This window comes from Halomonas sp. TP35, assembly GCF_052375975.1.
Taxonomy (GTDB): domain Bacteria; phylum Pseudomonadota; class Gammaproteobacteria; order Pseudomonadales; family Halomonadaceae; genus Vreelandella; species Vreelandella citrativorans.
This window is the reverse complement of sequence record NZ_JBQSUZ010000010.1, coordinates 1-57399: the sequence shown is the minus strand read 5'-3', so window position 1 is coordinate 57399 and position 57399 is coordinate 1. Positions and strand designations below refer to the sequence as shown.

Annotated in this window: 49 protein-coding genes and 3 tRNA genes (1 of these 52 only partly in view); 39 read left to right on the top strand and 13 right to left on the bottom strand. The window is 56.1% G+C overall.

The window, feature by feature from the left end; translation table 11 throughout:
• Nucleotides 1-2241: the 5' portion of a DNA mismatch repair protein MutS gene (mutS, locus tag ACT3RU_RS12540; protein WP_483392706.1), read on the bottom strand. Its footprint begins 348 nt before the window's first position; the window shows 2241 of its 2589 coding nt (coding positions 1-2241); its start codon is at nucleotides 2239-2241; its stop codon lies off the left edge, out of view.
• A 148-nt stretch (nucleotides 2242-2389) separates the two neighbouring features.
• On the opposite strand from mutS, the gene ACT3RU_RS12535 reads away from it, so the two are divergent.
• From ACT3RU_RS12535 to ACT3RU_RS12495, 9 genes are all read left to right on the top strand, one after another.
• Nucleotides 2390-2923, top strand: a complete 534-nt coding sequence (locus tag ACT3RU_RS12535) for a CinA family protein (RefSeq protein ID WP_483392705.1) — start codon at nucleotides 2390-2392, stop codon at nucleotides 2921-2923.
• Between the two features lie 88 nt (nucleotides 2924-3011).
• The gene (gene recA, locus ACT3RU_RS12530; RefSeq protein ID WP_483392704.1) at nucleotides 3012-4073 is read left to right on the top strand and encodes a recombinase RecA; all 1062 of its coding nucleotides are present in this window, start codon (nucleotides 3012-3014) and stop codon (nucleotides 4071-4073) included.
• 5 nt (nucleotides 4074-4078) lie between these two features.
• Entirely contained in the window at nucleotides 4079-4540 is a 462-nt protein-coding gene (locus ACT3RU_RS12525; protein WP_193055336.1) for a regulatory protein RecX, read from the top strand.
• Nucleotides 4541-4710: 170 nt separating this feature from the next.
• Complete coding sequence (gene alaS / locus ACT3RU_RS12520; RefSeq protein WP_483392703.1) at nucleotides 4711-7320, top strand: alanine--tRNA ligase; 2610 nt, start codon at nucleotides 4711-4713, stop codon at nucleotides 7318-7320.
• Nucleotides 7321-7417: 97 nt separating this feature from the next.
• Nucleotides 7418-8668: an aspartate kinase gene (locus ACT3RU_RS12515; RefSeq protein WP_483392702.1), complete on the top strand. Its 1251-nt coding sequence runs from the start codon at nucleotides 7418-7420 to the stop codon at nucleotides 8666-8668.
• A gap of 191 nt (nucleotides 8669-8859) precedes the next feature.
• On the top strand, nucleotides 8860-9051 hold the full coding sequence (gene csrA / locus ACT3RU_RS12510) for a carbon storage regulator CsrA (RefSeq protein ID WP_444639962.1): 192 nt from the start codon (nucleotides 8860-8862) through the stop codon (nucleotides 9049-9051).
• Between the two features lie 125 nt (nucleotides 9052-9176).
• Nucleotides 9177-9269: transfer RNA gene (locus ACT3RU_RS12505), tRNA-Ser, on the top strand.
• A 17-nt stretch (nucleotides 9270-9286) separates the two neighbouring features.
• A tRNA-Arg gene (locus ACT3RU_RS12500) sits at nucleotides 9287-9363 on the top strand.
• A 102-nt stretch (nucleotides 9364-9465) separates the two neighbouring features.
• A tRNA-Arg gene (locus ACT3RU_RS12495) sits at nucleotides 9466-9542 on the top strand.
• 136 nt (nucleotides 9543-9678) lie between these two features.
• On the opposite strand, the gene ACT3RU_RS12490 is transcribed toward ACT3RU_RS12495, so the two are convergent.
• The gene (locus tag ACT3RU_RS12490) at nucleotides 9679-10686 is read right to left on the bottom strand and encodes a tRNA dihydrouridine synthase (RefSeq protein WP_483392701.1); all 1008 of its coding nucleotides are present in this window, start codon (nucleotides 10684-10686) and stop codon (nucleotides 9679-9681) included.
• Nucleotides 10687-10812: 126 nt separating this feature from the next.
• On the opposite strand from ACT3RU_RS12490, the gene ACT3RU_RS12485 reads away from it, so the two are divergent.
• From ACT3RU_RS12485 to ACT3RU_RS12475, 3 genes are all read left to right on the top strand, one after another.
• On the top strand, nucleotides 10813-11070 hold the full coding sequence (locus ACT3RU_RS12485; protein ID WP_483392700.1) for an OadG family protein: 258 nt from the start codon (nucleotides 10813-10815) through the stop codon (nucleotides 11068-11070).
• 91 nt (nucleotides 11071-11161) lie between these two features.
• Nucleotides 11162-12970 carry a sodium-extruding oxaloacetate decarboxylase subunit alpha gene (oadA, locus tag ACT3RU_RS12480; RefSeq protein WP_483392699.1) on the top strand — a complete coding sequence of 603 codons (1809 nt, stop codon included), beginning with the start codon at nucleotides 11162-11164 and terminating at the stop codon, nucleotides 12968-12970.
• 11 nt (nucleotides 12971-12981) lie between these two features.
• Nucleotides 12982-14304, top strand: a complete 1323-nt coding sequence (locus ACT3RU_RS12475; protein ID WP_483392698.1) for a sodium ion-translocating decarboxylase subunit beta — start codon at nucleotides 12982-12984, stop codon at nucleotides 14302-14304.
• 73 nt (nucleotides 14305-14377) lie between these two features.
• Here ACT3RU_RS12475 and ACT3RU_RS12470 read toward each other — a convergent pair whose 3' ends face one another.
• A complete protein-coding gene (locus ACT3RU_RS12470) occupies nucleotides 14378-15010 on the bottom strand; it encodes an IMPACT family protein (RefSeq protein ID WP_444628567.1) in 633 nt (210 codons plus the stop codon).
• Nucleotides 15011-15436 carry a LexA family protein gene (locus ACT3RU_RS12465; RefSeq protein ID WP_444665767.1) on the bottom strand — a complete coding sequence of 142 codons (426 nt, stop codon included), beginning with the start codon at nucleotides 15434-15436 and terminating at the stop codon, nucleotides 15011-15013.
• 280 nt (nucleotides 15437-15716) lie between these two features.
• Here ACT3RU_RS12465 and ccmA point away from each other — a divergent pair, with 280 nt between their 5' ends.
• From ccmA to smc, 10 genes are all read left to right on the top strand, one after another.
• A complete protein-coding gene (ccmA, locus tag ACT3RU_RS12460; protein ID WP_444622327.1) occupies nucleotides 15717-16337 on the top strand; it encodes a cytochrome c biogenesis heme-transporting ATPase CcmA in 621 nt (206 codons plus the stop codon).
• A 3-nt stretch (nucleotides 16338-16340) separates the two neighbouring features.
• The gene (gene ccmB, locus ACT3RU_RS12455) at nucleotides 16341-17069 is read left to right on the top strand and encodes a heme exporter protein CcmB (protein WP_087107970.1); all 729 of its coding nucleotides are present in this window, start codon (nucleotides 16341-16343) and stop codon (nucleotides 17067-17069) included.
• A 14-nt stretch (nucleotides 17070-17083) separates the two neighbouring features.
• Complete coding sequence (locus ACT3RU_RS12450; RefSeq protein WP_087107972.1) at nucleotides 17084-17830, top strand: heme ABC transporter permease; 747 nt, start codon at nucleotides 17084-17086, stop codon at nucleotides 17828-17830.
• Complete coding sequence (gene ccmD, locus ACT3RU_RS12445; RefSeq protein ID WP_087107974.1) at nucleotides 17830-18039, top strand: heme exporter protein CcmD; 210 nt, start codon at nucleotides 17830-17832, stop codon at nucleotides 18037-18039. Before ACT3RU_RS12450 ends, ccmD begins: the two co-directional genes overlap by 1 nt.
• Nucleotides 18029-18505 (top strand): cytochrome c maturation protein CcmE, encoded by a 477-nt coding sequence (gene ccmE, locus ACT3RU_RS12440; RefSeq protein WP_087107976.1) that lies wholly within the window; start codon nucleotides 18029-18031, stop codon nucleotides 18503-18505. The genes ccmD and ccmE overlap by 11 nt, the downstream gene beginning before the upstream one ends.
• Nucleotides 18506-18554: 49 nt before the next feature.
• Nucleotides 18555-20558, top strand: a complete 2004-nt coding sequence (locus ACT3RU_RS12435; protein ID WP_087107978.1) for a heme lyase CcmF/NrfE family subunit — start codon at nucleotides 18555-18557, stop codon at nucleotides 20556-20558.
• Nucleotides 20555-21082 carry a DsbE family thiol:disulfide interchange protein gene (locus ACT3RU_RS12430; RefSeq protein ID WP_087107980.1) on the top strand — a complete coding sequence of 176 codons (528 nt, stop codon included), beginning with the start codon at nucleotides 20555-20557 and terminating at the stop codon, nucleotides 21080-21082. The genes ACT3RU_RS12435 and ACT3RU_RS12430 overlap by 4 nt, the downstream gene beginning before the upstream one ends.
• The gene (locus ACT3RU_RS12425) at nucleotides 21073-21543 is read left to right on the top strand and encodes a cytochrome c-type biogenesis protein (protein WP_087107982.1); all 471 of its coding nucleotides are present in this window, start codon (nucleotides 21073-21075) and stop codon (nucleotides 21541-21543) included. The genes ACT3RU_RS12430 and ACT3RU_RS12425 overlap by 10 nt, the downstream gene beginning before the upstream one ends.
• Complete coding sequence (gene ccmI, locus ACT3RU_RS12420) at nucleotides 21540-22427, top strand: c-type cytochrome biogenesis protein CcmI (protein ID WP_087107984.1); 888 nt, start codon at nucleotides 21540-21542, stop codon at nucleotides 22425-22427. Before ACT3RU_RS12425 ends, ccmI begins: the two co-directional genes overlap by 4 nt.
• 97 nt (nucleotides 22428-22524) lie before the next feature.
• Nucleotides 22525-26019, top strand: coding sequence for a chromosome segregation protein SMC (gene smc / locus ACT3RU_RS12415; protein WP_087107986.1), 3495 nt, complete (start codon nucleotides 22525-22527; stop codon nucleotides 26017-26019).
• A gap of 8 nt (nucleotides 26020-26027) precedes the next feature.
• Here the strand turns inward: smc and ACT3RU_RS12410 are convergent, their stop codons facing one another.
• Nucleotides 26028-27197: a mandelate racemase/muconate lactonizing enzyme family protein gene (locus tag ACT3RU_RS12410; protein ID WP_087107988.1), complete on the bottom strand. Its 1170-nt coding sequence runs from the start codon at nucleotides 27195-27197 to the stop codon at nucleotides 26028-26030.
• A gap of 99 nt (nucleotides 27198-27296) precedes the next feature.
• Here ACT3RU_RS12410 and ACT3RU_RS12405 point away from each other — a divergent pair, with 99 nt between their 5' ends.
• The 4 genes from ACT3RU_RS12405 to ACT3RU_RS12390 all read left to right on the top strand — a co-directional run bounded on the left by ACT3RU_RS12405 (nucleotide 27297) and on the right by ACT3RU_RS12390 (nucleotide 32804).
• Nucleotides 27297-28175 (top strand): LysR family transcriptional regulator, encoded by an 879-nt coding sequence (locus ACT3RU_RS12405; RefSeq protein WP_087108393.1) that lies wholly within the window; start codon nucleotides 27297-27299, stop codon nucleotides 28173-28175.
• A 501-nt stretch (nucleotides 28176-28676) separates the two neighbouring features.
• Nucleotides 28677-30389, top strand: a complete 1713-nt coding sequence (gene zipA / locus ACT3RU_RS12400) for a cell division protein ZipA (RefSeq protein WP_087107990.1) — start codon at nucleotides 28677-28679, stop codon at nucleotides 30387-30389.
• 109 nt (nucleotides 30390-30498) lie between these two features.
• Nucleotides 30499-32535, top strand: coding sequence for an NAD-dependent DNA ligase LigA (ligA, locus tag ACT3RU_RS12395; RefSeq protein ID WP_087107992.1), 2037 nt, complete (start codon nucleotides 30499-30501; stop codon nucleotides 32533-32535).
• Nucleotides 32532-32804, top strand: coding sequence for a YheU family protein (locus ACT3RU_RS12390; RefSeq protein ID WP_087107994.1), 273 nt, complete (start codon nucleotides 32532-32534; stop codon nucleotides 32802-32804). Before ligA ends, ACT3RU_RS12390 begins: the two co-directional genes overlap by 4 nt.
• On the opposite strand, the gene mnmC is transcribed toward ACT3RU_RS12390, so the two are convergent.
• Both mnmC and ACT3RU_RS12380 read right to left on the bottom strand, forming a co-directional pair.
• Entirely contained in the window at nucleotides 32798-34795 is a 1998-nt protein-coding gene (mnmC, locus tag ACT3RU_RS12385; protein ID WP_087107996.1) for a bifunctional tRNA (5-methylaminomethyl-2-thiouridine)(34)-methyltransferase MnmC2/FAD-dependent 5-carboxymethylaminomethyl-2-thiouridine(34) oxidoreductase MnmC1, read from the bottom strand. The two genes, ACT3RU_RS12390 and mnmC, sit on opposite strands and share 7 nt — an antisense overlap.
• Nucleotides 34796-34951: 156 nt before the next feature.
• Nucleotides 34952-35251 carry a YciI family protein gene (locus ACT3RU_RS12380; RefSeq protein WP_087107998.1) on the bottom strand — a complete coding sequence of 100 codons (300 nt, stop codon included), beginning with the start codon at nucleotides 35249-35251 and terminating at the stop codon, nucleotides 34952-34954.
• A gap of 199 nt (nucleotides 35252-35450) precedes the next feature.
• Between ACT3RU_RS12380 and ACT3RU_RS12375 the strand changes: the two genes are divergently transcribed.
• The 3 genes from ACT3RU_RS12375 (at nucleotide 35451) to ACT3RU_RS12365 (ending at nucleotide 38087) form a co-directional block, all read left to right on the top strand.
• Nucleotides 35451-36392: a PHP domain-containing protein gene (locus ACT3RU_RS12375; protein WP_087108000.1), complete on the top strand. Its 942-nt coding sequence runs from the start codon at nucleotides 35451-35453 to the stop codon at nucleotides 36390-36392.
• A gap of 64 nt (nucleotides 36393-36456) precedes the next feature.
• The gene (locus ACT3RU_RS12370; RefSeq protein ID WP_087108002.1) at nucleotides 36457-37080 is read left to right on the top strand and encodes an L-threonylcarbamoyladenylate synthase; all 624 of its coding nucleotides are present in this window, start codon (nucleotides 36457-36459) and stop codon (nucleotides 37078-37080) included.
• A 230-nt stretch (nucleotides 37081-37310) separates the two neighbouring features.
• A complete protein-coding gene (locus ACT3RU_RS12365) occupies nucleotides 37311-38087 on the top strand; it encodes a 5'-nucleotidase, lipoprotein e(P4) family (protein ID WP_087108004.1) in 777 nt (258 codons plus the stop codon).
• Nucleotides 38088-38142: 55 nt separating this feature from the next.
• Here ACT3RU_RS12365 and ACT3RU_RS12360 read toward each other — a convergent pair whose 3' ends face one another.
• Together ACT3RU_RS12360 and ACT3RU_RS12355 are read right to left on the bottom strand one after the other, a co-directional pair.
• A complete protein-coding gene (locus tag ACT3RU_RS12360; protein ID WP_087108006.1) occupies nucleotides 38143-39018 on the bottom strand; it encodes an ion transporter in 876 nt (291 codons plus the stop codon).
• A gap of 88 nt (nucleotides 39019-39106) precedes the next feature.
• A complete protein-coding gene (locus tag ACT3RU_RS12355) occupies nucleotides 39107-39994 on the bottom strand; it encodes a CYTH domain-containing protein (RefSeq protein ID WP_087108008.1) in 888 nt (295 codons plus the stop codon).
• A 136-nt stretch (nucleotides 39995-40130) separates the two neighbouring features.
• Here ACT3RU_RS12355 and ACT3RU_RS12350 point away from each other — a divergent pair, with 136 nt between their 5' ends.
• The 3 genes from ACT3RU_RS12350 to argA all read left to right on the top strand — a co-directional run bounded on the left by ACT3RU_RS12350 (nucleotide 40131) and on the right by argA (nucleotide 43592).
• Nucleotides 40131-40811: a TIGR00153 family protein gene (locus ACT3RU_RS12350; RefSeq protein ID WP_087108010.1), complete on the top strand. Its 681-nt coding sequence runs from the start codon at nucleotides 40131-40133 to the stop codon at nucleotides 40809-40811.
• Between the two features lie 9 nt (nucleotides 40812-40820).
• Nucleotides 40821-42086: an inorganic phosphate transporter gene (locus tag ACT3RU_RS12345; RefSeq protein WP_087108012.1), complete on the top strand. Its 1266-nt coding sequence runs from the start codon at nucleotides 40821-40823 to the stop codon at nucleotides 42084-42086.
• Nucleotides 42087-42275: 189 nt separating this feature from the next.
• Nucleotides 42276-43592 (top strand): amino-acid N-acetyltransferase, encoded by a 1317-nt coding sequence (argA, locus tag ACT3RU_RS12340; RefSeq protein ID WP_087108014.1) that lies wholly within the window; start codon nucleotides 42276-42278, stop codon nucleotides 43590-43592.
• A 159-nt stretch (nucleotides 43593-43751) separates the two neighbouring features.
• On the opposite strand, the gene ACT3RU_RS12335 is transcribed toward argA, so the two are convergent.
• Complete coding sequence (locus ACT3RU_RS12335; protein ID WP_087108015.1) at nucleotides 43752-44606, bottom strand: SDR family oxidoreductase; 855 nt, start codon at nucleotides 44604-44606, stop codon at nucleotides 43752-43754.
• A gap of 703 nt (nucleotides 44607-45309) precedes the next feature.
• Between ACT3RU_RS12335 and ACT3RU_RS12330 the strand changes: the two genes are divergently transcribed.
• The 3 genes from ACT3RU_RS12330 to ACT3RU_RS12320 all read left to right on the top strand — a co-directional run bounded on the left by ACT3RU_RS12330 (nucleotide 45310) and on the right by ACT3RU_RS12320 (nucleotide 47675).
• Nucleotides 45310-45975, top strand: a complete 666-nt coding sequence (locus tag ACT3RU_RS12330) for a hypothetical protein (protein ID WP_176372194.1) — start codon at nucleotides 45310-45312, stop codon at nucleotides 45973-45975.
• Nucleotides 45976-46068: 93 nt separating this feature from the next.
• On the top strand, nucleotides 46069-46506 hold the full coding sequence (locus ACT3RU_RS12325; protein ID WP_087108016.1) for a phage holin family protein: 438 nt from the start codon (nucleotides 46069-46071) through the stop codon (nucleotides 46504-46506).
• Nucleotides 46503-47675, top strand: a complete 1173-nt coding sequence (locus ACT3RU_RS12320; protein WP_087108017.1) for a DUF3618 domain-containing protein — start codon at nucleotides 46503-46505, stop codon at nucleotides 47673-47675. Before ACT3RU_RS12325 ends, ACT3RU_RS12320 begins: the two co-directional genes overlap by 4 nt.
• A 112-nt stretch (nucleotides 47676-47787) precedes the next feature.
• Here ACT3RU_RS12320 and ACT3RU_RS12315 read toward each other — a convergent pair whose 3' ends face one another.
• Nucleotides 47788-48720, bottom strand: a complete 933-nt coding sequence (locus tag ACT3RU_RS12315; protein WP_087108395.1) for a MurR/RpiR family transcriptional regulator — start codon at nucleotides 48718-48720, stop codon at nucleotides 47788-47790.
• A 226-nt stretch (nucleotides 48721-48946) separates the two neighbouring features.
• Between ACT3RU_RS12315 and ACT3RU_RS12310 the strand changes: the two genes are divergently transcribed.
• Nucleotides 48947-50272 carry an aspartate aminotransferase family protein gene (locus ACT3RU_RS12310; RefSeq protein WP_192526571.1) on the top strand — a complete coding sequence of 442 codons (1326 nt, stop codon included), beginning with the start codon at nucleotides 48947-48949 and terminating at the stop codon, nucleotides 50270-50272.
• 39 nt (nucleotides 50273-50311) lie between these two features.
• Nucleotides 50312-50884, top strand: coding sequence for a carboxymuconolactone decarboxylase family protein (locus ACT3RU_RS12305; protein WP_192526572.1), 573 nt, complete (start codon nucleotides 50312-50314; stop codon nucleotides 50882-50884).
• A 21-nt stretch (nucleotides 50885-50905) separates the two neighbouring features.
• On the opposite strand, the gene xseA is transcribed toward ACT3RU_RS12305, so the two are convergent.
• The gene (xseA, locus tag ACT3RU_RS12300; protein WP_192526573.1) at nucleotides 50906-52246 is read right to left on the bottom strand and encodes an exodeoxyribonuclease VII large subunit; all 1341 of its coding nucleotides are present in this window, start codon (nucleotides 52244-52246) and stop codon (nucleotides 50906-50908) included.
• Between the two features lie 15 nt (nucleotides 52247-52261).
• Complete coding sequence (locus ACT3RU_RS12295) at nucleotides 52262-53989, bottom strand: SWIM zinc finger family protein (protein ID WP_192526574.1); 1728 nt, start codon at nucleotides 53987-53989, stop codon at nucleotides 52262-52264.
• A gap of 195 nt (nucleotides 53990-54184) precedes the next feature.
• Here ACT3RU_RS12295 and guaB point away from each other — a divergent pair, with 195 nt between their 5' ends.
• Both guaB and guaA read left to right on the top strand, forming a co-directional pair.
• A complete protein-coding gene (gene guaB, locus ACT3RU_RS12290) occupies nucleotides 54185-55654 on the top strand; it encodes an IMP dehydrogenase (RefSeq protein WP_087108029.1) in 1470 nt (489 codons plus the stop codon).
• A gap of 94 nt (nucleotides 55655-55748) precedes the next feature.
• Nucleotides 55749-57326 (top strand): glutamine-hydrolyzing GMP synthase, encoded by a 1578-nt coding sequence (gene guaA, locus ACT3RU_RS12285; RefSeq protein ID WP_192526575.1) that lies wholly within the window; start codon nucleotides 55749-55751, stop codon nucleotides 57324-57326.
• Nucleotides 57327-57399 lie beyond the last annotated feature (73 nt).

The window sequence follows — 57399 nt, the reverse complement described above, 5'->3', positions numbered from 1 at the left end:
TAAATGAATATTTTCCACGCCTTCGGCCTGCTCGGGAAGGGCGGTCATTTCAAAGTAGTGCGTAGCAAAGAGCGTCAGTGCCTGCGCCTGCGCCAGGTGCTCGGCGCTTGCCCAAGCCAAGGAAAGCCCGTCGAAAGTGCTGGTGCCCCGGCCAATTTCATCCATCAGTACCAGGCTGTGCTCTGTGGCATTGTGCAGGATATTGGCCGTTTCGGTCATCTCGACCATAAAGGTCGAGCGTCCACCGGCAAGGTCATCCGAGGAGCCAATGCGGGTGAATATCCGGTCGACAGGACCAATCTCAGCGGCATCGGCAGGCACAAAACTACCGCTATGGGCTAGCAGCGCGATCAAGGCTGTCTGGCGCATATAGGTCGATTTACCGCCCATATTGGGACCGGTAATAATCAGCATGTGACGATCAGGCGACAGCACAACGTCATTGGGCACAAACGGCTTGTCGCTTACTTGCTCTACCACCGGGTGGCGGCCCGCGGTAATGTGAATGCCGGTCGCGTCACTCAGGGTCGGGCGCACCCAGTTAAGCGCATCGGCGCGTTCAGCAAATGCACACAGCACATCAAGTTCGGCAAGCGCTCGGGAAGTGCTTTGGAGCGCCATAAGATGTTCGTTGAGTTCACTTAGCAGGCGCTCATACAGCCACTTTTCACGGGTCAATGCGCGTGACTTAGCGGAAAGCGCCTTGTCCTCAAACTCCTTGAGTTCGGGGATAATAAACCGCTCGGCGTTTTTCAGCGTTTGACGGCGGATGTAATCAGCCGGTGCCTGCTGGGCCTGGGAGCGGGGTAGCTCTATAAAGTAGCCGTGTACCCGGTTGTAGCCCACCTTGAGGTTGGCAAGGCCAGTACGCTCACGCTCACGTAGCTCCAGTTGAACCAGGTAGCTGCCAGCGTTTTCGGCCATGCCGCGGTGTTCGTCAAGCTCGGCATCATAGCCATCGGCGATCACACCGCCATCGCGGATAACCACCGGCGGGTTCTCGATCAGCGCCCGGCTCAGCCTGTCGGCGATATCCGGATACGGGCGAATATGCGGACGCAAATTATCCAACGTGCTGCCGCTTTCTACGCCACCTAACTGCTGCTCAAGCATTGGCAACGTATTAAGGGCATCCCTTAAACGGGCCAGGTCGCGTGGGCGGGCGCTATAGAGCGCGACGCGGGCCAAAATACGCTCTACATCACCCACATCATTGAGTGTGTCGCGTAGCGTCATGTACGCAGCGTCCAGGCTTAAAAGCGCCACCCCTGCCTGACGACCCTGCACGGTTTCACGCTGGCGTAGGGGGCGATTCAGCCAGCGCTTTAAAAGCCGCGACCCCATGGCAGTGGTGCAGGTGTCCAGTACGCTGGCAAGCGTGTTGTCCGCGCTACCGCCAAGGTTGATATCGATCTCTAAATTACGCCGACTGGCAGCATCAATGACCACTGCATCATCACGGTTTTCAACGCTTAATGCCGTTACGTGGGGCAAGCGCGAGCGCTGGGTATCACGGGCATAATCAATCAGTACCCCGGCGGCCACCAAGGCGGTGGTAAGGTGGGCGCAGCCAAACCCTCGCAGGTCCTGAACTTCAAACTGATCGCACAGGCTTCGATTAGCGCTTTCCAAATCAAACAGCCACTCGCCCTGGCGACGTAAGCTGCGCTTCTGTGACCACACGTCGGGCAGTGTTAGGCTCTCAGGAACCAGTAGTTCGGCAGGAGAAAGGCGGGTCAGCTCGGCAAGCATTTCGGCTTCGCTCTCGACTTCCAGCACGCTAAAACGCCCGCTGGATAGCTCAAGCCACGCAAGCCCCCAGCGGTCATTGCCGGGTGCCAACGCGACCAGCACGTTGTCGCGCCGGGCATCCAGGAGCGCCTCATCATGCAGTGTGCCGGGTGTTACGATGCGCACGACTTGCCGCTCAACCGGCCCCTTGCTGGTTGCCGGGTCACCAATTTGCTCGCAAATGGCCACGGATTCACCGGTAGCCACCAAGCGGGCCAGGTAGCCTTCGGCGCTATGGTAAGGAACGCCCGCCATCGGGATGGGTTTGCCTCCCGATTGGCCACGCTGGGTAAGAGTGATATCCAGCAGCGCAGCCGCGCGCTTGGCATCATCAAAAAACAGCTCGTAGAAGTCCCCCATCCGGTAGAACAGAAGGACGTCAGGGTGTTCGCGTTTGATCTTCAAATACTGCGTGATCATGGGCGTATTGGGGGGGATGGCCTGTGACATGGGCGTCCTGATTGAGCGTGGCGTAAGCGCATTTCGCTTACGGCATGTTCATTAAATAAAAGCGTTAAATGCGTTCTTTGAGCGATTTCGTTGAGAAAGCTAAACGCAGTATTCTACGCTGACTGATATCTTACATGAAGGAGCGACCATGACGCCCAGCATAACGAACCTAAAAAACCTGGATTTGTCCTTGTTGGCGCAGCGGCTTGGAAAGCTTTGCCAGCAGCTAAATATAGAAGTGACCACGGCAGAGTCGTGTACCGGTGGCGGCATTGCCAGTGCGATCACCTCGTCTGCAGGTAGCTCGGCCTACTTCACAACGGGTTACGTGACGTATGCTAATGCAGCTAAAACGCGGCTGATAGGCGTCTCAGACGTTACACTACACACCCATGGCGCTGTCAGTGAAGCGGTGGTGAATGCCATGGTAGCCGGTGCCTGCCGTGATAGCGGCGCGCAGTTGGGCGTAGCGGTCAGTGGTGTGGCAGGCCCCGGGGGCGGCAGCGATGAAAAGCCGGTGGGTACGGTGTGGTTGGCCTGGGGTGATGTTAATCACCAGGACGCCGAATGTTTTCATTTTCCCGGTGACCGCCAAGCGGTACGCGAGCAGGCCGTTCGCGAGGCGTTGGCAGGGTTGGTGGCGCGCCTGGATACGCTGGCTGAGAGTCAGGAAGAGAAATAATCGTTAAAAACCACGTTGAGGATTTGTTTAGCGACGAATTTTTGGCATAATACTGGTTAATTATACAGTCTGTGATGAGGGTGTTTGCATGGCTCAGGATGACAACCGTACGAAAGCGCTAAACGCCGCACTTAGCCAAATTGATCGTCAGTTCGGAAAAGGCACGGTAATGCGCTTGGGTGACGCGCCTCGCGTTGTGATGCCGTCAGTCTCCACCGGCTCGCTGGGGCTGGATATTGCCCTTGGCATTGGAGGATTGCCCTTTGGCCGAGTAGTCGAAATCTTTGGCCCTGAATCCTCCGGTAAAACCACCCTGACGCTTTCCGTGATTGCTCAAGCACAGAAGCAGGGCAAGGTGTGTGCGTTTGTCGATGCCGAGCATGCGCTTGATCCAAGCTATGCGGAAAAACTGGGCGTTAACCTGGACGATCTGCTGGTTTCCCAGCCAGACACGGGTGAACAGGCGCTTGAAATCACCGATATGCTGGTGCGCTCAGGCGGCGTTGACGTGATTATTATCGACTCCGTGGCCGCGCTCACTCCGCGTGCGGAAATCGAAGGGGAAATGGGGGATACCCACGTAGGCCTGCAGGCACGTTTGATGTCCCAGGCGCTGCGTAAAATCACCGGTAATATTAAAAACGCCAACTGTTTAGTGGTCTTTATCAACCAGATCCGCATGAAAATCGGCGTTATGTTTGGTAGCCCGGAAACCACCACCGGCGGTAACGCACTAAAATTCTACGCCAGTGTTCGGCTGGATATTCGCCGCACCGGTTCGGTGAAATCGGGTGATGAAGTCACCGGTAACGAAACGCGCGTTAAAGTGGTTAAAAACAAGGTAGCACCGCCGTTCCGTCAGGCCGAGTTCCAGATACTCTACGGCAAGGGTATCTACCATGCCGGTGAGGTGGTCGACCTGGGCGTGCAGTGCAACCTGGTTGACAAGGCGGGTGCCTGGTACAGCTATAAAGGCAGCAAAATCGGTCAGGGCAAGGCAAACGCGGCTCAGTACCTTGAAGAGCATCCGGCCATTATGGAAGAGATCGAAAGCCAGATCCGCGAACAGTTGCTTGCCAAGCCTGACCCCAAGAAAGAAGAGGCGCCGGCTGCTGATGTTGCCGCCGATGCTGACGACGACCTGCTGTAACGCTTATGTTTGCTTCGTCACGTGATGCCACCCCACGCGACATCGCTTTACAGCTGCTATCTCGGCGCGAGTACTCTCGCGCCGAGATAGCGCAAAAGCTAAAACAAAAAGCCGTTGCTACTGCTGACATTGAGGCGTGCCTGGACACCCTTGAAGAGCAGGGGCTTCAGTCAGACGTTCGCTTTGCTGAAAGCTTTATCCGTTCACGCATTATGCGCGGTCAGGGCGTGATACGGATTAAAGGCGAGCTGCGTCAACGCGGCATCAGTCAGGAAATATTGACGGAAACTCTCGCCGCCGTAGAAGAGAATGAAGGTGTCGATTGGTTTGAACTGGCCCGTGATACCCTTTCGCGGCGCTTTTCCTCCCCCGGTGAATCCCCCAAAGAGCGCGCTAAACGTGAGCGCTTTCTAGCGTCACGAGGCTTCGATTTTGAACAAATTCGTTACGCGCTCTCTTGCCTGTAAAGCCTTCTTTCATCACTATTGTGGGTTATCGTTTTCTGACGTCTTTAGCTCTTAGCCATTAACTGCCGCTTTAGTCGTTAGACAACTGCGCTATAATGGCGCTTTTGCGACCCCAGCGGGTAGCGGCGACAGCGCCCTGGGGCATCATGCTTTATTGTTACGGATACCCTATGAGAAGCGCAGAGATTAGACAGGCCTTTTTATCCTTTTTCGAAGAGCAAGGGCATACCATTGTGCCCACAAGCTCTCTGGTGCCAGGTAACGACCCGACATTGCTGTTTACCAACGCGGGCATGGTGCCGTTCAAAGATGTGTTTCTTGGCCGTGACCCACGCCCTTATGTGCGTGCCACCTCATCTCAGCGCTGCGTGCGTGCCGGTGGTAAGCATAACGACCTGGATAACGTTGGCTATACCGCCCGCCACCATACGTTTTTTGAGATGCTGGGTAACTTCAGCTTTGGTGATTACTTCAAGCGGGACGCTATCCGCTTTGCGTGGACGTTTTTAACCGAAACGCTGGGTCTGCCTAAAGAGAAGCTGTGGGTCACCGTGCATATTAGCGATGACGAGGCCGAGCGCATCTGGAAAGATGAAATCGGCATCGACCCGGAACGCTTCTCCAGGCTGGATGAAGATAACTTCTGGCAAATGGGCGATACCGGCCCCTGCGGCCCCAGCTCAGAAGTCTTCTTTGATCACGGTCCTGACGTATGGGGTGGTCCTCCCGGCAGTGCCGATGAAGATGGTGACCGCTACATTGAGATCTGGAATCTGGTCTTTATGCAGTTCGATCGCGACGCTCAGGGCACGTTGAACCCGCTGCCCAAGCCCTCTATTGATACCGGTATGGGACTTGAGCGGGTAGCGGCCGTTATGCAGGGCGTGCACTCCAATTACGAAATCGATCTGTTCCAGAATTTGCTCCAGGCGGCCGCCAAGGCGACCGGGCACGCTGATATTGCGACGCCTTCGCTACGCGTTATTGCGGACCATATTCGTTCGTGTGCGTTTTTAATCGCCGATGGCGTGCTGCCTTCGAATGAAGGCCGTGGCTATGTGCTGCGGCGCATTATCCGCCGAGCGGTTCGCCATGGCCACAAGCTGGGTGCCACCAAGCCGTTCTTCTATACGCTGGTGGATGCACTGGATGCCGAGATGGGCGATGCCTATCCCGAACTGCGTGAGGCCCGCGACCAGATTGCTCGTATCCTGTTGAAAGAAGAGGAGCAGTTCGCACGCACGCTGGACCACGGCATGGGCTTATTGAACGCTGCTCTTGAGGAGCTTGACGGCAATGTGTTGTCGGGTGAAACCGTATTCAAGCTGTATGACACGTACGGTTTCCCGTTTGACCTTACTGCGGATGTTTGCCGTGAGCGCGGTGTGACGTTGGATGAAGCTGGTTTCCAGCGTGAGCTTGACGCTCAGCGCGAGCGTGCCCGTGCGGCCAGCCAGTTTGGCGCCGACTACAGCGCTTCTATTGAGCTGGATGGCGAAACCCGGTTTACAGGGTATGACCAGTTGGAAGATCAGTCCACGGTAACTGCTATTGTGGATAGCGAAGGCAACGCCCTTGTCGCGCTGGAAGCAGGCCAGAAAGGCACTGTCGTATTAGACCGTACCGCGTTTTATGGTGAATCGGGCGGCCAAGTGGGTGATACCGGCTACTTATACGTAGAGGGCGGCCGCTTCGAAGTTACTGATACGCAAAAGCAGAGCGGCCATCATCTACACCAGGGCGTGATGATAGAAGGCACGTTGAACGTGGGTGCCAGCGTTCGTGGCGAGGTTGATGCCAGCTTGCGCTCAGCGACCATTCGCAACCACTCGGCCACCCACCTGCTGCACAAAGCATTGCGCATGGTATTGGGCGATCACGTGCAGCAGAAAGGTTCACTGGTCAATGCTGAACGTCTGCGCTTCGATTTCAGCCACTTCGAGCCCATGAGTGTTGATCAGTTGGCAGAAGTTGAGCGTCTGGTTAACGAGCAGATCCTTGCTAATGCGCCGACGCACGTTGAGCAGATGAGCCTGGAGCAAGCTAAGGCCAAAGGGGCCGCGGCGCTGTTTGAAGCCAAGTATGCGGAAAATGTTCGCGTATTGACGATCGGTGCTGACGGCTTTTCGATTGAACTGTGTGGCGGTACTCACGTTGCACGAAGTGGTGATATCGGCTGCTGTCATATCGTCAGTGAAGTAGGTATTGCCTCTGGCGTGCGGCGCATCGAAGCCATTACCGGCGAGAATGCGCTGGCGTATTTCCGCGAGCAGGAAGCGCGCGTTCAGCGTTTGGGTGATCGCCTAAAAACCAAGCCCGAGCAGGTGGAAGCCCGTGTCGAGTCATTGGTCGAGCGTAATCGCAGCCTGGAAAAAGAGCTTGAGCAGTTGAAGGCCAAGCTGGCAAGTGCTGCGGGTAGCGACATGATGAGCCAGGCGCAGGAAATCGGCGGCGTTAAGTTGCTGGCGACCCAGTTGGAAGGAGTATCCGGTAAGGATCTACGTGGCGTGCTCGACCAGCTTAAAAACAAGATTGGCTCTGGCGTTATTATTCTGGGCGTTGCCGATGAGGCGGCGGGCAAGGTCAGCCTGATTGCAGGCGTGACCCAAGACCTGACCGAGCGCGTTAAAGCTGGTGAGCTGGTTAACCATGTCGCCTCGCAAGTTGGCGGTAAAGGCGGTGGCCGTGCTGACATGGCGCAGGCGGGTGGCAGTCAGCCCGAAGCGCTGGCTGGCGCGTTAAGTAGCGTCCCCGCATGGCTGGAAAATATACTTAGCTAACTAAAAAGGCCGGTGGCATTATCTGCAACCGGCCTTTTGCTAACTTAATATAATTACTTTCATCCTCCATTCCCGAACGAATAGGAAAAAACGGCATATGGCACTATACGTACAGAAGTTCGGTGGCACCTCGGTAGGTTCTGTTGACCGTATCAAAGCCGTGGCGGAAAAGGTCAAGGGCTTTCGTGACCAGGGCCATCAGGTCGTGGTCGTGGTCTCCGCCATGAGCGGAGAGACCAACCGGTTGACCGATATGGCCAATGCGCTTAATGATGACCCCGCCCCGCGTGAAATGGATATGCTGCTCTCGACCGGTGAGCAGGTAACTATTTCATTGCTCGCCATGGCGCTCCAGCAGATTGGCGTTGCGGCCACTTCGCACACCGGTGCCCAGGTAGGTATTCATACTGACAGCGCTTACACCAAAGCGCGTATTCAGCGCATTGAAACCGAAGACCTTAAGGCTGACCTGGACGCAGGCAAGGTCGTGGTTGTGGCTGGTTTTCAGGGCGTTGATGAAGACGGCAATATCACTACGCTAGGACGTGGTGGCTCGGACACTACCGGGGTGGCGCTTGCTGCGGCACTCGGCGCCGATGAGTGCCAGATCTATACCGACGTTGATGGGGTTTACACCACTGACCCCCGCGTATGCACCAAGGCACAGCGCCTGGAGTGCATTACGGTGGAAGAAATGCTGGAGCTTGCAAGCTTGGGCTCCAAAGTGCTGCAAATTCGTGCGGTAGAGTTTGCGGGCAAGTACAACGTTCCCCTGCGGGTACTGTCGAGCTTTGAAGATGGCCCCGGTACCCTAATTGTTGCAGATGCTGACCAAGACGAGGACTCCATGGAAGAACCGCTGATCTCCGGTATCGCGTTTACCAAAAATGAAGCCAAGCTGACACTGCTGCATACGCCTGATGTGCCAGGCGTTGCGTCGCGCATTCTTGGCCCTATCGCTGATGCCAATATTGAAGTCGACATGATTGTGCAGAATGTAGCACCGGCGGGTGACTACACCGACTTTACCTTCACAGTGGCGAAGGGCGACTACAAGGCCACCAAGAAGCTAATCGAAGAAACGGTCATTCCTGACTTGGGCGGCGGTGAGCTGCGTGGCGATGACAATATCGCCAAGGTATCCCTGGTGGGTGTTGGCATGCGCTCACACGCTGGTGTTGCCTCGAAGATGTTCCGCGTTTTGGCTGATGAAAACGTCAATATTCGTATGGTTTCCACCTCTGAAATTAAAATCTCAGTGGTGATTGACGAAAAGCATATGGAACTTGCCGTTAACGCGTTACACAAGGCGTTTGGCCTGGATAAGTCGAATATAGAATCTGAATAACATTTCTGCCTTAAACCTTCTACGCTGAAAAGGCACTCGCTACTGCCGGTGGTGAGCTTTCTTTCAACGGGAGGTTGAGGTGTCATGGAATCAGAGGCATTGGTTAGCGCGTCGCTATGCCGCATAATGGTTTAGTGGCGCCTCTGGTGGACACAACCCGTTGTATAAAACGTCTGAGAAGGAGATCAGCCATGCTCATCCTAACCCGCCGAGTTGGTGAAACACTGATGATAGGTGATGAAATCACCGTCACAGTGTTAGGTGTGAAAGGTAATCAAGTGCGTATCGGCGTCAATGCGCCGAAAGACGTTGCTGTACACCGTGAAGAGATCTATCAGCGCATTCAGCGCGAACGTAGCAGTGAAGAAAGCGAAACAGAATAAATGGTCGCTTTTATCGCGCCCAACACAGGGCGTCTAAACGGTAAGATGAAGCTGGCGCGAAAAAAAATCGGCATAGGGCTAGACAGTAGTCGCTGAAATCGGTAACATTCGCGCCGTGCTGTTGAGGAGAGGTGGCCGAGTGGCTGAAGGCGCTCCCCTGCTAAGGGAGTATAGGGTTTATAGCCCTATCGAGGGTTCGAATCCCTCCTTCTCCGCCAGCTGCATATTAGAAGATGCGCCCGTAGCTCAGCTGGATAGAGTACCTGACTACGAATCAGGGGGTCGGAGGTTCGAATCCTCCCGGGCGCGCCATCTTCTAACCTGATGTGAGGCGAAAGCCTATAAGTATTTCATTACAAGTACTTAAGCATAAGCACTTCATCATGTTTTGTAATGAGTATTTACATCACTAAAGCGCCCGTAGCTCAGCTGGATAGAGTACCTGACTACGAATCAGGGGGTCGGAGGTTCGAATCCTCCCGGGCGCGCCAGATTCTAAACCCGTTCTCTTTTATGAGAGCGGGTTTTCTGCTTTCTAGCCTGACCAGAGCGGCTCGCGCTTTGGTCTTGGATCGTTTTAAGCGCCCCGCATTGCGAGGGCGCTTTTTTTTTGGTCAATGTTCTTACTTAGTGGCAGCTGACAGCCACCTCAGGGGGCGCTGTGTCGATGACCAGGCTTTTAAGCAGGGTCTCAAGGTCCGTTAGGCGTTTAACGCGCTGAAAGTGCTGGTTGGCTTCTTCGTTGCCCTGACGCATCTGTGCTAGCCACTGCTTTACCAGCGAGACCACAACCCGGTCGGGTAGATGCTGCCGCTGAAGGTGCGCGTACTCCTTGATCACACTGGCACGCATCGGCCATGTGGTTTCAGGCAGTCGTTCACCGGTTAGCTGCCAGTGCCGGATGCGTGGCGCAAGCCAGGGGTCTGCTAGCGCGCTACGGCCTAACATCACATCTCTGCAGCCTGACAGGGTACGCGCTTTCCAGTACGCCTCCAGCGTCCATATATCGCCATTGGCAACCACGGGTATCGATACCTGCTGGCGCACTCGACCGATCCACTCCCAGTGAGCCGGAGGGCGATAGCCTTCATCACGTGTGCGGCCGTGAACAACCAGACGAGCGGCGCCGCCTGCCTGGGTCGCCTGGGCGCAGGCGACGGCTAAGCGTCGGTCTGAAAAGCCCAGGCGGATTTTAGCGGTGACAGGAATTTGACCCTCAAGTGCTTCGGAGACGGCCTTCACTGCCTGGTAGACGCGTTCAGGCCGGCGTAGTAACGAGGCGCCTCCATCATGCCGATTAACCAGCTTGGCCGGGCAGCCGAAATTCAAGTCCACGCTGACTGCACCCAGCGCTAACGCCTGGCGAGCATTTTCAGCCAGCGCCATGGGGTCAGAGCCAAGCAGTTGCAAATGCACGGGAATGCCGCTGGCGGTCGCAACAGGGCGGTTGGTAAGCTCAGGGCAGTGCTTGTAAAACACCCGGGGCGGGAGGCGCGTGTCGACCACGCGGACAAATTCGGTAACGGTCCAATCAAAGCCAGCCTCACGCGTTAATAAATCGCGAGTGAGGGCGTCGATAACGCCCTCCATCGGGGCGAGGCCAATTTTTCCATTTTGTAGTAAATTAACAACCATGACTTCCACTATGGCGCGATTGCGTTTTATGCTGGGTGTGGCAGGTTAGTGTATTACTTTGACGGCGCCAAGGGGCTTTTAGAACCCTTTAAGCGTTAATTTATGCTCTACAACAAGAGAGACATTATGCAGAATGCAGAACTACTCCAGGAGGGGCTCGCAATTATGGGGCTTGGGATGGGCTTTGTTTTTGTTTTTCTTACTATTTTAGTCATTAGCGTTACGTTGATGTCAAAACTGTTAGGTCGTTTTCAGCCGACGCCTGTGCCGACGTCAGCAGGTGCAAAACCTTCATCTTCTCCCGCGTTGAGTGGCGAGGACGAGGAAGTGACTGCGGTTATCAGTGCTGCAGTGCATCGTTACCGCTCATTAAGGCGTCACTAATCGGTAATTTTTTAGTCAGCCTATCCCCTTGTTTGCCTTTATTTTGTTAGTTTTACTACATATCAATAATTTTAACGTGTGAGCTACTGCCATGAATGAGACAAAACGCCCGCTGGGAATTACCGATGTGGTACTGCGTGATGCCCATCAATCACTGTTTGCGACCCGCATGCGCCTGGACGATATGCTGCCCATCGCTGAAAAGCTGGATCGTGTTGGCTACTGGTCGCTAGAGACCTGGGGTGGCGCCACCTTTGATGCATGCATTCGTTATTTAGGCGAAGACCCATGGGAGCGTATTCGGGCATTAAAAGAGGCGATGCCCAATACGCCTCAAGCCATGCTACTGCGTGGTCAAAACCTGTTGGGCTATCGCCACTATGCGGATGACGTAGTCGATAAGTTTGTCGAACGGGCCAAAACCAACGGCGTTGATGTGTTTCGTGTGTTTGACGCCATGAATGACCCGCGCAACCTGGAGCGCGCGATTAAAGCGGTTCGTCAGGTGGGTGGGCATGCGCAGGGCACTATTTCCTACACGGTAAGCCCGGTACATACCCTGGATAGCTGGGTCGATCTAGCGACCAATATTGCCGAAATGGGCGCTGACTCGCTGGCTATCAAGGATATGGCGGGGCTGTTAACGCCTTATACCGCATTTGAGCTGGTAACGCGGCTGAAGAAAAATCTGTCTATTCCTGTTCACCTGCACTGCCATGCCACGACAGGACTTTCCACTTCCACCATTCTTAAGGCAGTAGAGGCCGGTATCGATAACGTCGATACCGCGATTTCGTCCATGTCGATGACGTATGGACATAGCCCCACAGAGTCCGTTGTTGCGATGCTCAAGGACACCGACCGTGATACCGGGCTGGACCTTGAGCTATTGGAAGACATCGCGGGCTATTTCCGTGAAGTACGTAAAAAGTACGCTGCTTTTGAAGGTTCGTTACGCGGCATTGATTCGCGCATTCTGGTGGCCCAGGTGCCAGGCGGTATGCTGACCAATATGGAAAGTCAGCTGAAAGAGCAGGGCGCGGGCGACAAACTGGACGATGTACTTGGCGAAATTCCTCGCGTGCGTGAAGACCTGGGATTTATTCCGCTGGTGACGCCCACGTCGCAAATCGTCGGTACTCAAGCGGTAATGAACGTGATGATGGGCGAGCGTTACAAGTCCATTTCCAAAGAGGTGCAGGCGCTGCTGAAAGGCGAATACGGCGCGGCACCCGCACCCTTTAACACCGAGCTTCAGGCCCGCGTGCTGGAAGGTGGTCAGCCGATTACCTGCCGCCCGGCGGATAACCTTGCACCTGAGATGCAAAAGCTGGCAGCAGAGCTTAAAGAAAAAGCCGGAGCCGAGCAGGTACGCCTGGCAGAAGGCGGGCGTGAAATAGATGATGTCCTCACCTACGCCTTGTTCCCACAAATCGGTCTGAAGTTCCTTAAAAACCGAGATAATGCTGACGCCTTTGAACCTGCGCCCCAAGCCACTAGTAGCGCGCCCGCCAAGCCCCCGTTGGCTACTCAAAACAGCGCGCCAGAGACGGCACGTGGCCCTGAAACCTATACCGTAAAGCTCAATGGCAAAGCGTTTGTAGTGGAGGTTTCTGAAGGCGGGGATATTGGCCAGGTGCAAGAGCAGTCGGCTGCGCCAGCGGCGAGCCCCGCCGTGGCGGCCAGCCGTGGTGAAACCATAGAGGCACCGCTTGCTGGCAATATCTTCAAGGTGAATGTGCGCCCTGGCGACCAGGTAGCGGATGGGGACGTGGTCATCATTCTTGAAGCAATGAAAATGGAAACCGAAATTCGCGCCAGCAGTGCCGGCACGGTATCGAAAGTCAATGTTAGTGAAGGCGACAGCGTAGCTGTTGGCGACGCACTGATTGAGCTTTAAGGGCATCGGGAATGGATAAGCTAGTCACGTTATGGGAGGGCTCGGGGCTTTATAACCTTGGGCTTGGCCAGGTGGTCATGATCGGGGTCGGGCTGCTGCTGCTCTATTTGGCGATCCATAAGAAATTTGAGCCGTTGCTGTTGGTGCCGATTGGTTTTGGGGGGATTCTTGCCAATATTCCCGAAGCTGGCCTTGCGATTTCAGCGCTGGATCAGGCTATTGAGGTTGGCAAGCCTGCCGTGCTTCAGCAGGTTGGTGCCGCGCTGGGCGTAATGCTGGATCCTTTGGCAGGCATTGATGCGTGGCGTGAAACGCTCAAAGTAGTTGCCCATGGTGAGGTAGCGCCAGAGCAGCTGCGTGCCGCTAAGGATATTGCGACAAGCGTCGGTTACAGCAATGGCATGCTGTATAACTTCTATTCAGTGGCCATTGCATCGGGTATCGCGCCGCTGTTGATCTTTATGGGCGTGGGGGCTATGACTGACTTTGGCCCGCTGCTTGCCAACCCTCGTACGCTGTTTCTAGGTGCTGCGGCCCAGTTTGGTATTTTCGCCACGCTGTTTGGTGCTGTTGTGCTGACCTCCATGGGCATCATGGACTTCTCGCTAAACCAGGCTGCAGCGATCGGGATTATCGGCGGCGCCGATGGGCCAACGTCTATCTATGTGTCCAGCGTGCTTGCCCCAGAGCTATTGGGTGCTATCGCGGTGGCGGCCTACGCGTACATGGCGCTGGTGCCGTTAATCCAGCCACCTATTATGCGGCTGTTAACCACTGAAAAAGAGCGTCAGATAAAAATGACGCAGCTGCGCCCCGTCTCCAGGCTGGAAAAAGTGATTTTTCCACTCATGCTGTTGATCCTGGTCGCGCTGTTTCTACCCGACGCAGCACCGCTTCTGGGGATGTTCTGCTTTGGTAATTTGATGCGCGAATGCGGCGTGGTAGAGCGGCTTTCGGATACCGCCCAGAACGCGCTGATCAACATCGTGACAATCGTTCTAGGGCTTTCTGTTGGCTCAAAGCTGATGGCGGAAAGCTTCTTGACGGTGGAAACCCTCGGGATTCTGGGGCTGGGTATCGTGGCCTTCGGAATTGGTACCGCCGCCGGCGTGTTAATGGCCAAGCTGATGAACCTAATGAGCCGTATGCCGATTAATCCGCTGATAGGTGCTGCCGGGGTATCTGCTGTGCCTATGGCGGCGCGCGTGGCTAATAAGGTCGGTCTGGAATCCAATCCGCATAACTTCTTGTTGATGCATGCGATGGGGCCAAACGTGGCAGGGGTAATTGGTTCTGCCGTGGCTGCCGGGGTAATGATTAAATATTTGGGATAAATAGACAGGATTGACGGGGAAGCAGAAGTGCCCCATGCACGGCTTACGGTTTACACCGTAAGCCGTTTTTGGTTTAGGGGGCGGGTGCGTTTACCGGGGTAACGTCCAGCGTGCACTTTAGGCGATTTTCCAAGGGGGAAAGGTCGAACGTATGGTCGCGGGGCCAGCCAATGGTGAGCTGAACACCTTCGCCATCGTAGTTGACGTGTTCAATGGGGATGGCCTTTTCGTCGCACCAGGCGCGGGCGATAGCCTCGCTGGCAAAGGTAAGGCGTAGCGTGTAGGCGTCTCGCTCAATCACTTCACGCGTCGGTAAGGTTTCCAACGCATGGCTGATGGCTTGAGCGTAAGCCCGTGCCAGCCCGCCGGTGCCTAGCTTGGTGCCGCCGAAGTAGCGCGTCACGACACCGCCGATTTCACCCATTTGGCGGCCTTGAAGTACCTGATACATTGGCCGGCCAGCCGTGCCGCCAGGCTCGCCATCATCGGAAAAACCAATCAGCGTTTGCTCCCCGGGCGGCCCAGCAATATAAGCCGTACAGTGATGGCTGGCATTGGGGTGAGCAGCTCTTGCCGCTTCAAGAAGTGCACTAAAAGCGGCCACATCTGGCGCATGGCATAGCCACGCCAGAAACTGGCTTTTTTCGACCTCTATCTCGGCGGTATGCCACTGCGAGGCAGCTAAATCAGGAACTTGATAACGCAATCAGTGCTCCATAAGGCCATAAGAATTGGCAGCAAGGTCGTTGGCACTATCCTGCGCCACACCCATTACCATTCCTAACACTTGAATATCGCGATTGTGCAAAAAGAGATCCGGCGCTTGGGTATCGGCAGGCCATAAATGTACGCCAAAGCGACTGATCGAGAGCTGCTTCAACGCAACAGGTTGCTGATTGATGTGAGCGACGGCGGTTTCTTCGTGGGTATCGCATTGAAAACGCCGAATAATAATGACATCTCCATCAAACAAGTTGCAATCACGCATTCGGTTGCCGCGTATTTTGAGGGCGTAGGTATTGTGCCGCGTTCTGCGTGGTGCTGTTTTAAAGGCGCGTGCCGATTGAATGCCTTTAGGTGCGCAGGACGCGCTGCTCAATACGGTAGAACCGGCGTGAGTTGGTGCTGACATCGATATATTCATAGGAAATTCTCCAATGCAGCGCCCTTTCCCTAGGCGTTTAGTAGTGGCAAGCCAGCAGGTTGTTGGCATGTCTTTTCATACAGTGTTTTAGTATACAGCTGTTTTTGCATACAGTGGTAGTGCTGTTTTTATCCAGTGCCTTTGGCTATTCAAAATGCTGGTCCCGTCGGCACGCTTGGTGCATTCTCACGGCCGCTGCGATTGGCTGGAGATAACGCGGCTTTCCGTGTAGAGTTTTGGCTAACTATCAACCTGTTGGGAGACACCTTTGAGCCTGTGCCTGCAAGCACGACAACTAGCCTGCGAGCGTGATGGGCGCTGGCTATTTGAAGGGCTCGATCTCACGATTCGCAGCGGTGACATCGTTCGAATTGAAGGCCCCAATGGCAGCGGCAAGACCACACTGTTAAAGCTGCTGGCAGGTCAACTGAGTGATTACCAAGGCGAGCTTTTCTGGAACGGCGCGCCACTTCGCAAGGTGCGTGAACATTATCTGGCCAACCTGCTGTATCTGGGGCATTCGCCAGGCATCAAGGCTGGGCTTTCACCGCTTGAAAACCTGGCCTGGTACCAGGCGCTAAGCGGCGAGCCGGGTAATACATCGCAGCGCCTGAACGCTTTGGAGAAGGTGGGGCTTGGCGGTTTTGAGGACATACTGGCCGGCCAGCTTTCGGCGGGTCAGCAGCGCCGCGTGGCGCTGGCCCGGTTAACGCTGACGCGCCGTCCGCTCTGGGTGCTTGACGAGCCGTTTACTGCTATTGACCGCCAAGGCGTAGCCGCGCTTGAAGCGCAGCTTGCAGCTCATGCTCAATCCGGGGGGAGCGTTCTGGTAACCACTCACCACGCGCTGGATGTTTCGCCCGCCGCTCGCTGTATTCAACTGGGGTAGACGATGACGCAGGGGCAGAAGGCTACCTCCACAATACTTGAAACGCCGGTGCCGGGCGGGCTGTGGGTGGCCTTTACCGCTACCCTGAAGCGTGATGTAACACTGATGTTCAGACGCCGCGGCGAGCTGCTCAATCCGCTGGTCTTCTTCGCGCTGGTGATAACGCTGTTCCCAATCGGTATTTCACCCGACCGCGCCGTGCTTGCGCTGATCGCGCCAGGCCTTTTATGGGTAGCGGCGCTTCTGGCGGCGCTTTTATCACTGGATAGTCTGTTTCGCACCGATTATGACGACGGCAGTCTTGAGCAGATGCTGCTCGCGCCTCAGCCGCTAGCAGCGCTTAGTCTGGCCAAGGTACTTGCCCACTGGTTGTTGACCGGGCTGCCGTTGGCACTGGTAGCACCGCTTCTGGGCGTGACGCTGGCCCTGCCCCTAGGCAGCTACGCGGTGCTTGCGCTTTCGCTTTTGTTGGGCAGCGCCAGTTTGAGCCTGATTGGCGCGATTGGTGCGGCGCTGACAGTCGGTATCGCGCGGGGAGGTGTACTGTTGTCGCTGATCATACTGCCGCTGTATATACCGGTGCTTATTTTTGGGGTCGGGGCGGTGCAGGCCGCCGTCATTGGTGAAGGTGTCGCGGCGCACTTGGCCATGCTCGGAGCCCTGCTGGCCGCGTCGCTACTGTTGGCTCCCTGGGCGATTGCCGCCTCGCTACGCATCAGCATCAACGGTTGAGGACAGAACACGCCATGTGGACCTTTATTCATAAATGGGGCTCGCCCAAATGGTTTTATGCAATAAGCGCAAAGGTGCAGCCCTGGTGCTGGGCAGTCTCCCTGATACTCATTGCGACCGGTACGGTATGGGGATTAGCCTTTACACCCACCGAGGTGAACCAGGGGCAGGGCGATAGCTTCAGGATCATTTATGTCCACGTGCCTGCCGCCTTTCTTGCCCAGTCGGTGTTTGTTTCGATGGCGGCGGCGAGCTTGGTTTTCATGGTATGGAAGGTCAAGGTGGCGGATATGGCTGCGACAGTCATGGCGCCGTTTGGGGCGGTGATGACGTTCGTGGCGCTTTTTTCCGGGGCGGTGTGGGGTGTACCTACCTGGGGCACCTGGTGGATGTGGGACGCCCGACTGACCTCCATGCTGATTCTGTTGTTTCTGTTTCTGGGTGTGATCGCCCTGCGCAGCGCTTTTACCCGTCGTGAGGGTGGATCAAAAGCGGCTTCGGTACTGGCCATGGTTGGGGTCATCAATATTCCGATTATCAAGTACTCGGTAGACTGGTGGTTTACGCTCCACCAGTCGGCGACCTTTACGTTGACGTCGCGGCCCCTCATGCCCATGGAAATGTGGCTGCCGTTGCTGATCATGGTGCTGGGTTTCTACTGTTTTTTTATCGCTCTTACACTGATGCGTACGCGTAGTGAAATCCTGCGTCGGGAAATTGATAAGCGCTGGGTCAGGGATTTGATCAAGGAGGCGCAGTAATGGCATTTACATCGTTTGGGGCGTTCTTGGCCATGGGCGGACACGGCCCCTACGTGTGGGCGGCCTGGGGCGTCACGGCACTTTTGATGGTTGCCTGCATCGTTCATGCTCGTTTTGAGCGCCGCCAATTGGCCAGTGCTGTAAAACGCCGTGCCCGGCGTGGTGACCGTCATCCACCCCATCAAGCGAGACATGCCGATGACACCTAAACGTCGCCAGAAGCTAGCGGTCATTCTCGGCGCGCTGGCGCTAGCCGCCGTGGCGGTAGGCCTCACGCTCTACGCCCTGCGCGCTAATATCAACCTGTTCTACAGTCCGGTGCAGATTGCCCTGGGGGACGCGCCCATCGAGCGGGCAATCCGTGCAGGTGGCATGGTAAAGGAGGGTTCGGTTGTCCGTGACCCGCAAAGCCTGGACGTCGAGTTCCTGGTAACCGACTACGTGGACGAGCTTGCGGTGGCCTATAACGGCATCCTGCCGGATCTGTTTCGCGAAGGGCAGGGTGTGGTAGTGGTAGGCAAACTTTCTACAGACGGGCGGTTTATAGCTGACAAGGTGCTGGCTCGCCACGATGAAAACTACATGCCGCCCGAAGTGTCGCAAGCGTTAGAGGATGCCGGTTACTCACCTGCTGATTATCAGGACCAACCGGTTGAAGCAGCCAAGCGTGAATAGGTTGAGCCAATGTCCTATACCCTAGAGTCCGTGTCATGCTGGAGCGCCGATGTTGGTAAAATTGATCCCTGAGCTTGGGCATTTCGCGTTAATTATTGCCCTGTTAATGGCGGTATTGCAGGGCGTAATGCCGTTAGCCGGGGCGGCCACGCGAAGGCCGCTATGGATGGCATATGGTCATCCCATGGCCACGGGGCAGTTTCTGTTTATCGCGGTGGCTTATGTGTGTCTAACCGCCAGCTACGCGCTGGATGACTTCAGCGTGGCGAACGTCGCCAACAATTCCAACTCGCTGTTGCCCTGGTACTACAAGCTCAGTGCGGTGTGGGGCAACCACGAAGGGTCGGTGCTGTTGTGGAGCCTGATGCTGGCGGGCTGGGGGTATGCCGCTTCGCGCTTCTCAGGCGGCCTGCCTCGCGACATGGTAGCGCGGGTACAGGGTGTGATGGGCTTGATTAGCGTGGGATTTTTACTGTTTATCCTGCTGACGTCCAATCCCTTCGAGCGGCTTTTGCCCAACGTACCTCACGATGGTGCGGACCTTAATCCGCTGCTTCAGGATATTGGCTTGATTGTTCACCCGCCGATGCTCTATATGGGCTATGTCGGGTTTTCCGTGGTGTTTGCCTTCGCCATTGCCGCGCTGCTGGGCGGGCGGTTGGATGCGGCCTGGACGCGCTGGGCGCGCCCCTGGACCAATAGTGCCTGGGCCTTTTTAACCGTGGGGATCGCGCTGGGCAGCTGGTGGGCTTACTACGAGCTTGGCTGGGGCGGCTGGTGGTTTTGGGACCCGGTAGAGAACGCCTCGTTGCTGCCCTGGCTGACCGGCACGGCACTGATTCACTCGCTGGCCGTCACCGAAAAGCGCGGCTCGTTTAAAAGCTGGACCGTACTGCTGGCCATTTTTACCTTTTCGCTATCGCTGCTGGGTACCTTTCTGGTGCGTTCTGGTGTGCTTACCTCGGTGCACGCGTTTGCCAATGACCCCTCACGCGGCTTGTTTATTCTGGTGCTGCTGACGATCACTGTGACGCTTTCTCTACTGATATTTGCGCTGCGTGCGCCTCGAGTGAGTCATCACGTGAGCTTCAGCTGGCTATCACGAGATTCGCTGCTGCTTATCAACAATATTCTATTGGTCATCATGACCGTGACGATTTTGCTGGGCACGCTCTACCCGCTGATTTTAGACTCGCTCAACCTGGGTAAAATCAGCGTGGGTCCGCCGTACTTTAATGCGCTTTTTGTACCGCTGACGGTTGTGATGTGTCTCTTTATGGGGCTTGGTCCGGTCGCTCGCTGGAAGAGCATGCCGGCCAGTGAACTGCGCCGTAAGCTGTGGCTTGCTGGCGTCGCTGCGCTGGTGCTGGGTATGGTGTTGCCGCTGATATACACCGGTGAATGGAACCTGTGGGCCTCATTGGGTATTGTGGCTGCGCTGTGGATAGTGCTGCCTATTGGGAAGGACATGTGGGACAAAACCCGCCACGGCTCCAGCCGCTTGGCGGGTTTGCGCAAGCTTTCACTGGCGTATTGGGGCATGGTGCTCGGGCATGTGGGAATTGCAGTGACGATTATTGGTGTGGCCGTGGTGTCCAACTATGCCACTGAGCGCACGGTGCGTATGGCGCCGGGTACCGAGCTTGACGTCGCGGGCTATCAGTTCACGTTGAGGGAGCTTAAAAGCCGCCGAGGCGCCAACTTTATGGCCGATACGGCCGTCATTCAGGTGCGCAATATCGAATCAGGGCGTGGTTTTATTATGCGCCCTGAGAAGCGCTTTTATCTGGCAACGGGTATGCCCATGACCCAAGTCGCGCTACGCCCCGGCCTGTTTCGGGATATTTACGTTGCCATGGGTGAAGATTTGGAGGATGGCAGCTGGGCCATGCGCATTCAATATAAGCCTTTTGTACGCTGGCTTTGGTTGGGCGGTTTGTTGATGGCGTTAGGCGGCATACTGGCGATAGTGGATAAGCGCTATCGCCGAACCAGAACGGCCGACCGTGCCGACGTGGCCCGCTCGCCCAAAACGCAGGAAGCCGTGCTATGAGCCGTCGACTATGGCTGTTACTGCTACCGCTGGGTTTTCTTCTGGTGGCGCTGTTTTTATATCAGCGTTTGCAGCATGATCCGTCAGCCCGGGACTCTGCGCTGATGGCACGTGAGTTCCCGACATTTGAGGCCACCACGCTGCATGATGAAGGCAGCCTGGTCGATCAAACGCTGCTCCATGGGGAGGTCTCGCTGGTTAACGTGTGGGGCGAATGGTGCCCGGCCTGCAAGCAGGAAATGCCCCAGCTTTTGGCATTGGCCGACCAGGGTATTCGTATGGTCGGGGTGAACTATCGCGATACCCGCGAGAAGGGAGTGCACTTTTTAAACGAGTTTGGCGACCCGTTTGAAGTGAATATCTTTGATCCTGACGGCCGTTTGGGCTTTGACCTTGGCGTTTATGGCGCGCCTGAAACGTTTCTGGTCGATGCCGACGGGATTATTCGCTATCACCATAAAGGCGATATCTCTCCTCAGGATGTGGCCGAGCGTATTTTGCCGGAGGTAGCCAAATGGCGTTAATACGTACCCTGGCCGTGCTCTTCCTGCTGCTGTTATCGGCAAGTGTTGTGGCGGAGGGAATCGAGCTGCGTGAGTTTGACGACCCGGTGCTGGCACAGCGTTATCACGCATTAACCGCTTCCATGCGCTGCCCGCTGTGTGAAAACCAGGCCATCAACGATTCGAACTCACCTATCTCCGCCGATATGCGGGAACGCGTGTATCAAATGCTGCACGATGGGCGCTCCGATAGCGAAGTGATCAACCACATGGTTGAGCGCTTTGGCGACTATATTCTCTATAATCCGCGCCTGGAGAGCCGCACCTATCTCCTGTGGGGGCTGCCTATCGGGTTAGGCGTCGTGGGTGTTTTGATCGTGTTGCTCATAGTACGTGCACGGCGCCATGCGTCTGCCAAGGCGCTAAGTGTTGAAGAGCGCGCTCGGCTGGATGCGCTGATTCAGCGCAGGAGATCATCATGACGCTTTTATGGGTCGCCATGGCGATTGTCATGTTGCCAGCGATTGTCTTGCTACTTTCCCCGCTGCGTAAGGCGCATGCGCTTTATGACCAGCAACGTGCATATGAAGCCAACGACACTTCTGCCGAGCAGAACGTGGCCATTTTTCAGCGTCGGCTTGCCTCGTTACAGGCAGCTCATGCGCGTGGCGATGCTAGTACCGCGCAGTTTGAAGAAGGAACGCTGGAACTTGAACGTAGCCTTCTGGAAGATACCGCCACGCTGGCCATACGACCGCTAAAACCGGCCCTTGCCGGGCGTTTAGCTGTGCCGTTGATTGCCTTGAGTGTGGTGGCCATTAGCCTTTTTTGGTACCTGGAAGAGGGCGCCGAGGGCGACCTTGCCCTGTATGGCGTTCAGCAGGAATTACTCAACGACCCCGGCGCTACTCCAGACACGTATATTCGTCGTATGGAAGAGCAGGCAACGCTTCAGCCCGGCAATGCCAACGTATGGGCCTCGCTGTTTCCGTTGTATCGCGATACCGGCCAGGAAGATAAAGCCATTGATGCGCTGGAACGACTCATCGCGCTGGAAGGCCGTCTCCCTGCACTGCTCGCCCAGCTTGCGCAAATTCGCTTCTTTATGGCAGGGCGCGAGATGACCCCGGCTGTGCAGCGCTTGGTGGATGAAACGCTGGCTCAGGACCCACGGCAGCCAACGGTGTTAGGCTTATTGGGTATTCACGCGTACGATAACGGCGACTTTAACCGCGCCATAGGTTGCTGGCGCCGGGCGCTGGCAACGGTGGAAGACCCCAACACGGCTGCGTCGCTACGTGAAGGTGTTCGCGTGGCCCAGGAACGCTTGGCCGATGAGTCCACAATGGCCGCCGCTGATGAGTAGTGAAGCCCTGAGTCAACACACCGCTGCCGAGGTCGTTATTAATCGTGTATTTTGAATACCCCCTCATGTTTATAAATAAATTCTTTGTAGGATTGGCATGCGCTTAACCTCTATTCGTCTTGTTGGGTTCAAGTCGTTTGTCGATCCGGTCACGGTGCCCTTCGACGGTAATATGACCGCGATTGTCGGCCCCAATGGCTGTGGCAAGTCCAATATTATCGATGCCGTGCGCTGGGTGATGGGCGAGTCCTCGGCCAAAACCCTGCGCGGCGAGTCCATGGCCGACGTTATCTTTAATGGCTCGACTGGGCGCAAACCAGTGGGTCAAGCATCTATTGAACTCAAGTTCGACAATCGCGACGGCACCATGGGTGGCGTGTATGCCCAGTACGCGGAAATCGTGGTCAAACGGTTAGTGACCCGCGACGGCCAGTCCAGCTACTTCTTTAATGGCCAAAAGTGCCGCCGACGGGATATCGCCGACCTGTTTATGGGCACCGGTCTTGGCCCACGCTCCTACGCAATTATCGGCCAGGGCATGATCTCGCGATTGATTGAAGCTCGCCCCGATGACCTGCGCTCAACACTTGAAGAAGCCGCGGGCATCTCCAAATACAAGGAGCGCCGCCGTGAAACCGAAAACCGTATGCGGCGCACCCAGGAAAACCTCGAACGTTTGGACGATATTCGTGAGGAGCTGGATAAACAGCTTGAGCGCTTAAAGCGCCAGGCGGAGGCGGCCAAACGCTACCAGGAGTTAAAACAGCAGGAGTACCGGCTTAAAGGCGAGCTGGCACTGCTACGCGGGCGCACCCTGCGGGCAGAGCAGTCGCAGCAGGAGAGCCGGGTTCGCGAGCTGGAAATCTCAGTTGAAAAAGATGTGTTTGGCGTACGTCAGTGCGAAACCCGTCTGGAGCAAGCTCGTGAGCAGCACGATGAGCTTGCCGAGGTACTGGAGCGCCACCAGCAGCAGTTTTTTGAAACCACCACGCGCATTGCACGGCTGGAGCAGGACCAGGCTCACCGGCGTAGCCGTGAGTCCCAACTGGCCAACGATATTGCTACTGCACGGCGCGAGCTGGATGAGCAGCGCCTGGTGAGCGAAGGCGACCGGGAGCGTCTTGCCGCCATCGACGAGCGCTTTGAGGACCTGGCGCCCGAACACGAAGCGCTGGAAGAACAGCTGGACGCCCTGGAACAGGCTCTGGCCGATGCTACCCCCGCCATGGAAGCTGCCGAGCAGCAGTGGTCGGACGCCGAAAATCGTTGGCGCGATGCCAGTCGCGAAGCCGACCGCAGCCAGGACCAGCTACGCGATTTAGAGCAGCGTATTCAACGCCTACAGGCAGAAAGCCAGCGGCGGCGTCAGCAGCGCGGCGATTTGGCGGATTTGAGCGCGCTACGCGAAGAGCACGCTCAGTTTCAGGCGCAGTTGGAAGAAGCCGAAGAGCGTTCCGAGGCCTTCACCCAAACGCGTGAACAGTGGCAGCAGCAGTACAGCGATGCTAAACAGCGTTATCAACAGGCAACGCGCACCCGTGATGATAAGCGCGCTGAATTGAGCCAGCGCCAGGGTGAACTGGCCTCGCTGCAGGCCCTGATGGATGCCGCGCTAGCCGACCACGACCCGGATATAGAAGCAACCCTGGCGACCCACGGGCTAAGTAATGCCCTCCGCCTGGGTGAAACCCTCAGCGTGACACCCGGTTGGGAGACGGTCATTTCCTGGCTGCTGGCGCCCTGGTTGAATGCTCGCCTGGTCGCAAGCCACCAGCTTGCCGCACTGCCGCAGGCGCTGGCTACCGACTGGTGTCTGATTGATGAGCAAGCGCCCGCCGCTTCAACCCAGGGCCAGCGGCTGGATTCACTGGTAAGCGGCGCTGGTGCGATAGGTGAATGGTTGGCCAGTATTCACTACGTTGAGTCCGGCGCCGAGGCTGAGCAGCTTGCGCCCGGCCTTGCAGCGGGAGACAGCGTTGTTAGCCGTGATGGCGTTTGGCGGGGGCGCGGCTGGCTGCATCAGCAGGCCAATGGCGAAGGCGTTGATGCCTTACTGGTAACGCGGCGCCGTTTCAAGGAGCTGGACGCCCTGCGCGAGCAGGATGAAGACGCGCTGGCGCTGGCTGAAGAGCAGTGCGAAACGACCAGTGAGACCATTGAAGCCCTGGAGCTTTCCCGTGAACAGCAGGCTGAGCAGGAGCGTGGCCATGCTACAAGCGTTCAGCAGTTGGCTATTAAAGAGCGTAGCGCTGCCCAAAAGCTGGAGCATTTGGAGAGCCGGGCCACTGAGCTTGATGCTGAGCTTGGGCAACTGCAAGAGGATGAAGCGGCGTTAACGCTTACCCTGGAGGAGCAGCGTGCCCGCTGGAATGTGGCGATGGAAACGCTGGAAACCACTGCACAGGCACGCGAAGTGGCCAGCGAGCAGCGTGGCCGCCAGCGCGAACAGCGCGACCAACTGACTCAACAGCATGGCCCGTTAAAAGCACAGCAGCAGACGTTGGCATTAGAGCGTGAACGGTTAACCGCTGAACGGAGTAGTTTGCGCGCCCAGCAGGCACGTTCAAGCGATAGCGAAGAGCGCTTGACGCTACGCATAGCAGAGCTAGAAGCGTCGCGGGAAACGCTACTTGAGCCGGACGAGTTGGCTGGTGAAGAGCTTGAAGAGCTACTACATCAGCGTGAGCAGCAGGAGCGCCGCCTTACCGAAACGCGCCAGCAGGCCCAGTCGCTGGCAGAACAGCTGCGCAATGATGAGCTGGCCCGCCAGCAGCACGAACGCAATCTTGAGCAGAGCCGCGAGCAGCTTCAGCAGCGGCGTATGGATGTTCAGGCGCTGGCGCTAAAAGCGGCCACGCAAGATGAGCAGTTGGCCGAACTAGGGCATGACGCCGATGCCCTGGCCGAGAACCTGCCAAGCGATGCCAGTGAACAGGTTTGGCAGGAGCGTTTGGAAAGCACCGGCGAGAAGATACGCCGCTTGGGTGCCATTAACCTGGCAGCGATTGAGGAGTACGACCAGCAGGCCGAGCGACGCAACTATTTGGAAGCCCAGCACGCCGAACTGACCGAAGCGCTGGAAACCCTGGAGCGAGCGATCAAGCGTATCGACCAGGAAACGCGGGTACGTTTCAGAGAAACGTTTGATCAGGTGAATAGCGGTTTGCAGGAACTCTTTCCCCGCGTGTTTGGTGGTGGGGCGGCCTGGCTAACGCTCACCGGCGATGATCTGCTGGAAACCGGGGTGGCGATCATGGCGCGTCCGCCGGGTAAGAAGAACAGCACGATTCATCTGCTCTCCGGTGGGGAAAAAGCACTTACCGCGCTTTCGTTGGTGTTCTCGATCTTCCAGCTCAACCCTGCGCCGTTCTGTATGCTCGATGAAGTTGACGCGCCGCTGGATGATGCCAACGTGGGTCGATACGCCAAGCTGGTGAAAGAGATGTCGGAAAACGTTCAGTTCATCTATATCACCCACAACAAGATTGCCATGGAAGCCGCCGAGCGCCTGATGGGAGTGACCATGCAGGAACCCGGCGTGTCGCGCCTGGTATCGGTGGGGATTGATGAAGCTGCGGCGCTGGTGGATTAAGCCTCAGCTTAGCCTTCGCCCAGTTCTCGCATCACTGCATACAGCCTGGATTTGGCTTCAAAGCCTACGCCCGGAATATCGGGCAGGCCGACGTAGCCATTTTCAACCTGAATGCCGTCAGCGAAGCCACCAAACGGCTGGAAGACATCCGGATAGGATTCGTTGCCGCCCAGGTGCAAGCCTGCGGCGATATTCAGTGACATTTGGTGGCCGCCGTGGGGTACTACGCGGCGTGATGACCAGCCAAGCTCATCCATCACGTTCAGCGTGCGCATGTACTCCACCAGCCCGTAAGAGAGGGCGCAGTCGAACTGCACGAAATCGCGGTCGGCACGCATGCCGCCATGGCGTAGCAGGTTGCGGGCGTCCTGGTGCGAGAACAGGTTTTCGCCAGTCGCCATGGGCAATTCATAGTGGTTGGCAAGCTCCGCCTGAAGCGCGTAATCCAGCGGGTCACCGGCTTCTTCGTACCAGAAGAGGTTATAAGGCTTTAGCGCTTTGGCGTAAGCAATTGCCGTTTTCAGGTCAAAGCGCCCGTTAGCATCTACTGCCAGGCGACTGCCATCGCCAACGACTTCAAGCACGGCTTCGATACGCTGAATATCTTCCTCAAGCGGTGCGCCGCCAATCTTCATTTTTACCACGTTGTAGCCACGCGCCAGGTAGCTGCGCATTTCGTCCTGCAGCCTGGTGTGGTCTTTACCAGGGTAGTAGTAGCCACCAGCCGCATACACCCAGACCTTATCGTCGGCTTGGCCGTTTCGATAACGCTCGGCAAGCAGCTGGTAGAGCGGTTTTCCTTCAATTTTGGCGACTGCATCCCAAATTGCCATGTCGATCGTGCCTACCGCGACCGAGCGCTCGCCATGCCCGCCGGGCTTTTCGTTTTTCATCAGGGTGTCCCAGATAGCAAACGGGTCCAGGTTGTCGCGGGCGTGGTCAATTAGCGTGTCGGGGTTGGCCTCGATGATTCTATCCAGAAAGCGGTCACGCATGAGCGCTCCCTGGCCATAGCGCCCGTTGGAGTTAAAACCGTAGCCAATCACGGGTTTACCGTCGCGTATCACATCAGTGATGACGGCCACGACCGAACAGGTCATTTTGGAAAAATCGATATAAGCGTTGGCAATCGGGGAGGCAATCGAAACGGTTTTCTCGCGAATATCCACAATACGCATGGCAAGCTCCTTGGTGGTTAAGTGCTTAACCCTATGCGTGACAAGGGGGGCTGCCCAATGCTATTACTAAGTGCTCCCATGCTGAAACGGCATTGCCCCATGGAACTCGTCTGGTTAGAAGACTTTACCGCCCTTGCCGAGCACGGCAGTTTTGTACGCGCTGCACATGCCCGACATATTACCCAGCCCGCGTTCAGCCGACGGATCCGCGCGTTTGAACAGTGGATGGGCGTTAGCCTGTTTATTCGCACCCCACAGGGCACCACGCTCACCGACGCCGGTAAACACATACAGGCCAGTGCGTTTGACGCGATTGGCCGGCTGTACCGCTTGCGTGCTGAAGCACAGCAAATTGCCGGAGAGGCGACTCGAACATTGCAGTTTGCAGCGACGCACTCGCTGTCATTTACGTTCTTCCCCCGTTGGATAAGAGCCCTGGAGCAGGGAGCGCCCATGGAGGCCGTGCGTCTTCACTCGGATACAATGTCCACGTGTGAGCAGTTGTTGTTACAAGGTGATTGTCAGTTCTTGTTAAGCCATCGGCATTGCGCTGTTCCCTCACGGTTATCGCCTGACCAGTTTGAGAGTATAAAGGTGGGCGAGGATTCGCTGATTCCACTGGTGGGAAAAGAGTTAAGCGATTCTCAGTGCCTGGAAGTGTTGCCTTACCTGGGATATACCGATGCTTCGGGATTAGGCCGTGTTGTTAGCCACTGGCTTAATGAAAATGCCACTTCTTTTATAAGTGCACCTCGCTTTACCAGCCACTTGGCTGCGGTGTTGATGTCCATGGTATTGGAAAATAAAGGCCTGGCATGGATACCTAAAAGCCTTTCAGAACAAGAGATTAGCGATGGAAGGTTGGTGCGTGCATTGAATGATTCGTGGGATATACCGTTAGAAATACATCTGACCCGACCACGAGTATTAGCCAGTCACTTTGCGAACGCATTCTGGCAAAAGCTGTCCAACCGTTAAGCAAATAACTGCTACAACTGTTAACAAATTGAGTAGAAATAATAAAAAAATGTGTAAAAACGCTCAACTTATCTATATTGATCATTATAAACTTGTGGTTAATGCTATGGTAGATTTACCTTGAACTAGTGTGGCTGAGCTGGATTAAAGACTGATGCTGTTTTTATATACAGTGGTGATGGGTTGGTTATTAAGCTCGCTTCGCTTTAGTGGTTAAGTAAACGTTAAGTAAGATAGATGCAGTACATATACACCAGGATTAAAGAGCAGATTCACGGCCTGAATAATAGCAACTGAGTCTGATCACGATGAGCATCAATATTGCTTAGAAAAAATGTCAGAACTGTGCTCAGAAACTGTGCCATAACGTAGAAAATCGCTAAAAAATGGCTCTATTTATAGCAACCGCGCTATGCTAGTGGTATTTATTTATCACCTGAAAGGTTTTCACTCAGGTATGGCGCTTTAGCAACCGGTTAAATGACCCATGGAATGTTCGACATGGAACTAAGAGAATGGTTAATCATTTTAGGACTGGCGTTGGTGTCGCTCATCGTAGTCGACGGTGTGCGACGACTCCAACGCCAGCGGCGCGTCCCTCGTCTGGACCAGGCGGTTAAGGACCTTCCCGAGGCGAAGCTAACCGAACTGGATGATGAGGCTAAAGAAGCCGAAATTAGCTGGGAGCTACCGAACGGTGGTGCACGCGTCGTTAAACCTGCGGACTATAGTGGGGTCGGCGCGAAACCCAAGTTGGAGCGTCAAGACCATCCAGGGCCTTCCAGAGTGCTATCCGAATTTAGACGCTCCTTTGCCAATGCTGTCCCTAAGCGTAAAGCGCCTGCTCCAGCAGTGGATACAGCAGCATCTGCACAGCCTCAACGCCAGGCCGCTGCGCCTAAAGCACGCCCGGCTGACATTGATCGCCGAGAGCCAAGCGTCTTCCTGGATAGCGACGCTCCAGCTGAAGTGAGCCAGGTTGAACCCCAGCCAACGGCACAAGCCAGTCCTGTTAACACCCAGCCGGTAGACAAAACAGCGCCAGAAGCGCATGCGGCTATTGCCGAGCAAGTGCCAACCCAAAGCGAGCCACACACCGAAGAGCCGTCTATCTCCCTATCTACTGCCAACGAAGAATCCGTTACTGCGAAAGAAGAGCCCGTCGCGGTGAATAAGGAGAGCCCCGCTGAGCCCGTACTGCGTGCAGAGCCAGAGGATGCCGCCTCGACCAGGCAGAACGCGCCCAAACGCCGTCAACTGCGCGAAGATACGGTCGGTGAGTATGACGAGTTGGATGATGATGCCGTTGATGAGTATCGGCTGGTCGATTTTGAGGGCATGGGCCGCTCGCTTAAACGTCGCCTGATACAGCGTCGCCAGGAAAAAGCCCGTAAAAAAGCTGAAAAGGCCAAGCGTGCTGAAGCCGCCGCCAAGCTGAAAGCAGAGCGCAAAGCGCTTGAAGCCGAACAGCGCCGCGAAGCAAAAGAAGCCGCCGAGGCAGAAAAAGCCCGCATTGCCCAGGAGCAGGCCGAAGCCCGTGAAGCAGCTGCAAGTGCTGAGGAAACGCAACGGGCCGCTGCACGCTATCACGAGCCTGAACCTGCTTATGCGCATGAAACATCAGCGGGTCAGTACGATGACAATGAAGCCTACGATGAAGCGCCGGTGCGTGGCTCGCGTGATAGCGTCGTACGTGCTCACCCAACGCTTGAAAAAGCGTTGCGCCACGATGTATCAGGTGAACATGCCAAGGAAGCATTGACCAACGCCGATGAGGTGGTGGTTATCAGCGTGCTCTCTCGGGACCCGGAAGGCTTCGATGGCAGCAAGTTGCTGGATCTCATTATGGCGTGCGGCCTACGCTATAGCCGTGCCATGGGTGTGTTCCACCGCTTTGAAACAGAAAGTGACGACAGCGAACTTCAGTTCTCAATGATTAATGTTGTTAAACCCGGCACATTCCCCATTGAAGAGATGGGTGAGTTTGTAACGCCAGGGATCACCTTCCTGATGCCCTTGCCGGGAGCGGTCGACAGCTCTGCAGCCTTTGAAGCCATGGTGGAAACCGCTATGGTCGTAGTCCGCCATATGGGCGGTGAGCTGAAGGATGAAAATCGCAGCGTCATGACGGCACAAACCATTGAGTTTGCCCGCCAGCGGGTGCATGAATTTGAACGCCGCCACCGCCTGCATCGCCACATGCAAGCCCACTAAGTAGCGCTTGCTGTTAAACACCCGCCTTCTTGCAGAAGGCGGGTGTTTTTGTTCCAGGATGTGTCTTTTTTGTGATTGATTTTAGCCCGTACGATGGAAACCAACGTTAATGAGTCAGCCTGACCCCCAAGTGCTGGAAGAAGTCACCCAGCTGCGCGCCGAGCTTGATGAAGCCAACTACCGTTACTACGTATTGGATGAACCAACGTTATCAGACGCTGACTATGACCGTAGGCTGCAGCGCCTAAAACAGCTGGAAGCTGAACACCCCACGCTTATCTCATCGGATTCACCTACCCAGCGCGTCGGTGCTGCCCCCGCTGATGGCTTTCCTTCGGTCGCCCACGCCATCCCTATGCTCTCGCTGGATAACGCGTTTAGCGGTGATGATATCGTGGCCTTTGCTGAGCGCGTCGCAGAGCGCTTGGAGTGTGCGGTAGGTGACGTTGAGTTTACCTGTGAGCCTAAACTCGATGGCGCAGCGGTATCGCTGGTGTATGAGCAGGGCGTGCTGGTGAGTGGCGCCACTCGTGGCGATGGCCGTACTGGGGAGGGCATTACCTCTAATCTTCGTACGCTGCGCTCGGTGCCTTTAAAGCTGATGGGCAAGCAGATTCCTGCGCTTTTGGAAGTGCGCGGTGAAGTCATCATGCGCCACCAAGGGTTTGAAGCGCTTAACGAGCGTGCACGCGAGGAGGGCAGTAAGGTATTTGCCAACCCGCGTAACGCCGCAGCCGGTAGTTTACGCCAGTTGAACCCGGAGATTACCGCTACCCGCCCGCTGGAGTTTCATGCCTACCAGTCGGTGCGTCTGGAACCGGACATGGGCGATACTACGCATAGCGAGCTAATGGCTCGGCTGGTAACGCTGGGCTTTCGCGCCAGTGCGGAGCTAAAGGTGCTGACCGGCCCGCAAGCGGTAGTTGAGTATTGTGAGCAGTTGGGTGAGAAGCGCGACCAGTTGGGCTACGACATCGACGGCGTGGTGATCAAGGTGAATGCACTGCGCTATCAGCGTGAGCTTGGGTTTGTGGCTCGCGCTCCCCGCTGGGCAACGGCGTTTAAGTACCCCGCTCAGGAAGAGATCACCACGCTGAACGACGTTGAGTTTCAGGTAGGCCGTACGGGGGCCATCACACCAGTGGCAAGGCTTGAGCCCGTTAGCGTTGCAGGCGTTACCGTTTCCAACGCGACGCTGCACAACGCCGATGAAATCACCCGCCTGGATGTCATGATTGGTGATACGGTGGCTATTCGCCGCGCAGGCGATGTGATTCCTCAAGTGGTCCGTGTCGATAAGGAAAAACGCCCAAGAGATGCGCAGCCGATTGTGTTCCCCGAGCACTGCCCGGTGTGCGGTTCGGATATCGAACGCGTGGAAGGCGAAGCGGTAGCGCGCTGCTCGGGTGGGCTTTTCTGCGCTGCCCAGCGTAAAGAAGCGCTCAAACACTTCTCCAGCCGCAAGGCCCTGGATGTAGATGGCTTGGGCGTCAAACTGATTGACCAGCTGGTCGAGCTGGATTGGGTGAAAACACCTGCTGACCTGTTCCACCTGACGGTTGAGCAATGGCAGAGCTTGCCGCGTATGGGAGAAAAATCTTCCATTAATCTGGTCAACGCGCTGGATAAAGCTCGTCATACGACGCTCGCTCGGTTTATCTACGCGTTGGGCATTCGCGAGGTGGGTGAGGCCACCGCTGCCAACCTGGCGAGCCATTTTGGAACGTTGCAAGCGCTTCAAGCAGCCGAACAGGCAGCGCTTGAGGCGGTCAACGATGTTGGCCCCATTGTGGCGGCCCACGTGCACACCTTTTTCCGCCAGCCCCATAACCAGGAGACCCTTGCTGCCTTGATTGAGGCAGGCGTCACCTGGCAGGAAGCCGACGTTACCCAAGGCCCTACACCGCTAGAAGGTCAAACCTGGGTACTGACGGGCGCCATGGAAAGCATGACCCGTGACGAGGGCAAGGCTCGGCTACAGGCGCTTGGCGCCAAAGTAGCGGGTAGCGTTTCGAAAAAGACCACGGCGCTGGTCGCCGGTGAAGCGGCCGGTAGTAAGTTAACCAAAGCGGAACAGCTGGGCGTAGAGGTTGTGGATGAAGCCACCTTTATTGAACGCCTTGCGCTGTGGGAGCAGAGCGAATGAGCCGTTTCATTGAAGTACCCGCCCGCATGTTGCCGCCGGAAACCCTCGATGCGTTGCTGGAGGCGTTTGTTACCCGGCAGGGTTATGACACCACCGATACTGGCACGGGGATGAAAGGGTGGGTCGACGAGCTTAAACAGCAGTTGGCACGTAGTGAACTGATTATTGCCCATGACCTAAAGCTTGAAATGACCGAAGTAATGACCCTGACGCAGTGGCGTTCCTTCGGTCGTGATCTGGCAGATGATGAGGAGGAGGGCGACTACTGACCGCGAATAATCGCGCTGATAATACGCCGCCCGGGATGAATATGGTCGACCAACTGAGCCTCAAGCGGCATGGGGTCGTCAAGCAGCCGGGAGGCAATAAGCTCGGCGCATAACGGCGCACTGGAAAGCCCGCGGGAGCCGTGGGCGGTAGATATCCACAACCCTGGGTAGTGCTCCCCGGGGGCATTTGGCACCCGCGAGGCATCTTTTGCCAGCACGGCATAGTCTGACTGCCAGACCGGTGCGTTGGGCACTGGGCCTGCATAGGGCGTTTTATCAGGGCTTGCTGCACGTACCGCCGCACGCCCTTCAAACGCCTGTGGAGTCAGGTGGGTGCCTGCGCTTTCAAGTTCTGCCACCAGCGCTGGAAGCGTTTGGCGAAGCTCGTCAATATTGCGCTGGTGGTCGGAATCGGTCACTTCGGAAGAAGCATTGTTGGGCACGAAGCTTGCCCCAAACGTAAGCACCCCTTCAATGGCGGGCGACACATAGCCACCGGCGCATACCACCCGCTTCGGGCCTTTTACGCCGGCGGGAAGCCTCACCTCACTGACCTGGCCGCGCACCTGTTGGAGCGGCAGGTTGGCCGTCTGAGCATACATATTGGCGTAGTGAGCGCTTGCAATCACCACCTGGTCTGCACTTATCGTATTTCCATCAGAAAGTGCGAGCTGCCAGCTCTTGTCTTCACGCTTAAGGGACGTAACATCGCTCTGTCTCAGCGTGATATTAGGCGTTTGGAGTAAGTGCTCACATAACGCTTTGGGCCGCACCCAGCCTGCGTGTGGGTAAAACAGGGCGTGTTTGGCTTCAATGGCCACACCGGCTTTCTCACTCAACCCTTGGGTAAGCGGCGACACCACGCTTTTGGGAAGCGAATGCTGCTCGCAAAAACGCTGCTGGCGCTTGGCCTCTTTCGCGTTGGTGGCCAGTTGCACGACGCCGCAGGGCTGCCAAAGCGTCGGAGCCTTTAGCTGATTAAGCCAGCGCTGGCTGTATAAAAGGCCGGAAAGATAAAACCGGCTTTGGTAGTTGGTGTCGGCCGCAAGCTTCACATAAAGCGCCCCTTGGCGATTACCCGAGCCGCCTGCGCCTGGTGCTTCGCGCTCGATCACCGTCACATTAACGCCACGCTTGGCAAGCGCTGCCGCCACGCTGCACCCGGCGATCCCCGCCCCGATAACCGCCACCTGCTGAGTGGGAAGAGGCGCTGGCGGCGTAAACCAGGGCGTTGCCTCACGGCGTTTATCGGTAGGCGGTGTGTCAATCATGCCTGCCAGTATTTCGCGCTTACGCCCACAGCCCGGGACTTTTTTCCAGCTAAAGCCTGCCGCTTTCAAACCCCGCTTAACAATGCCCGCGCAGGTGAACGTGGCAAAGGTGGCCCCTGGCCGAGAGCGCGCCGCCATGGCTTCAAACAGCTCGGGCTGCCACATTTGTGGATTCTTAGAAGGCGCAAAGCCGTCCAGAAACCAGGCATCGACCTGACCATCTAAAAGCGCCAGCCGCTCGGTGGTATCGCCATAATGCAGATCCAGCGTCACGCGGTCGCTCAGGTGCAGGCGGTGTACGCCGCTAACCGGTGAGGGCCACAGCTCGCAAAGCAGCTGTGAATAACCGGCAAGCGACGGCCAGGCGCGTAGGGCGCGCCCAAGCGATACCTGATCCAGAGGATATTTTTCTGTGGATAAAAAATGCAGCCGTGCCCCGGCGGGCGCGTGCTGCTCAAAACAGGCCCAGGCACACAGCATATTAAGGCCCGTGCCAAAGCCGGTTTCCCCGATCACAAAGGCTCGCGTGTTTTTCCAAGCGGCAAATCGCTCAGGCAAGCGGTTGGTATTTAAAAAAACGTGCTCGGTTTCTTCAAGACCGCCCTCACGGGAAAAATACACGTCATCAAAATCATCCGAGTGCGGTGAAGTGTCACTCCAGGTGAGCAATGGCGCGCTTAACGCCGTTAAAGGGGGTAAATCAGTAAGGCGTTGAGGCACGCAGATATCCGTAATGACAGAAGTGGTTAAAAAGTAGTCAATTTGTTAATCAGGGCGCTATCTCTGGCTTAGAGAAAAGCGTCCGCCGGGTTTGCACAGAGTTTTCCACAGGCTCTGTGAATTAGCAGGCGGACCCTCCACACTCGCCCTAATCGGTCAAGGCAAAACTTTCTTGAACGGCTTAACAATTACCTTGGCATAGACACCTGCAATGATGTATGGGTCGGCGTCAGCCCAGCCCTGAGCGGCTTCCAGACTGTCGAATTCAGCCACCACCAGGCTGCCGCTAAAACCCGCGTCGCCGGGGTTTTCAGTATCAGCAGAGGGGTGCGGGCCTGCGAGCACCAAGCGACCTTCATCGCGTAGTGCTTCCAAGCGCGCCAAGTGGTCCGGGCGGGCCGCCAGGCGGCGTTCAAGGCTATTCGATACATCTTCACTAATAATGGCGTAGAGCATGGGGATAACTCCTTAAAAGCATGCAGTAAAGCGCCCTATGCAGCATTGACCGCATCCACATAAGCGCGCACCATGGCGAGCGTTTGTAAATCGTCCCACGCGCAGCGCTGTGAACACCAGGTCTTTTGAACACAGCACATTATGACTGTTCGTGGTAGACATCCCTATTCTGACAAACTCGCCACATGACGTCATGCCCATGCCTCTACTTCCTGCAACGTTACTTCCTGCGGTGTTTGATGCCGATCAGCGCTACACGGCTGACCTGCATATGCACTCAACGGCGTCGGATGGCGCGTTAACCCCCACGGAGTTAGTGTCGCTGTGCGCAGCGCGCGGCCTTACCCACATGGCGTTGACGGACCATGACACCATGGACGGCATCGACGAGGCCGGGAAGGCGGCGATACAAGCCGGGCTATGCCTGGTGCCCGGCTGTGAGTTATCCACTCGCTGGCAAGGCATCAACATCCACGTAGTGGCGCTGATGCCCGGTGGCCTGCAAGGCCCGCTGATTGAAGGGCTTGAACAGCAGCGCCAGGCGCGTATTCAGCGCGCTGAAGTGATCGCCGAGCGGTTAGAGAAAGTGGGCCTTAAAAATGCTTTGGAAAAAGCCCGTGAGCAGGCAGGTAGTGACCGCCCGTTAGGTCGACCTGATTTTGCCCGCGCGTTAGTGGCCGAGGGGGTTGTGGCCGATTGGGCCACTGCGTTTAAACGCTACCTGGGCAGCGGTAAAAAAGGCGATGTTAAAGCTCACTGGCCAGAAATCAGCGAAGTCGTCGAGTGGGTGGTGGCCTCTGGTGGCGTTGCGGTGATTGCCCACCCTTTACGCTACGGCTTAACCCGGCGTAAGCGAGGGCAGTTAATGGATACCTTTCAGGCCGCAGGTGGCGACGCGGCTGAATTGGTGAGTGGCCAGCAGAATCCGGATGTCACCCGGGACCTGGCTCGCCAAATGGTCGAACGAGGGCTTTACGCCTCGTTAGGCAGCGACTTCCACTTTCCCGGCAGTCACGCCGCTCCAGGCAGCATGAGTATGGTGCCGCGCACGGCCGCGCCGCCTATCTGGCAGCATCCTCGCTTAGCGCATTTACGCGATGCCCCCGCTGGTCCATTAGCCGCTGCGTCAGCTATGGTGTGAATAAGCGTTTGATAAAAGCGAACACCCTAATGGACTGAAACGCGCCCACGGGCAGGAGCAGACAATGAGCCAATATTTCCAGATTCACCCAGAAAACCCACAAAAGCGCCTGATTGATCAAGCGATCGAGATTATTCGCAAAGGCGGTGTGGTGGCTTATCCCACTGACTCAGGCTACGCGTTGGGCTGTCACTTGGGCGAAAAGAAGGCTATTGAAAAGATCAAGTGGCTGCGCTCGCTGGATGACAAGCACAACTTTACGCTGATGTGCTCGGACCTTTCGGAAATTGGCACCTACGCCAAGGTAGATAATGCGGTATTTCGGCTGCTGAAAGCACATACGCCAGGACCGTACACCTACATTCTGGATGCCACGACAGAAGTCCCGCGCCTGCTGCTGCATCCCAAACGGCGCTCCATTGGCGTACGCGTACCTGATCACCGGATTGCTCATGCGCTGCTGCAAGCGCTTGGCGAACCGCTAATGAGCGTTACGCTGATTCCGGTGGGGGAGGATCTTCCCATGAGCGACCCAGAGGAAATTCGTGACCGCTTTGAAGCGCATTTGGACCTGATTATTGACGGTGGCGCCTGCCACTTGGACCCCACCAGCGTCATCGACCTGCGAGAGCTACCGCCCAAAATTGTCCGTGCCGGACGCGGTGACACGGCTCCCTTCGCCAACTGACTTACCCACGCCATGCTCTGGCAGTTGCCAGGCATGGCGCGATCTGTTTATCTGCACTCCCGATGTAAATCTAACGTCACCTTTCATACCAGTCATATTCTATTTTTATTGTTTGAATGATCAATAAAAATAAATTAGGCTAAAAACGCCAAATGTTCATAATAATTTTTTATAAATTGAGTGGAACTCGCTTTCCGCCCGATCACCATAAAAAAAATGGAGAGTGCTTAATGACGATGTTCCGTTATCGCAGTGCCGTTATTGCTTCGGCTTTCGCAAGTCTGGCAGCGTTACTTGTGTCTGTTAATGCCGTGGCCAGCGACAGCGCCGCTTGTGAGATGAATGAGTACGCAATGGGGCTTCGCTACCAGCAGCAGGCCGCCGAAGTCATCGCGCTGCAGCGGCAGGGGTTCGAGCTGGCAACGTACCGCTTGAAGGACCAGATAGCTGCCCATGGTGAAGACGCTGAGCTGGCTATCATTACCGATCTTGATGAAACCGTTATTGATAACAGTGCGTTGTTGGTGCGCGATATGCAGGCATGTCACGACTTTACGACTTGGGACACGTGGAAACACTGGGAGCGCGAAGGTGAGCCGAGCCTGATTCCGGGCGCCAGAGCTTTTTTGGAATTTGCTGATGAGCAGGGCGTTGCCATCTATTATGTCTCTGACCGCTATGAGGAAAACAAGTCGGCAACGCTAGCCACACTGGAGGCGTTAGGATTACCCCAGGTGTCTGAGCAGAGTGTTATGCTGCTGGGGCCGCCCAAAGGCGAGCGTCGGGCCGTCGTGGCCGAGCAGTACGCGCTGGTGATGCAACTGGGCGATACGCTTCACGACTTTTCTGACGTGTTTGCTGGCGTTGAGCTGGAGGAGCAGAAACGGCTGGTAGATGAAAACGCTGAACGGTTTGGGCAGGACTGGATCGTGTTTCCCAACGCGACCTATGGCAGCTGGCGCAACGCTGAGCTTGATGCTTGGCAGGCTCCCTTCGAAGACAATTAAGCAAGACATTAAGCAGAAGGCCGCCTGAACCGGTGGCCTTTTTCGCTTGAGGCGATTACGTCTCTTCAGTCTGTTTCTCTTTGCGCGGGTCTTCACTGTTTTCATCCAGCCAAGTGCCACAGCGAAGGCAGTAGCGTGCGCCTTTTTCGTGGCGGTCGTGGCCGCATCCAGGACACGCTTCATCAGAGTACCGGTCTTCACGGATGGAGCGGATTACTTGGGCTGAAAAAATGCCGGTAGGCACGGCGATAATCGAGTAGCCGATCAGGATGAGAAGCACGGTAATCGCCTTGCCAAGCGCGGTGCCCGGCACGATATCGCCGTAGCCCACGGTGGTGACACTGACCACGGCCCAGTAGATCGACATGGGAATACTGGTAAAGCCGGTTTCCGGCGACTCGATGGTATACATCAGCGCGGCAAACATGGTGACGACCATAAAAATACTGCAGAAAAACAGCAGTACCTGACGCACGCTGCGCTTTAAAGCATCAATTAATAAACGCCCTTCACCGACGAACTCCATTAACCGCAGGATGCGGAAAATACGCAGCACGCGGAGTATGCGAATGATCACCAACGCATGAAAGCCGGGTATTAGCAGCACCAGCCATGCGGGCAAAATGGAAATCATGTCGACCACGCCATAAAAGCTTTTCAAGTAGATCGAGGGGCGCTCAAGGCAGTAGATGCGCACCGCAAGCTCCAGCGTGAACAGCACGGTAAATCCCCACTCCAGGTAATAGAAAAGCCAGCCATACTCCTGGGAAACCTCCTGAACACTGCCGAGCAGAATGACGGCGACGCTGCCCAAAATCATCACAATCAGCGCAATATCGAATCCCTTGGCAGTGGGCGTGTCGGACTCGAAAATAATGTGAAATAGCTGCGAGCGAAGCCCTTCAGCGGCAGGGGTCAGGTTAAAACTCATGGCGATCCTGATGAAATGAACAATCACTTATCACAGTGATTAGGTCTATGGGCAAACGTGCCTGAATCTATCTAAAGCAACGTGAAGGTTAGCTTAGCTCGCTTTGCAGCGCTAAACGATGAGAAAGCGTCAAGAGCGTCACGCCATAGGTAATACTCGGCCGACCAGCGTCATCTAGCGCTGTGGATAGGTGGGCCGCTTGGGCCTTCATGTCCTCGGGCAGTGATGCGTGTTCGGCCAACTGGGTCAGCGCTTCGTGGGTAAGGTTTAGGAACTGGCGCTGCTGGCTATCGTGGTAGGCATCAAGGGCAAGCGTTGCCCGGTGTAGCCATTCAGCAGGTGTCGTTGCATCAGGAAGCGACCACTGTTGGGCGCGCAAGGCGTTACCCCGCGATGCCTTGCTGCTATCAGATGGGCGAAGCGGAACCTGTTCTGCCAGCGCAATCGCCAGCGACCAGAGCGCTTGCGGATCACCGTTTTTAAGCTCCAGTTCCACTTCACAAATGGGCGTGCGGTAGTCACCACTTTCAATTTCGCCCTCATCCAGCACCAGCTCAACCTGGCTGCCCTGCCAGTCGAGTTGCCAGCTATATCGGGTAAAGTCGGTGCGCAGTTTCGGCGCCAGTTGCGTAAGCCGTTCACCAAGCTCACCTTTAAAAGGCGGCAGCGCGGCAAGCCCTGCCTGGTCGAGTTCAGCGCTTGCGACCGGCCACTCCCACTCCTGGCGGCTGGATAATCCGCCACCCCCCTGGCCCGCTGTTTTTACCGTTTGCAGCACGCGACCATCGACTTGACGAAGACGCACCGCGATCCGTGCGTTGGCCAGGTCATGGGTCGGTGTGTCGAAGTAGGTATTGGCTAAGGTCTGGATTAACGGTGTTTTTGTGTCGAGTAAAGGGTGGTGCTTGAGCGCCTCAATATTGGCTTGGGCAAGCGCAAGCTTTATCTCTACTTCGATTGGTGTTGCATTTTTCATGACAATAGCCACTCTTAAACGTGAAGTACTGGTTAAATTTTTGCTACCAATATGAAGTTTTCATGACGGCGGCGAGCGCACTCTTTATACTGGCGTCGCCATTTCCAGGCTCCCCGAAAACAGGCTAAAAGGCTCTATGGTTACCTCCAACCCTTTTTCCGCGATGTTTGGCCGCTCGCCATTCCAGCCGTTGCTGGCCCACATCGTCAAGGCCAATGAATGCGCCGACCAACTGTTACCATTTTTTGAAGCATCGCTTGCTGGCGATTGGGAAACAGCCACTGAGCTGCGTGAAAACGTAACCCGTTTAGAGCACGAAGCGGATGTGCTGAAAACGGATCTACGGCTCAACCTGCCCAGCACCATGTTCCTGCCGGTTTCACGGTCTGATCTGCTGGATTTGATTAGCGTCCAGGACAAAATCGCCAACAAGGTGCGCGACATTACCGGCATTATGCTAGGCCGTAAAATGCGCGTGCCTGATGAGCTCGCTAATCCGATGCGCGATTATATGGCGACTAGCGTGGCATGTGTGGCCCAAGCGCGCCAGGCCCTTGAAGAGCTGATGGAACTTTTAGAGTCAGGCTTTGGGCGTAACGTCGCGGATGTTATGCGCAATATGATCAGTGAGCTGCATAACCTTGAACACCAGGCAGACAGTCAGCAGGTGGCCATTCGTCGCCAGCTGTTTCAGCTTGAAAGCCAGCTACCGCCCGTCGATGTGATCTTTCTCTACAAGATTATCGAATGGGTGGGTGAAGTGTCTGACCGTGCTGAGCGCGTAGGCAGTCGCTTGCAGATTTTGACCGCACGCTAAGGGAAACCAATGCAAATTATTGCCCAGTACGGCGAGATATTTATTATTCTGGCCTGTTTATTTGGCTTTTTCATGGCGTGGGGCGTCGGCGCAAACGATGTTGCCAACGCCATGGGAACGTCGGTGGGGTCGAAAGCGATCACCATCAAACAAGCCATTATCATTGCTGTTATTTTCGAGTTTTTAGGTGCCTGGCTTGCCGGTGGTGAGGTTACTGCCACCATTCGTGGCGGCATCATCGACCCGAACCTGCTTGAAGCCAACCCACAGTTTTTGGTTTACGGCATGCTGTCAGCGCTGTTGGCGGCAGGCATTTGGCTGATGGTCGCTTCTGCCCGTGGCTGGCCGGTGTCGACCACACACTCCATTGTTGGCGCCATTGTCGGTTTCGCAGCGGTAGGGTTAGGCGTTGATGCGGTGGCCTGGGATAAGGTCGGTCAGATTGCCTCTAGTTGGGCCATTTCTCCGCTGATTGCCGGTACCATCGGCTATATGCTGTTTAAGTCTGTACACCATTTGATTTTCGAGAGTGCAGATCCGTTTGCGGCGGCCAAGCGCTATGTGCCGGGCTATGTGTTTTTGGTCGGCTTTATTGTTGCCATGGTGACGCTGACCAAAGGGCTTTCTCATGTTGGCCTGCATCTTAGCTTCAGCGAAAGCCTGCTGCTTTCGATTCTGATCGGTGTGCTGATCATGGGCCTTGGCATAGTGATGCAGCGGCGTATCAAGTACACCCAGAACGCCAATGACCACTTTGGCTATGCCAATGTAGAGCGTGTTTTCGGTGTGCTGATGATCTTTACCGCGTGTGCCATGGCCTTTGCCCACGGTTCCAACGATGTCGCCAATGCGGTGGGCCCGCTGGCCGCAGTAATCAGCGTAGTGCGTAGCGAAGGCATGATTGATAGCGCGGCGCTGGTGCCCTGGTGGGTGCTGGTGTTGGGCGGCGCGGGTATCGTCGTTGGTCTGGTGACATATGGGCGTCGGGTAATTGCTACCGTGGGCACCGGGATCACCGAACTCACCCCTAGCCGTGGCTTTGCCGCAACGCTTGCCGCTGCGAGTACCGTCGTTGTTGCCTCGGGCACGGGCCTGCCAATTTCAACGACCCATACGTTGGTCGGTGCGGTGCTGGGTGTAGGGCTGGCGCGCGGTATGGCGGCACTTAACCTGCGCGTTATCGGCACCATTGTTGTCTCGTGGTTGATTACGCTGCCCGCCGGTGCGGGTTTAGCGATTGTGTTCTTCTTTATGTTTAAAGGCATGTTCGGCTAACGGTGTTACAGGCGGCGCCGCCCGGCGTACGCCAGCACGAAAAGCCTCAAGATCAGCGGCACCTTCATGCAGATTTGCGCTAGCCGATTTGCAATAGAAGGTGCCGCTGTTTTTTGCGCTCTGGTAAAGTAACGCGAGTAGTGTTGTAAACGCCGGTTTTTTCTTTCATCTGCTGCCGGAGAGCGGCCCTTGGATAAGCATTTCCCCTTTGTTGATTGGTTTCGTAACGCATCCCCCTACATTAATGCACACCGGGGGCGAACCTTCGTCATCTTGATTGAAGGCGAAGCTATGGCGTCTGGCCGTGGGGAGCAATTGATTCAGGATTTAGCCCTGCTGCATACCTTGGGCGTGCGCTTGGTGGTGGTGTTTGGCACCCGCCCGCAAGTGCAGGAAGCGCTTGGCCAGGCAGGGGTTGAACCCATGCGCGTTAATGGACGCTGGGTGGCCGACCGCGCAGTAATGACTCACGTAGAGCAGGTTGCTGCCCATCAACGGCTTTGGCTTGAAGCTCGGTTATCGCTTGGCCTGCCCAGCACGCCACTTCATGGTGTAGAGCTTAGCGTGATTTCCGGGAACCTGGTCACCGCCAAGCCCTTGGGTGTTCGGGAGGGTGTGGACTTTGATCATAGCGGCGAAGTACGCCGCGTTCGGGCTGGCGCCATTGAAGGGCTGCTCGACAAGGGCTCGCTGGTACTCCTGCCGCCACTGGGTTTCTCAAGCACCGGCGAAGTGTTCGACCTGGACGCCGCGGAAGTCGCCCAGCATGCTGCCGTTGCGCTCAAGGCCGACAAGCTGATCCTGCTGGGCGAATCAGAGGGTTTACAGGATGAAGGGGGCGCCTTGCTGCGCCAGCTAACCCCTGCCGATGCTGAACCCCGGCTTGAGAGTGCGCTGCCTGGCAGCGAGCTTGCCCGCCACCTCCAAGCTGCTTGCAGCGCTGCACGTGAGGGTGTGGCCCGCACCCACCTGTTGTCGTGGCGCAATCACGATGCGCTGCTGGGTGAGCTTTTCACCCGCGATGGCGTGGGCACCATGATTACCCAGCACCGTTACGAGCAGCTACGCTCAGCGACGCTAAACGATATTGCGGGCCTGCTGGAACTGCTTGAACCGCTGGAGCACCGCGGCATGCTAGTGGCGCGCTCGCGTGAGCGTTTGGAGCATGAAATTGATGACTATATGGTTATCGAACGCGATGGCATGGTGATTGGCTGCGCCGCGCTGCACGTGTTCCCTGGCACCACGGTTGCCGAGTTGGCCTGTGTGGCCGTGCACGGTAATTACCGCGGGGGCGAACGCGGTGAGCGCTTAATGGAAGCGCTGGAACGCCGCGCACGCCAGCGCGGTGTCAGCGAAATCTTCGTGTTAACCACCCATACTGCACACTGGTTTGTGGAGCACGGCTTTCAGACCGCCAGCCTTGAAGAGTTACCCCCTTTAAAGCGCGAAGCCTATAACCACGCACGCAAATCGAAGGTATTACTGAAAACGCTGAAAGTTTAGCCAATAACGTAGCGTGTGGTAAGCGCAGCGCACCCGCGGGAGCAGCGCGCAGCGGTGCCGGGGTTGAAGTTTGATGGTGCACTTGGGCGGCAAAGCCGCCCAGCTCTCTTGCATCTTTTGGCCTTTAACATCTTTTGGTTTTTAACACCTGTGCCGGGCTTACGTATTTAAAATAACCCCACCGTTCAGGTGGATCGTCTGCCCCGTCATGTACGAAGACTCTTCGCTTGCCAGGTACACATAGGCAGGCCCCATTTCGCTCGGTTGCCCGGCGCGCTTCATGGGTACTTGCCCGCCAAACTCGGCGACTTTCTCATCGTCAAAGCTTGCTGGGATCAGCGGCGTCCATACCGGGCCTGGGGCAACAGCGTTCACCCGAATACCGCGACCGACCAGCGACATGGCAAGCGAGCGCATTAAACCCTGGATGGCCCCTTTAGTGGCGCTGTAATCGATCAGCGTGTTGTTGCCTTTAAAGGCATTAATGGAGGAGGTGGCAATAATGGTATCGCCTTCCTCCAGATGAGGTAACGCTGCCTTGGAAAGGTAGAAATGGCTAAACAGATTGGTCTGAAAGGTGCGTGTTATCTGATCATCGGGGATCTCGGTCAGATCGCTCCAGTCGTACTGTTCGGCCGCATTGTTGACCAGAATATTAAGCTTGCCGAAGTGGTCTAGCGTTTTTTTAACGATGTCACGACAAAAGGCGGGGTCAGCTACATCGCCCTGTAATACCAGGCAGCGGCGACCTTCCGCTTCTACCAAGGCTTTCGTATCTTCGGCATCTTTAGGCTCTTTAAGGTGAACAATCACACTATCGGCGCCTTCACGGGCGTAATGTACCGCTACCGCGCGCCCAATACCGCTATCACCGCCGGTAATAATCGCTACCTTATCAACAAGCTTATCGGTGCCTTTATAGCTATCACGAATAAATTCAGGTTCCGGACGCATTTCATGCTCATCACCGGGCTGTTTATTCTGGTGCTGAGGCGGCTGTTTCTGATCGCTCATGTGCAGTGACTCCTTGTTGGGACGTTAATCCTTCCTCTACGAAAAGCCGTGGCCTAATCGTATTTCTGCGTTACTTACACTAGCGCAAGGTTTTATCAAGAGCCAATTCAAGTACGTTTTATTTATAAAAGATTGAATTATTATAAAGTTCGGGGTTAATGGGTAAAAGGTTTTTATAGGCTTGGGTTGGTATAGGTGAGTTGTTTATCCTTTTAATCTTTTTATCTCAACCATGTAATGTGTTTGTTGAGCTTTAAGGTTTCTTTGCGTAGATCTTTAAATGGTGGGTTGGGTGTTTTAGGCCCTGATGCGCTGAGATGAACAGCTTGAGGGATGCAGTGATTTATCCCTGCTGGATGTGAGGAAAGATAGCTGTGGTGGGAGGTCGAGGCGGCTTGGTTGATGTTTGTTAAAGGCTGGGCTTTGCTTTTAATTAAATGTTTTTTGATATTGGTTAAATAGCGGTGCCGCAAGAGTGTGTCCAAGCTTATAAGTTGACAGAGGGTGATGGGTAACTATAGTAAAAAAGCCGATTTATATTAAACGACTATTTAGGTGGTGAGCTCGTTATCTATTGCGTGTGTTTAATTGATTAGCGGTTCAGTTCGTTTTGTTTCAAGCCGCTGCTTGTTAATAAGTGTTTGTTAATACGTGCTTGCTAACAAGTACATTAACGCGTGAAACGACAAGGAGGAAGTAACAAATGAACGATTATGGAAAACAGGCTGACCCAGGTTCTTCAAATACCGACTCGCTCAAACAGCAAGGGCGCGATGCGGCACATGACGTAGGTGAAGCGGCTCAGCATCAGGCTGAAAGCTTTTACAATCAGCAGCGTGATACCGCCACCGAGCAGACGCAAAAATTTACCAGCGCTTTTCGTAAGATGGCCGATGAGTTTGATCATCAAGATCAGCCGTACTTCTCACAACAGGCGAGAAAGTTCGCCGATACAGCTGATCGTTTTTCAAACAAGCTACGCGACAAAGACTTAAACAGCATCTGCCAGGAAGCGAAAAGCTTCAGCGAGCGTGAGCCTGCATTGTTCGTTGGCGGGGCGATTGCTGCTGGTTTTTTGGTGACACGCTTCTTGCGTAGCTCAGGCAAGCATTCGCACTCGTCTGGCGGTTCAAGCCGTTATTCAAACGGCCCAAGTAGTTATGCTCATCCGTCATCGGGTGCTTATTCAAGCCATGAGTCTCCTACGCCTGAGAACCCGGAAGGTGGCGTGATGGGTGGGGCATCTTCGCGTGCCTCGGACCCCACACAGCAACGCTCAGCGCCTACGGCAACGCCCGGCGGCACGGCCGATAACACTACTGCTACGCCAGGTTCAACCCATAAGCCCGGTGGCTCCGGTCGGCTGTAGCTGGCCTGTGTAGCCGCCAACTGCGGATCAACTTGCCGCCAAGTTTAAAAGATTGAGTTGTACGCCCTTAATCAAGGGCAAGAGAGGTTATGAATGGATTCAGATCAGAATACGCCCCCACAAGGCTCGTCGGTCGGCTCGCTTTTAGCGACGGTGATGCAGGAAATAACGTCGTTAGTGCGCAATGAAGCCGAGCTTGCCAAGGCAGAGGTGTCGGAAAAAACGCATCAGGCCATGATCTCCTTAGCGGCCATTGCGGTCGCAGGCGTGGTGCTTTTAGGCGGCTTTCTCACGCTGCTTGCCGCCCTTGTCTTTATGCTCAATGAGGTGCTTCCTCCTGATATGACGCCTTGGCTCTCTGCCATTATCGTAGGCGTGGTGGTATCGGTAATTGGCATCGTGATGCTTAAAAGTGGGCTTGCCAAACTTCAGGCGCGCAACCTGGTGCCTGATCGCACGTTGCATAGCCTAAAGACCGACAGGGAGCTCGCCAGAGAGCATAGGCATAACGTCAAGGAGGAGTTGAAATGAGCGATCACGGCCATAACGACAGCCACAGCGATACCCATAATCAGCGTGACCACCATGGCCATCGCAGCACCGAAGAGATTGAAAAGGACATTCATCGCTCGCGTGAACGCCTTGACGCCACGCTGCATGAAATTGAAGAGCGCTTCTCTCCTCAGCAGCTGTTAAACAGCTCTTATGACTATATTCGTCATGGCGGTGCTAACGAATTTGTGTCCAACCTTGGCGCAGCGATCAAGCAGCACCCGCTGCCGTTTTTGATGACCACTGCCGGTCTTGGCTGGTTAATGCTTTCCCAGCGTCACCCGAATCATGAACGGCGCGATCAGCATGCGTCTTCGCACCGCTATGCAGATGAACATGCGGTGAGCGGTTCTCACGGCTCGCCGGGAGTGCCGGTTCATGAAGGGACACATACCGATGATGGAACGCCTATCTATAGCGGTACGCCAGGCTACGTTGCCGGTAATCCAGCACATCACAGCAGTAGCAAAGGCCGTATGAGCAGCATGAAAGAGGGGGCGAAAGACAAGGCTCATCATATTAGCCAAAAGGCCAGAGATACCGCTCACCACCTTGGCGACAAAGCGCATCATCTTGGCGAAAAGGCACAGCATATGGGAGGCAGTATGCGAGACACCACATCCCACCTTCAACATGGCACGCGGGATCACCTGCACAACATGTCGGATCGCGCTCGCCACGCGGGCAGTCAATCCTCTGAGTTTATTCAGGAGCATCCGCTGGTTGTTGGTGCGCTAGGGTTTGCGCTAGGTGCTGCGTTAGCGGGGCTGTTCCCCACTACGCGTAAAGAGGATGAATATATGGGCGAATACCGCGACCGCGCCTTGCATAAGGCATCCGAAGCGGGCCACGAGCAGGTGGATAAAGCCCAGCAAAAGATTCATGAGAAAGCCGAGCACATGAAAGAAGACGCGCATTCTGACCACACGCATTCGACTTCCGGCCAGCCTTCAGCGTCTTATGCAACGCCGGGCATGTCATCAAGCAGCAGCCCCACAGGCCATGGTTCGGCTTCAAGCATTAGCGCAAGCACCACGGGCACCACGCCGAATACGGCTAAGGGAGTCACCGAACCCGGCCTTGCAGGCTCAAGTACGCCCTCCGGTAATACGCAAGGCAACGACACCTTGACACCGCCTAGGCGTTAATCAGGCAAGCAGAAACTCTTATCTTGTCGCGCAGTGCCCGGCCTTGGCTGGGCACTTTTTTATGGGCAGCATCAATGCTTGTTGCGCCCGAAGCCAACCAAAGCGGTAGCGTTCACTCTCGCCGGGGGAGCGCATTCGAGTAGGTATTAAGATGCGCAAGGTGGTCATCGGCGTCCTGCAGTGCTGCTAGCGTGGCAGGGCGGTCACGCTCGGCCAGCAGCGTGCAGAGCACTTCCGAAACGGCCAGCGCAGGGGCCAGAGTATGAAAGAAGCTGTAGCTCTCGGTGGCGCAGTAAACCGTATGCTCGGAAATACTCACCAGCGGTGATACCTCGCTATCGGTGATCGAGAGAACCGCCAGGCCTTTATCTTTTGCTAACTGCGCAAGCGTTAACGTATCGCGCGCGTAGGGGTTGATGGATATGACCAGCAGCACCTCATCCGGTTTTGCACGAATCAGGGCATCGCCCCCTGTGCCAGCAGGCCCATCAAGATGTACCGAGCGCTCGCCCAGCAGCGACATAACGTAATGAAAATGCCAAGCCACCACATGGCTTGAACGTAACCCCAGCACATAGATTTTTTTGGCTGCAGCCAGCTTGCTGGCCATGGCGGTCAAGCGTTGTAGCGGTTCAGGCTCGCAAAGCGCGGCTATTTGGGCGCTTAACCCGTGCAGCATGTGATGCGCAATATCACTGCCTGGCGCGCTTGCCGCCTGACCATCACGTTGGCGCACCTTGGCCGCAAAGCCATCGTTTCGCTGACGCACCGTTTCAGCATAGTGGGCGCGAATTTCGTTATAGCCCTGAAAGCCCAGCATCTTGGCAAGCCGCGTCATGGTCGCTGGTTGAACCGCCGCCAAGCGCGCCAGTTCGCGCATGGACACCAAGGCCACTTCTTCCGGATGCTCAAGTACGTAGCGCGCGGCCTGTTGCAGCTGTGCTGACATACCATCGAACTGCGCAATGATCTGCTCTCTTAACGGATCGCTCTGAGATACAGGGCTTTTTGACGCAGAGCTTTTTGATGTAGGGCTTGTTGGCATGGGGCTTTTTGACATAGGGCTTTTTGATGACATAGAAGAGCTGCCTCTTGAATACGCCCAAGGGCTTTAGATGATTGCGCACGAGGGTAAGGGCGCTTTTCGATAAAATAATGATCCAATTGTTTTAATTTTTCAATTAAAGATTGGTGTGTTGCATTGGCGACCTCGGTCGTGTCACTCTTATTCTAAATAGTGTGGTTGATGGTCATCTGAAGAGGAAAGGGCTATGACGCGTATTCTTCATCGCAGTATTGGTCAGGCGTTACCGCATGCGGCGTCAGCGCAGGGCGTTTATATCACTGATACCGAGGGGCGCCGCTATCTGGATGGTTCGGGCGGGGCGGCGGTGACGAGTGTGGGGCACGGCCATCCGGAAGTGCTGGCGGCCATGCGCGCTCAAATTGATAACCTCTGCTACGCCCATACCGGCTTTTTCACCACGGATGCCGCCGAGGAACTGGCCGAGCAGTTGGTGAACTTGGCGCCAGACGGGCTGGATTATGTCTATCTGGTATCCGGCGGTTCAGAAGCCGTAGAGGCCGCGTTAAAAATGGCCCGCCAGTATTTTGTCGAAACCGGCAGGCCAGAGCGGCGGCATATTATTGCCCGGCGCCAGAGCTATCATGGCAATACACTGGGCGCGCTTGCCACCGGCGGCAACGCCATGCGTAGGCAGCAGTTTCAGCCGCTTTTGCCTCAAACGCACCACGTTTCGCCCTGCTACGCCTACCGTGACAAGGCAAGCGACGTATCTTTTGAGGCGTACGCCGCAAGGCTTGCCGATGAGCTTGAGGCCAAGATTCTCGAGCTGGGCCCTGAAAGCGTGATGGCGTTTGTGGCCGAACCGGTGGTGGGGGCCACGCTTGGCGCGGTGGCCTCTGAGGCCGATTACTTCAAGCGAGTGCGTAAAATCTGCGACCAGCATGGCGTACTGCTGATTCTCGATGAAGTCATGTGCGGCATGGGGCGCACAGGCACCCTGTTTGCCTGCGAGCAGGACGGCATCACGCCCGATATTCTCACCGTGGCCAAAGGCCTGGGCGGCGGCTACCAGCCGATTGGGGCTGTGCTATTGTCCTCCGCTATTTTTGATAGCTTCGCCAACGGCTCCGGCCTTTTTCAGCATGGGCATACGTATCTTGGTCACCCGGTCGCGGCTGCCGCTGCCAACAAGGTTGTCGAGATCATCGCACGGCCTGAAACACTGGCGAATGTAAACGCTATGGGTGCGCGCTTGCAAAGTGGCCTTGAAGCGGCGCTGGGCGCGTCACCTTATGTGGGCGATATTCGAGGCAGGGGATTGTTTCGTGGCATCGAGTTGGTGGCCGACCGCGAGCTAAAGACGCCGTTTGATCCCGCTCGAAAGATTCACGCCAGGATCAAGCGGCAGGCCATGGCACGGGGCCTGATCAGCTATCCCATGGGCGGTACGATTGATGGCGTGTATGGCGATCACGTGCTGCTCGCGCCGCCGTATACGATTAATGCAGACGAGATTGATCTCCTCATTGAGCGGATCACCCAAGCGATTGACGCCGCAATAGCCGAATAACCTGGCGCGATAGCCAAATAATACAAGAGGATATGCACCATGAAGCAGTCTCCCTGCCCGCCGATGAGCGACGCCGATTGGCCAGAAGCAATTGCAGAGTTACGTGAAGGTTTTGCAGGCGCGATGAACGTCTACCGCACCATGGTATATCATCCGGCTCTGCTAAACGCCTGGGCGCCGTTGCGGCAGCACGTAGTGAAGGACAATGCCTTGGGCCCCGAGTTAACCGAGGTGGTGATTCTACGTGCCGGTTTTCGCCTGGGGTCGGCCTATGAGTGGGCTCACCATGTCAGCCGTGCGCTGGCGCTAGGATTTTCTGATGCGAGGATAAACGCTATTCGTGGCGTGCCTGAATCAATTAACGGCGTTGATGGCCTGATTGTTAGCGCGGTAGATGCGCTACTCGACAAGCGAATGCTGGCAAGCGATCAGGAAGAAACATTGGCCGAGGCGATTGGGCGTGAAGCCGTGATCGACCTGATGGCCATGGTCGGCTTCTATTCGGTGCTGGGATACCTACTCAAGACCTACGACACGCCGATTGATGAGGGTATTCAAGCCGAGGCGCGGTTGAACCCAAGGCTGTTTTCGCTAACGCCACCTTCCGCGTAACCAACGAAGGTTTCTAGCTGTTTACTTGAAGCGCCGTTTTACCTCGACGCTCAGCCTGCCTTCACCCAGGCGCAGCGAGAGCTTCTGGCCGGGTTTAGTCTCCTCGGCGCGGCGCACGACCTGGCCCTTTTCATCCTGGGCAATGGCGTAGCCCCGGCCCAGTACGGCCAGCGGGCTAATCGCATTAAGCTCCCGCGCGGCGCTGGTTAAACGCGCCTGCTGACGTTGAAGCTGGCGCTGCATGGCGTTTTCCAAGCGGCGGTTCAATTGGCCCACCCGCTCGCTTTCTGCGCGGTGCAAACGCGCCATGTCTTGGCTTGCCAAGCGCTTGCCCAACTGCGTTACGCTTACCTGCTGCTGAGTAAGCGTTTGCTGCATGGCGCGATATAAACGCTGGGCAAGGGTCGCCACGTGCTGGCGCTGGCGGTTTAACTGCTCGCCGGGGTGGCGAAGCCGTGCGCGCAGACTATCCAGCTGCTGGCTATCGCGCTCCAACCGGCGCTGCATGGCGCTGTGCAGGCGGCTTTGCTGATCAACTAGCTGGCGCTTCAAGGCGTGTTGATCCGGTACCAAGCGCTCGGCGGCAGCGGAAGGCGTAGGGGCGCGTACATCGGCGGCAAAATCGGCAAGCGTGACATCCACCTCATGGCCCACCGCTGACATTACCGGCAGGCGTGAATGAAAAATCGCCCGTGCCAAGTGCTCGTTGTTAAACGCCCATAAATCTTCCAGGCTGCCGCCGCCCCGTGTGATTAACACCACATCGCGCTCAGGGTCCAACCGTGCCTGGCGGTTGAGTAGCCCAAGTGCTGCGATCATTGCGGGTGCCGCTTCCACGCCCTGTACCGGCACCGGGATTAACGTGACATCCGCCAGAGGCCAGCGCGCCGCTAAAACGGCCAGTACATCACGAATAGCCGCGCCGGTGGCAGAGCTTAAAATCAAAATCTTGCGCGGCGGAAAGGGCAGGGGACGCGTATTGGCAAACACGCCCTCGGCATCCAGCTGGGCTTTTAAGCGCTCAAAGGCGGCCAGCAGCTCGCCAAGCCCTGCCGCCTGCACGGCTTCGGCAATCAGCTGGTAGTCACCGCGCGGCTCAAACAGCGACACCCGCCCGCGCAGTTTTACCTGGTCACCATCGCGCATCGGCGCCGACACAAAGCGCGCCCGCTGGCGAAACAGCGCGCAGCGCACCTGGGCGCGGTCATCTTTAAGCGTGAAGTAGATATGCCCCGAGGCTGGGCGGGAAACGTTAGAAAGCTCACCTTCCACCCACACCTCGCCCACATCGCGCTCAAGCGCTTGGCGAGCCTGCTTGTTGAGCTCGCTGACGGAGAGGGCAGGAGCGGTGCTGATCGACATGTTGAGTTATCCAAGCTATTGAGGAAAGGCCTCTTTGAGGTACTTGATGAAGTTACGCTTTGCCTTGAAATCGTGCGCAAGATCGTTCAGGAGTTGAGTAAACGCCTCATGCTGGGCATCGGTGGTCAAGCGCCCCTTCAGTTCTTTGAGAAGCTTCACCGCCTGCTGGTAGTGGCTGTTTTGAGTGACTTGGATATGGCTTTCAGCCAGACGACGATAGAGAGGGAGGCTTGCTTGTGGTGGCGCCTTGCGTGCCACCTGATACAGCAAGCCTGGGTCGACCTGGTATGTTTCACATAGCATGAGTGCCTGGGGGAGGTCGTCTTCATTGAGATAAATTTCAAGTAGGCAATTAGCATATCGTACGTGTGCATAAGCTTTCGTGCTGGCGCCATTGGCTTTGGGAGTGATCAGTTGCTCCTTTAGCCAGTGAGTTACCTGTTGCCGGTAGTCTTCCTCCAGCTGGTATGCATCAGCTATATCGCACAGCCACTTATAGTCATCCAGACAGAAGGTGTGCTGATAAAGTGCCCATAGTTGCTTGGCAGCAGCCTCTATCTTGCTTTGATGAAGATTTAGCTGAATCTCCAGCCGCTGCCGCTCTATCTGAAAGCGCTGGTGCTGCGGCTTGGGTAGCCGCCTTAGCCGCTCGATCCACTCGGGCAAGTACTCCCAAGCGCCAAGCTCAACACAAGCCTGTGCCGCTCTTAGGCAATCCAGTGGTTTGCTGGCGGTTTTAGCATACAGGGCCAGCATCGCATCAATATCCCTGCGCTCTTTAGCGTGATCCATAAGCGGCATGGTGAGGCGGATATAGCGGTACTCGGTGTCCCAAGTGGCGTTAGCGGGTAGCGGTGGCAGCTTATCCAGTTCGGCTTGCAGTAGTGCGTTATAGGCCGCCAAGCCATCTTCCCCTAGTACATCGTTATAGGCACTGGGGATGGCGGCGTAAGTATCTTCTTGGCCGCTGGAAATAATGTCGTAGAGGTACTTGGCCTGTTTATCAACAGGCCAAGCAAGTTGTTTAAGCGTTTGAACATGCAGTTCCTGCAGTTGCTGTTCAATAGGAAATCGAAACCCGCCGGAGTCATCGATGCTTTCAAGCACTCGGCTTAGCCTGGAGAGTGCGTAATCAATGAGCGTTAAGCTTTTTTCTGGTGATAAAGAAGGAAGTTGTTCGGTAAGCGTTTCGATAGTCGGCTCGGCATTGGCAAAGTAGGCTTTCACTTGAGAGTAGCGATACAGCTCACGCTTAAGCGGCAACGCTGCGGTGATGCGCTTTTTTAGCGCCTTGTGATCAAGCGTGCCGAGTGCCGAATCGGCGCGCAATAGCCAGCGTTGGTGCAGGTAGGGGTCGCTATCGATCAATGATGCCAGGTTATCAATGAGAGATGTCTTATCGAGCTGTTCCAGGTAACCACGGATGCGCTCTGAGTCGTTACCCTGGGCCAGACGCTGCTGCTCTGCACGATCACTACGGTAGGCCAGCGCCACGGCAACACAATGTTTGCAGAAATCGATGCCCTCCGAGGCCGGGCAATCACAACTACCTTCAAGGCCACGTTTGAGCAGCTTCAGCTTGACGTGATACGTCTCGCTTCCTTCCACTGTTGCGGTCACGGTCGTGTTCGATAAATGCCAGTCCACCACCATGCCTTGCTGATAGTACGCCACACCTCGTCCAAAGGCGGCCTCTCCGGCCAGTAGTATCAACTGTCCATCTGATAGCGCATCGTCTTGCATTAGGTCCCTCATGAAAGCCTGGTGTTGTCATCATCTGCCGTCAGGCACTGAGGATAGCATGTGGGCATCGAGTGCTTAATAGTTCTTCATCAGAGAGCGGGCGGGTGAGCATTGCTGGGGAACCCCTCAAAACGCTATAATGGGGGATTAACTTTTCACGCCCCTTCTTCCCACATCAAATTGGGTGTTGCCGCTATGCTACGTATGGCCCAAGAAGCGCTTACGTTCGATGACGTACTTCTCGTTCCTGGTTTCTCCGATATCCTCCCCAAGGATGTCAGTCTCAAAACCCGCCTGACCCGTAATCTCTCGCTTAATATCCCGCTCGTTTCTGCTGCGATGGACACCGTGACCGAAGCGCGTCTGGCGATTGCGATGGCTCAGGAAGGCGGCATCGGCATCATTCACAAGAACATGACCATGGCCCAGCAGGCCACGGAAGTGCGCAAGGTCAAAAAGCACGAAAGCGTCATTGTTAAAGACCCGGTCACCGTTAGCCCCAAGGCCAAGCTTGAAGACCTTCTCGCCATGGCGAAAGAGAACGGTTTCTCCGGCTTCCCAGTGGTGGAAGGCGAAACGCTGGTGGGTATCGTGACCGAGCGTGACATGCGCTTCCAGCCGAACGTAGGCGACAGCGTGGCCGATATCATGACCCCGCGTGATCGACTGATTACCGTTAAGGAAGGCACTGATCTTGAAGCCAGCAAAGCCAAGATGCGCGAACACCGCATTGAGAAAATGCTGATTGTCGATGACGCCTTCCACCTGCGTGGCCTGGTCACCTTCCAGGATATCGAAAAAGCCCGCACCTACCCGATGGCCGCTAAAGACAGCGATGGCCGCTTGTTAGTAGGCGCCGCCGTAGGCACCGGCCCGGAAACCCCGGACCGTGTTATCGCACTGGCGGAAGCAGGCGTTGACGTGATCATTGTCGATACCGCCCACGGCCATTCCCAAGGTGTTATTGACCGCGTTAGCTGGATCAAAGAGCACTACCCGGACATTCAGGTCATCGGCGGCAATATTGCCACCGGCGCCGCTGCCAAAGCACTGGCCGAAGCGGGTGCCGACGGCGTGAAAGTGGGCATCGGCCCGGGCTCCATCTGCACCACGCGTATTGTGGCCGGTGTGGGCGTGCCGCAAATCACCGCCGTTTCCAACGTCGCCGCTGCGCTTAAAGAGTACGACATTCCGTTGATTGCTGACGGTGGCGTACGCTTCTCCGGCGACCTGGCCAAGGCAATTGCCGCTGGTGCAAGCGCGGTGATGGTTGGTGGCCTGCTGGCCGGTACCGAAGAAGCACCGGGCGAAGTCGAGCTGTTCCAGGGCCGTACTTATAAAGCCTACCGTGGCATGGGCTCCATGGGCGCCATGGCGCAGAACCAGGGCAGCGCCGACCGCTACTTCCAGGATAAGGACGCCGGTGCCGAGAAGCTGGTACCCGAAGGCATCGAAGGCCGCGTACCGTATAAAGGCATGATGAGCGCCATCGTTCACCAGATGATGGGCGGGCTGCGTGCCTCCATGGGCTACACCGGCTGCCGCGATATTCAGGAAATGCGCACCAAGCCGGAATTTGTCCAGATTACCGGTGCTGGCTTTAACGAATCCCACGTTCACGACGTGCAGATCACCAAAGAAGCTCCCAACTACCGGGTGAGCTAACCAGCGCTTTAAGTAACACGGCGGCGGGCATTGCTCCGCCGCTTGCTTTTCGGCCTTACCAGCAGCACCTCCACTGCTTACTCGAGATACCGCCATGAATGATATCCACGCCCACAAAATCCTGATTCTCGACTTCGGCTCACAGTACACGCAGCTGATCGCCCGCCGGGTACGCGAAATTGGCGTATTTTCTGAGGTTCGCGCCTTCGATATCACCGAAGAAGAGATCCGCGAGTATAACCCCAACGGCATCATCCTGGCCGGTGGCCCGGAGTCCGTGACCGAGCTGGATTCCCCGCGTGCGCCGCAGTGCGTGTTCGAAATGGGCCTGCCCGTGTTTGGCGTTTGCTACGGCATGCAGACCATGGCCGAGCAGTTGGGCGGTAAGGTGGAAGGCTCCAACAAGAGCGAGTTTGGCTACGCGCAAATCCGCATCGACGCTGAAAACGCACTCTTCAAAGATATCAAAGACCACGTAGACACCGCCACCGGCAAAGCCCTGCTGGATGTATGGATGAGCCACGGCGACAAGGTAGCCCAAGCGCCTGCCGAGTTCACCATTACCGCTTCCACACCCAGCTGCCCGATTGCGGCGATGGTCTGGGAAGAGAAGCAGTTCTACGGCGTACAGTTCCACCCGGAAGTCACCCACACCCTGCAAGGCCAGCGGATTCTTGAGCACTTTGTGCTGGATATCTGTAAAGCTGAAAAACGCTGGACGCCTGCCCAGATCATCGAAGACCAGGTACAGCGCGTACGTGAGCAAGTGGGCGACCGCCACGTACTGCTCGGCCTTTCCGGCGGTGTAGACTCTTCCGTAGTTGCCGCGCTGTTACACAAAGCGATTGGCGACCAACTGACCTGCGTATTCGTAGATAACGGCCTGCTGCGTAAAGCGGAAGGCGACCAGGTCATGGAAACCTTCGCCAAGCACATGGGCGTCAAGGTCATCCGTGTAGACGCTGAAGACCTGTTCCTGGGCAAGCTGAAAGGCGAGAAAGACCCGGAAGCCAAGCGCAAAATCATCGGCAACACCTTCATCGACGTGTTCGATGAAGAAGCCAGCAAGATTGAAGGCGTCGAGTTCCTGGCCCAGGGCACCATCTACCCGGACGTGATCGAATCCGCCGCCTCCAAAACCGGCAAAGCGCACGTCATAAAATCCCACCACAACGTGGGCGGCCTGCCGGAAACCATGAAGCTGAAGCTCGTCGAGCCGCTGCGCGAGCTGTTCAAAGACGAAGTGCGCAAGCTTGGTTTGGAACTCGGCCTGCCCTACGACATGGTTTACCGCCACCCCTTCCCAGGGCCGGGCCTGGGCGTGCGTATTCTGGGCGAAGTGAAGAAAGAGTACGCCGACATCCTCCGTGAAGCCGACGCCATCTTCATCGAAGAGCTGCGCGCCGCCGGCTGGTACGAAAAAACCAGCCAAGCATTCGCCGTGTTCCTGCCGGTTAAATCGGTAGGGGTAGTAGGCGACGGCCGCCGCTACGAGTGGGTCATCGCTATCCGTGCAGTTGAAACCATCGACTTCATGACCGCCCGCTGGGCGCACCTTCCTTATGAGCTGCTGGAGACCGTCTCCAACCGCATTATCAATGAGTTGGGTGGGGTGTCTCGGGTTACTTATGATGTCTCCAGCAAGCCGCCTGCTACTATTGAGTGGGAGTGATTGCAAGTTAAGCACTGCCCGGTACTGACGAGTAGCAAGTTGATATTAAGCCCATATTTTTATGGGCTTTTTT

Coding starts and splice junctions, on each gene's coding strand:
- ACT3RU_RS12535 (WP_483392705.1), top strand. CDS start 2,390: ATGACGCCCAGCATAACGAACCTAAAAAACCTGGATTTGTCCTTGTTG.
- recA (WP_483392704.1), top strand. CDS start 3,012: ATGGCTCAGGATGACAACCGTACGAAAGCGCTAAACGCCGCACTTAGC.
- ACT3RU_RS12525 (WP_193055336.1), top strand. CDS start 4,079: ATGTTTGCTTCGTCACGTGATGCCACCCCACGCGACATCGCTTTACAG.
- alaS (WP_483392703.1), top strand. CDS start 4,711: ATGAGAAGCGCAGAGATTAGACAGGCCTTTTTATCCTTTTTCGAAGAG.
- ACT3RU_RS12515 (WP_483392702.1), top strand. CDS start 7,418: ATGGCACTATACGTACAGAAGTTCGGTGGCACCTCGGTAGGTTCTGTT.
- csrA (WP_444639962.1), top strand. CDS start 8,860: ATGCTCATCCTAACCCGCCGAGTTGGTGAAACACTGATGATAGGTGAT.
- ACT3RU_RS12490 (WP_483392701.1), bottom strand. CDS start 10,686: ATGGTTGTTAATTTACTACAAAATGGAAAAATTGGCCTCGCCCCGATG.
- ACT3RU_RS12485 (WP_483392700.1), top strand. CDS start 10,813: ATGCAGAATGCAGAACTACTCCAGGAGGGGCTCGCAATTATGGGGCTT.
- oadA (WP_483392699.1), top strand. CDS start 11,162: ATGAATGAGACAAAACGCCCGCTGGGAATTACCGATGTGGTACTGCGT.
- ACT3RU_RS12475 (WP_483392698.1), top strand. CDS start 12,982: ATGGATAAGCTAGTCACGTTATGGGAGGGCTCGGGGCTTTATAACCTT.
- ACT3RU_RS12465 (WP_444665767.1), bottom strand. CDS start 15,436: ATGTCAGCACCAACTCACGCCGGTTCTACCGTATTGAGCAGCGCGTCC.
- ccmB (WP_087107970.1), top strand. CDS start 16,341: ATGACGCAGGGGCAGAAGGCTACCTCCACAATACTTGAAACGCCGGTG.
- ACT3RU_RS12450 (WP_087107972.1), top strand. CDS start 17,084: ATGTGGACCTTTATTCATAAATGGGGCTCGCCCAAATGGTTTTATGCA.
- ccmD (WP_087107974.1), top strand. CDS start 17,830: ATGGCATTTACATCGTTTGGGGCGTTCTTGGCCATGGGCGGACACGGC.
- ccmE (WP_087107976.1), top strand. CDS start 18,029: ATGACACCTAAACGTCGCCAGAAGCTAGCGGTCATTCTCGGCGCGCTG.
- ACT3RU_RS12435 (WP_087107978.1), top strand. CDS start 18,555: ATGTTGGTAAAATTGATCCCTGAGCTTGGGCATTTCGCGTTAATTATT.
- ACT3RU_RS12430 (WP_087107980.1), top strand. CDS start 20,555: ATGAGCCGTCGACTATGGCTGTTACTGCTACCGCTGGGTTTTCTTCTG.
- ACT3RU_RS12425 (WP_087107982.1), top strand. CDS start 21,073: ATGGCGTTAATACGTACCCTGGCCGTGCTCTTCCTGCTGCTGTTATCG.
- ccmI (WP_087107984.1), top strand. CDS start 21,540: ATGACGCTTTTATGGGTCGCCATGGCGATTGTCATGTTGCCAGCGATT.
- smc (WP_087107986.1), top strand. CDS start 22,525: ATGCGCTTAACCTCTATTCGTCTTGTTGGGTTCAAGTCGTTTGTCGAT.
- ACT3RU_RS12410 (WP_087107988.1), bottom strand. CDS start 27,197: ATGCGTATTGTGGATATTCGCGAGAAAACCGTTTCGATTGCCTCCCCG.
- ACT3RU_RS12405 (WP_087108393.1), top strand. CDS start 27,297: ATGGAACTCGTCTGGTTAGAAGACTTTACCGCCCTTGCCGAGCACGGC.
- zipA (WP_087107990.1), top strand. CDS start 28,677: ATGGAACTAAGAGAATGGTTAATCATTTTAGGACTGGCGTTGGTGTCG.
- ligA (WP_087107992.1), top strand. CDS start 30,499: ATGAGTCAGCCTGACCCCCAAGTGCTGGAAGAAGTCACCCAGCTGCGC.
- ACT3RU_RS12390 (WP_087107994.1), top strand. CDS start 32,532: ATGAGCCGTTTCATTGAAGTACCCGCCCGCATGTTGCCGCCGGAAACC.
- ACT3RU_RS12380 (WP_087107998.1), bottom strand. CDS start 35,251: ATGCTCTACGCCATTATTAGTGAAGATGTATCGAATAGCCTTGAACGC.
- ACT3RU_RS12375 (WP_087108000.1), top strand. CDS start 35,451: ATGCCTCTACTTCCTGCAACGTTACTTCCTGCGGTGTTTGATGCCGAT.
- ACT3RU_RS12370 (WP_087108002.1), top strand. CDS start 36,457: ATGAGCCAATATTTCCAGATTCACCCAGAAAACCCACAAAAGCGCCTG.
- ACT3RU_RS12365 (WP_087108004.1), top strand. CDS start 37,311: ATGACGATGTTCCGTTATCGCAGTGCCGTTATTGCTTCGGCTTTCGCA.
- ACT3RU_RS12360 (WP_087108006.1), bottom strand. CDS start 39,018: ATGAGTTTTAACCTGACCCCTGCCGCTGAAGGGCTTCGCTCGCAGCTA.
- ACT3RU_RS12355 (WP_087108008.1), bottom strand. CDS start 39,994: ATGAAAAATGCAACACCAATCGAAGTAGAGATAAAGCTTGCGCTTGCC.
- ACT3RU_RS12350 (WP_087108010.1), top strand. CDS start 40,131: ATGGTTACCTCCAACCCTTTTTCCGCGATGTTTGGCCGCTCGCCATTC.
- ACT3RU_RS12345 (WP_087108012.1), top strand. CDS start 40,821: ATGCAAATTATTGCCCAGTACGGCGAGATATTTATTATTCTGGCCTGT.
- ACT3RU_RS12335 (WP_087108015.1), bottom strand. CDS start 44,606: ATGAGCGATCAGAAACAGCCGCCTCAGCACCAGAATAAACAGCCCGGT.
- ACT3RU_RS12330 (WP_176372194.1), top strand. CDS start 45,310: ATGAACGATTATGGAAAACAGGCTGACCCAGGTTCTTCAAATACCGAC.
- ACT3RU_RS12325 (WP_087108016.1), top strand. CDS start 46,069: ATGGATTCAGATCAGAATACGCCCCCACAAGGCTCGTCGGTCGGCTCG.
- ACT3RU_RS12320 (WP_087108017.1), top strand. CDS start 46,503: ATGAGCGATCACGGCCATAACGACAGCCACAGCGATACCCATAATCAG.
- ACT3RU_RS12315 (WP_087108395.1), bottom strand. CDS start 48,720: ATGCCAACAAGCCCTACATCAAAAAGCTCTGCGTCAAAAAGCCCTGTA.
- ACT3RU_RS12310 (WP_192526571.1), top strand. CDS start 48,947: ATGACGCGTATTCTTCATCGCAGTATTGGTCAGGCGTTACCGCATGCG.
- ACT3RU_RS12305 (WP_192526572.1), top strand. CDS start 50,312: ATGAAGCAGTCTCCCTGCCCGCCGATGAGCGACGCCGATTGGCCAGAA.
- xseA (WP_192526573.1), bottom strand. CDS start 52,246: ATGTCGATCAGCACCGCTCCTGCCCTCTCCGTCAGCGAGCTCAACAAG.
- ACT3RU_RS12295 (WP_192526574.1), bottom strand. CDS start 53,989: ATGCAAGACGATGCGCTATCAGATGGACAGTTGATACTACTGGCCGGA.
- guaB (WP_087108029.1), top strand. CDS start 54,185: ATGCTACGTATGGCCCAAGAAGCGCTTACGTTCGATGACGTACTTCTC.
- guaA (WP_192526575.1), top strand. CDS start 55,749: ATGAATGATATCCACGCCCACAAAATCCTGATTCTCGACTTCGGCTCA.